The organism is Variovorax sp. GW531-E2 (genome assembly GCF_059423125.1).
The window spans coordinates 22,135-76,639 of sequence record NZ_JBWKXQ010000016.1; the positions used below are offsets into that span (position 1 = coordinate 22,135).

The 54,505-nt window shown below is 68.8% G+C and carries 57 protein-coding genes and 1 pseudogene (1 of these 58 cut by a window edge); 38 read left to right on the forward strand and 20 right to left on the reverse strand.

Going from position 1 to position 54,505, the window contains the following annotated elements; translation table 11 throughout:
• From AC07XP_RS12205 to AC07XP_RS12290, 18 genes and pseudogenes are all read left to right on the forward strand, one after another.
• A pseudogene (locus AC07XP_RS12205) lies at positions 1–354 on the forward strand (pseudouridine synthase); the annotation flags it as partial.
• A 152-nt stretch (positions 355–506) separates the two neighbouring features.
• The gene (gene ndk, locus AC07XP_RS12210; RefSeq protein WP_013542117.1) at positions 507–932 is read left to right on the forward strand and encodes a nucleoside-diphosphate kinase; all 426 of its coding nucleotides are present in this window, start codon (positions 507–509) and stop codon (positions 930–932) included.
• 21 nt (positions 933–953) lie between these two features.
• Positions 954–2,123 carry a dual-specificity RNA methyltransferase RlmN gene (gene rlmN / locus AC07XP_RS12215; RefSeq protein WP_139706583.1) on the forward strand — a complete coding sequence of 390 codons (1,170 nt, stop codon included), beginning with the start codon at positions 954–956 and terminating at the stop codon, positions 2,121–2,123.
• A 4-nt stretch (positions 2,124–2,127) separates the two neighbouring features.
• The gene (gene pilW, locus AC07XP_RS12220; RefSeq protein WP_095745652.1) at positions 2,128–2,979 is read left to right on the forward strand and encodes a type IV pilus biogenesis/stability protein PilW; all 852 of its coding nucleotides are present in this window, start codon (positions 2,128–2,130) and stop codon (positions 2,977–2,979) included.
• Positions 2,972–3,901, forward strand: coding sequence for a helix-turn-helix domain-containing protein (locus tag AC07XP_RS12225; RefSeq protein WP_390343413.1), 930 nt, complete (start codon positions 2,972–2,974; stop codon positions 3,899–3,901). Before pilW ends, AC07XP_RS12225 begins: the two co-directional genes overlap by 8 nt.
• Positions 3,898–5,178, forward strand: coding sequence for a flavodoxin-dependent (E)-4-hydroxy-3-methylbut-2-enyl-diphosphate synthase (gene ispG / locus AC07XP_RS12230; RefSeq protein WP_495264809.1), 1,281 nt, complete (start codon positions 3,898–3,900; stop codon positions 5,176–5,178). The genes AC07XP_RS12225 and ispG overlap by 4 nt, the downstream gene beginning before the upstream one ends.
• Positions 5,179–5,193: 15 nt before the next feature.
• Positions 5,194–6,504 carry a histidine--tRNA ligase gene (hisS, locus tag AC07XP_RS12235; RefSeq protein WP_095745649.1) on the forward strand — a complete coding sequence of 437 codons (1,311 nt, stop codon included), beginning with the start codon at positions 5,194–5,196 and terminating at the stop codon, positions 6,502–6,504.
• A 6-nt stretch (positions 6,505–6,510) separates the two neighbouring features.
• A complete protein-coding gene (locus AC07XP_RS12240) occupies positions 6,511–7,203 on the forward strand; it encodes a YfgM family protein (protein ID WP_159271539.1) in 693 nt (230 codons plus the stop codon).
• A 12-nt stretch (positions 7,204–7,215) separates the two neighbouring features.
• Complete coding sequence (bamB, locus tag AC07XP_RS12245) at positions 7,216–8,358, forward strand: outer membrane protein assembly factor BamB (RefSeq protein WP_495264810.1); 1,143 nt, start codon at positions 7,216–7,218, stop codon at positions 8,356–8,358.
• Between the two features lie 66 nt (positions 8,359–8,424).
• Positions 8,425–9,768: a ribosome biogenesis GTPase Der gene (der, locus tag AC07XP_RS12250; protein WP_495264811.1), complete on the forward strand. Its 1,344-nt coding sequence runs from the start codon at positions 8,425–8,427 to the stop codon at positions 9,766–9,768.
• 164 nt (positions 9,769–9,932) lie between these two features.
• Entirely contained in the window at positions 9,933–10,178 is a 246-nt protein-coding gene (gene hfq, locus AC07XP_RS12255) for an RNA chaperone Hfq (protein ID WP_056582504.1), read from the forward strand.
• 53 nt (positions 10,179–10,231) lie between these two features.
• On the forward strand, positions 10,232–11,401 hold the full coding sequence (hflX, locus tag AC07XP_RS12260) for a GTPase HflX (protein ID WP_495264812.1): 1,170 nt from the start codon (positions 10,232–10,234) through the stop codon (positions 11,399–11,401).
• Between the two features lie 74 nt (positions 11,402–11,475).
• Entirely contained in the window at positions 11,476–12,864 is a 1,389-nt protein-coding gene (hflK, locus tag AC07XP_RS12265) for an FtsH protease activity modulator HflK (protein WP_495264813.1), read from the forward strand.
• A gap of 17 nt (positions 12,865–12,881) precedes the next feature.
• The gene (hflC, locus tag AC07XP_RS12270; protein ID WP_062480758.1) at positions 12,882–13,769 is read left to right on the forward strand and encodes a protease modulator HflC; all 888 of its coding nucleotides are present in this window, start codon (positions 12,882–12,884) and stop codon (positions 13,767–13,769) included.
• Positions 13,770–13,806: 37 nt separating this feature from the next.
• Entirely contained in the window at positions 13,807–13,995 is a 189-nt protein-coding gene (locus tag AC07XP_RS12275) for a DUF2065 domain-containing protein (RefSeq protein ID WP_062480756.1), read from the forward strand.
• 44 nt (positions 13,996–14,039) lie between these two features.
• A complete protein-coding gene (locus AC07XP_RS12280; RefSeq protein ID WP_159271540.1) occupies positions 14,040–15,200 on the forward strand; it encodes an ATP phosphoribosyltransferase regulatory subunit in 1,161 nt (386 codons plus the stop codon).
• Between the two features lie 23 nt (positions 15,201–15,223).
• Positions 15,224–16,555 carry an adenylosuccinate synthase gene (locus AC07XP_RS12285; RefSeq protein ID WP_062480752.1) on the forward strand — a complete coding sequence of 444 codons (1,332 nt, stop codon included), beginning with the start codon at positions 15,224–15,226 and terminating at the stop codon, positions 16,553–16,555.
• An 18-nt stretch (positions 16,556–16,573) separates the two neighbouring features.
• Positions 16,574–17,098: a phosphoribosyltransferase gene (locus AC07XP_RS12290; protein ID WP_062480750.1), complete on the forward strand. Its 525-nt coding sequence runs from the start codon at positions 16,574–16,576 to the stop codon at positions 17,096–17,098.
• 31 nt (positions 17,099–17,129) lie between these two features.
• On the opposite strand, the gene AC07XP_RS12295 is transcribed toward AC07XP_RS12290, so the two are convergent.
• The 3 genes from AC07XP_RS12295 to AC07XP_RS12305 all read right to left on the reverse strand — a co-directional run bounded on the left by AC07XP_RS12295 (position 17,130) and on the right by AC07XP_RS12305 (position 19,386).
• A complete protein-coding gene (locus tag AC07XP_RS12295) occupies positions 17,130–17,594 on the reverse strand; it encodes a VOC family protein (RefSeq protein ID WP_495264814.1) in 465 nt (154 codons plus the stop codon).
• A gap of 75 nt (positions 17,595–17,669) precedes the next feature.
• Positions 17,670–18,551, reverse strand: a complete 882-nt coding sequence (locus tag AC07XP_RS12300; protein ID WP_495264815.1) for a helix-turn-helix domain-containing protein — start codon at positions 18,549–18,551, stop codon at positions 17,670–17,672.
• Between the two features lie 79 nt (positions 18,552–18,630).
• The gene (locus AC07XP_RS12305) at positions 18,631–19,386 is read right to left on the reverse strand and encodes a M48 family metallopeptidase (RefSeq protein ID WP_495264816.1); all 756 of its coding nucleotides are present in this window, start codon (positions 19,384–19,386) and stop codon (positions 18,631–18,633) included.
• A gap of 134 nt (positions 19,387–19,520) precedes the next feature.
• On the opposite strand from AC07XP_RS12305, the gene AC07XP_RS12310 reads away from it, so the two are divergent.
• The 3 genes from AC07XP_RS12310 (at position 19,521) to AC07XP_RS12320 (ending at position 21,960) form a co-directional block, all read left to right on the forward strand.
• On the forward strand, positions 19,521–20,714 hold the full coding sequence (locus AC07XP_RS12310; RefSeq protein WP_095745643.1) for a PLP-dependent transferase: 1,194 nt from the start codon (positions 19,521–19,523) through the stop codon (positions 20,712–20,714).
• Between the two features lie 6 nt (positions 20,715–20,720).
• Positions 20,721–21,686, forward strand: coding sequence for a hypothetical protein (locus AC07XP_RS12315; protein ID WP_495264817.1), 966 nt, complete (start codon positions 20,721–20,723; stop codon positions 21,684–21,686).
• A gap of 70 nt (positions 21,687–21,756) precedes the next feature.
• Positions 21,757–21,960: a hypothetical protein gene (locus AC07XP_RS12320; RefSeq protein ID WP_062480739.1), complete on the forward strand. Its 204-nt coding sequence runs from the start codon at positions 21,757–21,759 to the stop codon at positions 21,958–21,960.
• Positions 21,961–22,051: 91 nt separating this feature from the next.
• On the opposite strand, the gene AC07XP_RS12325 is transcribed toward AC07XP_RS12320, so the two are convergent.
• On the reverse strand, positions 22,052–22,687 hold the full coding sequence (locus tag AC07XP_RS12325; protein WP_255221200.1) for an arylesterase: 636 nt from the start codon (positions 22,685–22,687) through the stop codon (positions 22,052–22,054).
• A 36-nt stretch (positions 22,688–22,723) separates the two neighbouring features.
• Between AC07XP_RS12325 and AC07XP_RS12330 the strand changes: the two genes are divergently transcribed.
• From AC07XP_RS12330 to rlmB, 4 genes are read left to right on the forward strand one after another with little or no spacing between them, the layout of a single operon-like run.
• On the forward strand, positions 22,724–23,446 hold the full coding sequence (locus tag AC07XP_RS12330) for an ABC transporter ATP-binding protein (RefSeq protein WP_062480734.1): 723 nt from the start codon (positions 22,724–22,726) through the stop codon (positions 23,444–23,446).
• Between the two features lie 59 nt (positions 23,447–23,505).
• Positions 23,506–24,027 carry a ribosomal protein L7/L12 gene (locus AC07XP_RS12335; protein ID WP_495264818.1) on the forward strand — a complete coding sequence of 174 codons (522 nt, stop codon included), beginning with the start codon at positions 23,506–23,508 and terminating at the stop codon, positions 24,025–24,027.
• A gap of 4 nt (positions 24,028–24,031) precedes the next feature.
• Positions 24,032–25,021 carry a hypothetical protein gene (locus AC07XP_RS12340; protein WP_495264819.1) on the forward strand — a complete coding sequence of 330 codons (990 nt, stop codon included), beginning with the start codon at positions 24,032–24,034 and terminating at the stop codon, positions 25,019–25,021.
• Between the two features lie 33 nt (positions 25,022–25,054).
• A complete protein-coding gene (gene rlmB / locus AC07XP_RS12345; protein WP_070060993.1) occupies positions 25,055–25,801 on the forward strand; it encodes a 23S rRNA (guanosine(2251)-2'-O)-methyltransferase RlmB in 747 nt (248 codons plus the stop codon).
• Between the two features lie 15 nt (positions 25,802–25,816).
• Here rlmB and AC07XP_RS12350 read toward each other — a convergent pair whose 3' ends face one another.
• The 3 genes from AC07XP_RS12350 to AC07XP_RS12360 form a co-directional block, all read right to left on the reverse strand.
• A complete protein-coding gene (locus AC07XP_RS12350; RefSeq protein ID WP_495264820.1) occupies positions 25,817–27,022 on the reverse strand; it encodes an NAD(P)/FAD-dependent oxidoreductase in 1,206 nt (401 codons plus the stop codon).
• A 115-nt stretch (positions 27,023–27,137) separates the two neighbouring features.
• Entirely contained in the window at positions 27,138–27,308 is a 171-nt protein-coding gene (locus tag AC07XP_RS12355) for a hypothetical protein (protein ID WP_167395039.1), read from the reverse strand.
• Between the two features lie 120 nt (positions 27,309–27,428).
• On the reverse strand, positions 27,429–28,028 hold the full coding sequence (locus tag AC07XP_RS12360; RefSeq protein WP_495264821.1) for a helix-turn-helix domain-containing protein: 600 nt from the start codon (positions 28,026–28,028) through the stop codon (positions 27,429–27,431).
• Positions 28,029–28,070: 42 nt separating this feature from the next.
• On the opposite strand from AC07XP_RS12360, the gene AC07XP_RS12365 reads away from it, so the two are divergent.
• Positions 28,071–28,592, forward strand: coding sequence for a GNAT family N-acetyltransferase (locus AC07XP_RS12365; RefSeq protein ID WP_495264822.1), 522 nt, complete (start codon positions 28,071–28,073; stop codon positions 28,590–28,592).
• A 7-nt stretch (positions 28,593–28,599) separates the two neighbouring features.
• Here AC07XP_RS12365 and AC07XP_RS12370 read toward each other — a convergent pair whose 3' ends face one another.
• The 3 genes from AC07XP_RS12370 to AC07XP_RS12380 are packed head-to-tail and all read right to left on the reverse strand — an operon-like array spanning position 28,600 to position 30,797.
• Positions 28,600–29,565 carry an aldo/keto reductase gene (locus AC07XP_RS12370; RefSeq protein WP_495264823.1) on the reverse strand — a complete coding sequence of 322 codons (966 nt, stop codon included), beginning with the start codon at positions 29,563–29,565 and terminating at the stop codon, positions 28,600–28,602.
• A 45-nt stretch (positions 29,566–29,610) separates the two neighbouring features.
• Positions 29,611–30,210 (reverse strand): chromate transporter, encoded by a 600-nt coding sequence (locus tag AC07XP_RS12375; protein WP_070060988.1) that lies wholly within the window; start codon positions 30,208–30,210, stop codon positions 29,611–29,613.
• Positions 30,207–30,797: a chromate transporter gene (locus AC07XP_RS12380; RefSeq protein WP_070060987.1), complete on the reverse strand. Its 591-nt coding sequence runs from the start codon at positions 30,795–30,797 to the stop codon at positions 30,207–30,209. The genes AC07XP_RS12375 and AC07XP_RS12380 overlap by 4 nt, the downstream gene beginning before the upstream one ends.
• 46 nt (positions 30,798–30,843) lie before the next feature.
• Between AC07XP_RS12380 and AC07XP_RS12385 the strand changes: the two genes are divergently transcribed.
• Complete coding sequence (locus tag AC07XP_RS12385) at positions 30,844–31,773, forward strand: YihY/virulence factor BrkB family protein (RefSeq protein WP_487849479.1); 930 nt, start codon at positions 30,844–30,846, stop codon at positions 31,771–31,773.
• Here the strand turns inward: AC07XP_RS12385 and AC07XP_RS12390 are convergent.
• The gene (locus AC07XP_RS12390; protein WP_495264824.1) at positions 31,770–32,324 is read right to left on the reverse strand and encodes a DUF924 family protein; all 555 of its coding nucleotides are present in this window, start codon (positions 32,322–32,324) and stop codon (positions 31,770–31,772) included. The genes AC07XP_RS12385 and AC07XP_RS12390 overlap by 4 nt on opposite strands.
• Before the next feature lie 105 nt (positions 32,325–32,429).
• Between AC07XP_RS12390 and AC07XP_RS12395 the strand changes: the two genes are divergently transcribed.
• The 3 genes from AC07XP_RS12395 to AC07XP_RS12405 all read left to right on the forward strand — a co-directional run bounded on the left by AC07XP_RS12395 (position 32,430) and on the right by AC07XP_RS12405 (position 35,050).
• Positions 32,430–32,879 (forward strand): CHRD domain-containing protein, encoded by a 450-nt coding sequence (locus AC07XP_RS12395; RefSeq protein ID WP_070060984.1) that lies wholly within the window; start codon positions 32,430–32,432, stop codon positions 32,877–32,879.
• Between the two features lie 73 nt (positions 32,880–32,952).
• Entirely contained in the window at positions 32,953–34,194 is a 1,242-nt protein-coding gene (locus AC07XP_RS12400; protein WP_495264825.1) for a patatin-like phospholipase family protein, read from the forward strand.
• Between the two features lie 73 nt (positions 34,195–34,267).
• Positions 34,268–35,050 (forward strand): 3-hydroxybutyrate dehydrogenase, encoded by a 783-nt coding sequence (locus AC07XP_RS12405; RefSeq protein WP_307586858.1) that lies wholly within the window; start codon positions 34,268–34,270, stop codon positions 35,048–35,050.
• A 3-nt stretch (positions 35,051–35,053) separates the two neighbouring features.
• Here AC07XP_RS12405 and AC07XP_RS12410 read toward each other — a convergent pair whose 3' ends face one another.
• On the reverse strand, positions 35,054–35,995 hold the full coding sequence (locus AC07XP_RS12410; RefSeq protein WP_495264826.1) for a bifunctional helix-turn-helix transcriptional regulator/GNAT family N-acetyltransferase: 942 nt from the start codon (positions 35,993–35,995) through the stop codon (positions 35,054–35,056).
• Positions 35,996–36,151: 156 nt separating this feature from the next.
• On the opposite strand from AC07XP_RS12410, the gene AC07XP_RS12415 reads away from it, so the two are divergent.
• On the forward strand, positions 36,152–38,539 hold the full coding sequence (locus AC07XP_RS12415) for a YgiQ family radical SAM protein (RefSeq protein ID WP_495264827.1): 2,388 nt from the start codon (positions 36,152–36,154) through the stop codon (positions 38,537–38,539).
• A gap of 19 nt (positions 38,540–38,558) precedes the next feature.
• Here the strand turns inward: AC07XP_RS12415 and AC07XP_RS12420 are convergent, their stop codons facing one another.
• Complete coding sequence (locus AC07XP_RS12420) at positions 38,559–39,200, reverse strand: DUF1294 domain-containing protein (RefSeq protein ID WP_495264828.1); 642 nt, start codon at positions 39,198–39,200, stop codon at positions 38,559–38,561.
• 290 nt (positions 39,201–39,490) lie between these two features.
• Here AC07XP_RS12420 and AC07XP_RS12425 point away from each other — a divergent pair, with 290 nt between their 5' ends.
• The 3 genes from AC07XP_RS12425 (at position 39,491) to AC07XP_RS12435 (ending at position 43,565) form a co-directional block, all read left to right on the forward strand.
• The gene (locus AC07XP_RS12425) at positions 39,491–40,411 is read left to right on the forward strand and encodes a DMT family transporter (protein WP_495264829.1); all 921 of its coding nucleotides are present in this window, start codon (positions 39,491–39,493) and stop codon (positions 40,409–40,411) included.
• Between the two features lie 25 nt (positions 40,412–40,436).
• Entirely contained in the window at positions 40,437–41,330 is an 894-nt protein-coding gene (locus AC07XP_RS12430; protein WP_495264830.1) for a hypothetical protein, read from the forward strand.
• Positions 41,331–41,483: 153 nt separating this feature from the next.
• A complete protein-coding gene (locus tag AC07XP_RS12435; protein ID WP_495264831.1) occupies positions 41,484–43,565 on the forward strand; it encodes an esterase-like activity of phytase family protein in 2,082 nt (693 codons plus the stop codon).
• A 10-nt stretch (positions 43,566–43,575) separates the two neighbouring features.
• On the opposite strand, the gene AC07XP_RS12440 is transcribed toward AC07XP_RS12435, so the two are convergent.
• A complete protein-coding gene (locus AC07XP_RS12440; protein WP_495264832.1) occupies positions 43,576–44,448 on the reverse strand; it encodes a CoA transferase in 873 nt (290 codons plus the stop codon).
• A gap of 165 nt (positions 44,449–44,613) precedes the next feature.
• Here AC07XP_RS12440 and AC07XP_RS12445 point away from each other — a divergent pair, with 165 nt between their 5' ends.
• The gene (locus tag AC07XP_RS12445; RefSeq protein ID WP_062481608.1) at positions 44,614–45,516 is read left to right on the forward strand and encodes an SDR family oxidoreductase; all 903 of its coding nucleotides are present in this window, start codon (positions 44,614–44,616) and stop codon (positions 45,514–45,516) included.
• 3 nt (positions 45,517–45,519) lie between these two features.
• Here AC07XP_RS12445 and AC07XP_RS12450 read toward each other — a convergent pair whose 3' ends face one another.
• A complete protein-coding gene (locus AC07XP_RS12450) occupies positions 45,520–45,978 on the reverse strand; it encodes an Lrp/AsnC family transcriptional regulator (RefSeq protein ID WP_062481605.1) in 459 nt (152 codons plus the stop codon).
• Positions 45,979–46,103: 125 nt separating this feature from the next.
• Here AC07XP_RS12450 and AC07XP_RS12455 point away from each other — a divergent pair, with 125 nt between their 5' ends.
• Positions 46,104–46,715 carry a glutathione S-transferase gene (locus tag AC07XP_RS12455; RefSeq protein WP_495264833.1) on the forward strand — a complete coding sequence of 204 codons (612 nt, stop codon included), beginning with the start codon at positions 46,104–46,106 and terminating at the stop codon, positions 46,713–46,715.
• A gap of 10 nt (positions 46,716–46,725) precedes the next feature.
• Here the strand turns inward: AC07XP_RS12455 and AC07XP_RS12460 are convergent, their stop codons facing one another.
• Both AC07XP_RS12460 and AC07XP_RS12465 read right to left on the reverse strand, forming a co-directional pair.
• The gene (locus AC07XP_RS12460) at positions 46,726–47,115 is read right to left on the reverse strand and encodes a DUF488 domain-containing protein (RefSeq protein ID WP_095947243.1); all 390 of its coding nucleotides are present in this window, start codon (positions 47,113–47,115) and stop codon (positions 46,726–46,728) included.
• A gap of 42 nt (positions 47,116–47,157) precedes the next feature.
• Complete coding sequence (locus tag AC07XP_RS12465) at positions 47,158–49,035, reverse strand: PhoX family protein (RefSeq protein WP_495264834.1); 1,878 nt, start codon at positions 49,033–49,035, stop codon at positions 47,158–47,160.
• Positions 49,036–49,139: 104 nt separating this feature from the next.
• Here AC07XP_RS12465 and AC07XP_RS12470 point away from each other — a divergent pair, with 104 nt between their 5' ends.
• Entirely contained in the window at positions 49,140–49,967 is an 828-nt protein-coding gene (locus AC07XP_RS12470; RefSeq protein ID WP_495264835.1) for a crotonase/enoyl-CoA hydratase family protein, read from the forward strand.
• 313 nt (positions 49,968–50,280) lie between these two features.
• On the forward strand, positions 50,281–50,595 hold the full coding sequence (locus tag AC07XP_RS12475; RefSeq protein ID WP_070060970.1) for a hypothetical protein: 315 nt from the start codon (positions 50,281–50,283) through the stop codon (positions 50,593–50,595).
• A gap of 36 nt (positions 50,596–50,631) precedes the next feature.
• Here AC07XP_RS12475 and AC07XP_RS12480 read toward each other — a convergent pair whose 3' ends face one another.
• From AC07XP_RS12480 to AC07XP_RS12490, 3 genes are all read right to left on the reverse strand, one after another.
• Positions 50,632–51,915: an acyl-CoA dehydrogenase family protein gene (locus AC07XP_RS12480; RefSeq protein ID WP_495264836.1), complete on the reverse strand. Its 1,284-nt coding sequence runs from the start codon at positions 51,913–51,915 to the stop codon at positions 50,632–50,634.
• 134 nt (positions 51,916–52,049) lie between these two features.
• Positions 52,050–54,104 carry a YadA family autotransporter adhesin gene (locus tag AC07XP_RS12485; RefSeq protein ID WP_495264837.1) on the reverse strand — a complete coding sequence of 685 codons (2,055 nt, stop codon included), beginning with the start codon at positions 54,102–54,104 and terminating at the stop codon, positions 52,050–52,052.
• A gap of 104 nt (positions 54,105–54,208) precedes the next feature.
• Positions 54,209–54,505: the 3' portion of a hypothetical protein gene (locus AC07XP_RS12490; RefSeq protein WP_495264838.1), read on the reverse strand. The gene runs 105 nt beyond the window's last position; only the last 297 of its 402 coding nucleotides appear in the window; its start codon lies beyond the right edge, outside the window; the stop codon is at positions 54,209–54,211.

Below are 54,505 nucleotides of genomic sequence, written 5' to 3' on the forward strand. Positions count from 1 at the left end.
GGTCGGCCGCCGCGCGGCGTGCGCGGCGGGCGCGGTGGTCCCAACCGGGGCGGCGGCAACGGCGGTCCGCCACAGCAGGGACGCCGCGGCAACGCCGGTCCAGGCAGCCGTCAGGGCGGCCAGGGGCAAGGGCAGGGCGGCGGTGGCAACCGGTCGGCGGGTGCTGGCGGTGGCGGCGGTGCGAACCAGCCCGATCCGATGAAGACCTCGCTCGGCTACATCGGCGCCGACAGCTTCTCGCGCCAGCGCAAGGAGCAGCGCGGCGGCCCGGGACGTCGCGGCGGTGGTGGCGGCTCGCAAGGCGGCGGTGGTGGCTTTGGCGGTGGTGGCGGCGGACGCCGTCGCGGACGCTGAAAGCCAGCCGTCGGAGCGCGGCCTTTCGCGGGGTTTTCACCAATCCCGCAGGTCGCGCCGGTTAAAATCAGAGGCTTTGTCGACGTGCCACGAAACAAACTCGTTGCAGTTGTGACAAAACACTTCAAAATCAAAGCTCAGGAAGCATTTCAATGGCTATCGAACGTACCCTTTCCATCATCAAGCCCGACGCCGTCGCCAAGAACGTCATCGGCAAGATCGTTTCCCGCTTCGAGGCTGCCGGCCTCAAGATCGTCGCCGCCAAGCTGGTTCACCTGTCGCGCAACGAAGCCGAGCAGTTCTACTCGGTGCACAAGGAGCGTCCCTTCTTCAAGGACCTCGTCGAGTTCATGATCTCGGGCCCCGTGTTCGTGCAAGTGCTCGAAGGCGAGAACGCCATCGCCAAGAACCGTGACCTGATGGGCGCCACGGACCCCAAGAAGGCAGCCGCCGGCACCATCCGCGCCGACTTCGCCGACAGCATCGACGCCAACGCCGTTCACGGCTCGGACGCGCCCGAAACGGCTGCCAACGAAGTGTCGTTCTTCTTCGCCGGCCTCAACGTCTACGCACGTTGAAGCCGTTGCTCGCCTGAATTCATGACCACAGCCAATCTGCTCGAATTCGATCTCGACGGGCTGGCTGCGTTCTGCGAAAAACTCGGCGAGAAAAAATTCCGCGCCACGCAGCTGTTCCGCTGGATCCACCAGCGTGGCGCCAGCGACTTCACCCAGATGACCGATCTGGCGAAGTCGCTGCGCGAGAAACTCGCAACCACCGCGCGCGTGGAGGCCCTGTCGGTCCTCACGCAGCATGAATCCAAGGACGGCACGATCAAGTGGCTGTTCGACGTCGGCGGCGGCGATGCGGTCGAGGCCGTGTTCATTCCCGAAGACGATCGCGGCACGCTGTGCGTGTCGTCGCAGGCCGGTTGCGCTGTCGGCTGCCGCTTTTGCTCGACCGGGCATCAGGGCTTCAGCCGCAACCTCACCACGGGCGAAATCGTCGCCCAGCTCTGGTTCGCCGAGCACTTCCTGCGCAAGCACCTCAAGCGCGACGAGCGCGTCATCTCCAACGTGGTGATGATGGGCATGGGCGAGCCGCTGCAGAACTACTCGGCGCTGGTGCCCGCCTTGCGCACCATGCTCGACGACAACGCCTACGGGCTGTCGCGTCGCCGTGTCACCGTGTCGACCTCCGGCGTGGTGCCGATGATCGACCGCCTGGGCACCGATTGCGCCGTCGCCATGGCCGTCTCGCTGCATGCGCCCAACGATGCGCTGCGCGACGACCTCGTGCCGCTCAATCGCAAGTACCCGATCGCCGAACTGCTCGAGGCCTGCAAGCGCTACCTCGTGCATGCGCCGCGCGACTTCATCACCTTTGAATACTGCATGCTCGACGGCGTGAACGACCAGCCCGAGCATGCGCGCCAGCTGATCGAGCTCGTGCGCAAGCACGATGTCTCGTGCAAGTTCAACCTGATTCCGTTCAACCCGTTCCCGGCGTCGGGCCTGCTGCGCTCGCCGCAACCGCGTGTGCTGGCCTTTGCCCGCACGCTGAGCGAAGCGGGCCTCGTGACCACCGTGCGCAAGACGCGCGGTGACGACATCGATGCCGCCTGCGGACAGCTCGCCGGTGACGTGAAAGACCGCACCCGTGCGGCCGAGCGCATGGCCCAGCGCCGTGCGGCGGTGGCCGAGCGTCCCGTCGTTCTGCACCCGACCCGCGCCAAGACCCCCAAGACCACCGTTCCCCAGGAGCATTGACGCAATGAGCATGGCCTTTCCGACGACGACCGCGAGCGTGCAGCGAGTGCTGAGCGCAGGAATCGCGAGCGTCGCCGTGGCGCTTCTTCTCGCGGGCTGCGTCAACACGCGAACCACCACCACCGGGCTTGTCGGCAGCGGGGCCGACAGCGGTACCACTGCCGTGACCGACGTCGACGAAAACAACCGTCGCCGTGCCCGCCTGCGGATGGAGCTGGCGGCCGGCTACTTCGAGCACGGCCAGCCCTCGGTCGCCCTCGAAGAGCTCAAGCAGGTGCTGGCCATCGATCCGAACTACGCCGACGCCTACAACCTGCGCGGCCTGGTCTACATGCGGCTGGACGACGCCGGCCAGGCCGAAGACAGCTTCCGCCGCGCGGTCGCGATCAATCCGCGCGACGCCAACACGCGCCACAACTACGGCTGGCTGCTGTGCCAGCAGAACCGCTACGGCGACGCCGCGCAGCAGTTCGCCGCGGCACTGGCTGTGCCCAGCTATGCCGACCGCGCCAAGACGCTCATGACCCAGGGGGTGTGCGAGCTCAAGGCCGGCCAGCGGCCGCAGGCGGAGCGCAGCCTCCTGCAGGCCTACGAGCTCGATGCCGGCAATCCGGTGGTCGGCTTCAACCTGGCCTCGGTGCTGGCGCAGCGCGAAGAATGGTCGCGCGCGCAGTTCTACGTCCGCCGTGTCAACAACAGCCCCTCGGCCAATGCCGAGACGCTCTGGCTCGGCATCAAGATCGAACGGAAGCTCAACAACCGCGAGGCTGTCGCGCAGCTGGGCGGTCAACTGCAACGACGTTTCCCTCAATCGCGGGAGGCAATGGCGTACGAGCGCGGGAATTTCAATGACTGAACGGGTTTCGGAGTTCGGGACGTCCGCGGCGCTGCCGCTGGCAGAAGGCGACGTCGCGCACAAGACGGCCGGTGACATGCTGCGCGAGGCGCGCGAAGCGCATGGCCTGCACATCGAGATGGTGGCCGCGGCGCTCAAGGTGCCGCCGCAAAAGCTGATCGCACTCGAGGCCGACGACATCGCCTCGCTGCCCGACCCGGTGTTCGCCCGGGCCCTGGCCAGCAGCGTGTGCCGCGCACTGCGCATCGATCCGGCGCCAGTGCTTGCCAAGCTGCCGGGCGCACAACGCGCACCGCTGGCCGAAACCAACCGCACGCTGAATGCCCGCGTCGTGTCCGACACGCCGCGCTGGAACGGTGGACGCTCCGGCGGCCTGCCGTCGCGCGCGCTGCTGACGGTCGTGGTGCTGCTCTTGATCGGCGCCGGCGTGCTGTTCTGGATGCCGCAATCGGCGTTCGACCAGATCGGCGCCTCCGTCGCGCGGCTGACCGCAAAGAATGAGGGCGAGACCATGCCGCCGCCCGCCGATCCGGCCGATGTCTCGGAGCCCGTGCCGACGCAGGCCGTGGCGCCGACCGGCCCGGTGGGCGCCGCCCCGGCCGCCGGCGTGGCGGCTGCCGCGCCAGCCGCCCCGGCCTCCGCGCCCCTCGCGGCCGTCGCCAACACCAGCACCGCCAGCAGCCAGCAGCTCGTCTTCGTGGCGCGCGAGGAATGCTGGATCACCGTCACCGAAGCTGGCGGCAAACAGTTGCTGCGCCGCAGCCTGCAGGTCGGCGAGACCGTCGGGCTGTCCGGCACGCTGCCGCTGTCCGTGGTGGTGGGGCGTGCATCGGCCGTCGATGTGCAGGTGAACGGAAAGCCCTACGATCTGAAGCCTGTCACCCGCGGCGGCGGCGTGGCGCGTTTCGAGGTGAAATCGTGACAACCGACTGCACTCCCCAACCCATCGAATCGGCGGCGCCCAAGGCGCGCTGCTCGCGCCAGGCCAGCGTGGTCTGGGGCCCGCGCATCGTCACGGTGGGGGGCGACGCGCCCACGCGCGTGCAGTCGATGACCAACACCGACACGGTCGATGCCATCGGCACCGCGATCCAGGTCAAGGAGCTCGCCATTGCGGGCTCCGAGATGGTCCGCATCACCGTCAACACGCCCGAAGCCGCCGCCCAAGTGCCCTACATCCGCGAGCAGCTCGACCGCATGGGCATCGACGTGCCGCTGATCGGCGACTTCCACTACAACGGCCACCGCCTGCTCACCGACTATCCGGCCTGTGCCGAGGCGCTGAGCAAGTACCGCATCAACCCCGGCAACGTGGGCAAGGGCGACAAGAAGGACAAGCAGTTCGGCCAGATGATCGACGCGGCCATGCGCTGGAACAAGCCGGTGCGCATCGGCGTGAACTGGGGCAGCCTCGACCAGGAACTGCTCGCCAGCCTGATGGACACCAACAGCCAGCGCGCCGAGCCCTGGGATGCCAAGCAGGTGATGTACGAGGCGCTGATCACCTCGGCCATCGAATCCGCGAAGCTCGCCGAGTCGATGGGCATGGCCGGTAACCAGGTCATCCTGTCGTGCAAGGTGAGCGGCGTGCAGGACCTGATTTCGGTCTACCGCGAACTCGCAAAGCGCTGCGACAACCCGCTGCACCTGGGCCTGACCGAAGCCGGCATGGGCACCAAGGGCACGGTGGCCTCGGCCACGGCGCTGTCGATCCTTCTGCAGGAGGGCATCGGCGACACGATCCGCGTGTCGCTCACGCCGCAGCCGGGCGAGTCGCGCACGCAGGAAGTGCTGATCGCCAACGAAATCCTCCAGGCCCTGGGCCTGCGCGTGTTCGTGCCGAGCGTCACGGCCTGCCCGGGCTGCGGCCGCACCACGAGCACCACCTTCCAGGAACTGGCCAAGCAGATCGACGACTACCTGCGCCTGCAGATGCCGGTCTGGCGCAAGAAGTACCCCGGTGTCGAGACGCTGAAGGTGGCTGTCATGGGCTGCATCGTCAACGGCCCCGGCGAGAGCAAGCACGCCGACATCGGCATCAGCCTGCCCGGCACGGGCGAAGCACCGGCCGCGCCGGTCTTCATCGACGGCGAAAAGGCCCTCACGCTGCGCGGCGACAATATCGCCAACGAGTTCCACCAGCTCGTCGAAACCTACATCGAAAAGCGCTTCGGCAGCGAACACGCTGTCCTGGCCTGACACCTCCGCAGACTCATGGCTGAAAAACTGAATGCCGTCAAAGGCATGAACGACATATTGCCGCCCGAATCGGCGCGCTGGGAGTGGCTCGAAGCCACCGTGCGCGACCTGATGGGGCGCTATGCGTACCGCAACGTTCGCACCCCGATCCTGGAGCACACGGCGCTGTTCGTGCGCGGCATCGGCGAGGTGACGGACATCGTCGAGAAGGAGATGTACGCCTTCGAAGACCGTTCGGACAAGCATGGGCAGTCGGAGCACCTGGCGATGCGCCCGGAGAACACGGCCGGCCTCGTGCGTGCCGTGATCGAGCACAACATGCTCTACGAAGGGCCCAAGCGCCTCTGGTACACGGGCCCGATGTTCCGCCGCGAAAAGCCGCAGCGCGGGCGCTTCCGCCAGTTCCACCAGATCGGCGCCGAGGCGCTTGGCTTCGCCGGCCCCGATGTCGACGCCGAACTGATCCTGCTGGCCACCGCGCTGTGGAAGGCCATCGGCCTGACCGATGTGCGCCTGGAACTCAACAGCCTGGGCCAGCCGGCCGAGCGCGCGCTGCACCGCGCCCAGCTCATCGCCCACTTCGAACAGCACGCCGACAAGCTCGACGAGGACGGCAAGCGCCGCCTGCACAGCAACCCGCTGCGCATCCTCGACACGAAGAATCCGGCGATGAAAGAGGTGGTCGAGTCGGCGCCGAAGCTGATCGACTTTCTCGGTGCCGAATCGCTGGCGCACTTCGAGGGGCTGCAAGCCATCCTCAAGGCCAACGACATCGCCTTCACGATCAACCCGCGCCTCGTGCGCGGGCTCGACTACTACAACCTCACGGTGTTCGAGTTCGTGACCGACCGCCTCGGCGCGCAGGGCACGGTGTGCGCCGGCGGCCGCTACGACGACCTCATCGCGCAGATCGGCGGCAAGCCGGCGCCCGCCGTGGGCTGGGCCATCGGCGTTGAGCGCGTGCTCGACCTGCTGAAAGAGCAGGGCGCCGAAGTGCCGGCACCGGTGCCCGATGTCTATGCCATCGTGCCTGATGCCGCTTCGATGCCTGTCGTGCTGCGCGCCTTGCAGCAGTTGCGCGAAACCGGCGTGCGCGTGCAGATGCACGCCAGCACCGCCGAAGGCCTTGCGAGCTTCAAGGCGCAGATGCGCAAGGCGGACGCCAGCGGCGCCGCCTACGCCCTGATCTTCGGCGCCGATGAACTTGCACGCGGTGAAGTGACTCTCAAGGCCTTGCGCGACGCCAGCGTTGCGCAGTCCGCCCGTTCACTTGCTGAAGTGACCACCTGGGCCGCCACCCTACAATCGCCGGCTCCCAACCTCTGACAGCGCATGGCCACCCATCTCGACCTCGAAGAACAGGAACAGCTCGACCAGCTCAAGCATTTCTGGAACACCTACGGCACCCTGATCACCTGGACCGTGCTGCTCGTCGCCGGCGCCTTCGTGGCCTGGAATGGCTGGCAGTACTACCAGCGCACCAAGGCTGCCCAGGCCGCGGCCCTCTATGACGAGGTCGAGCGCAGCACGCAGTCGGGCGACGTCGAGCGTATTCAGCGCGTGATGACCGACATGAAGGACCGCTTCGCTGGCACCGCCTACGCGCAGCAGGCCGGCCTGCTGGTCGCCAAGACGCTGTTCGACAAGGGCAATGCCGATGGCTCGCGCGCCGCGCTGGGCTGGGTTGCGCAGAACGCCGTCGACCCAGGTTACCAGGCCATCGCCAAGCTGCGGCTCGCGGCCGAGCTGCTCGACGCCAAGTCTTACGACGACGCGCTCAAGCAACTCGACGGCAAGGTGCCGACCGAATTCGAACCGCTGGTGGCCGACCGCAAGGGCGACATCTACATGGCGCAAGGCAAGCGCGACGAGGCGCAGGCCGAGTACCGCAAGGCCTGGACCGGCCTGGGCGCCGGCTCGGACTACCGCCGGCTGGTCGAGATCAAGCTCAACGCGGTCGGTGTCGACCCGAAGACCCTGGCGCCGACCGTCACCGTGACGCCCGCCGTCCCCAAGAACTCCTGATCGCACACCCTCATGAATTTCAAGCGTTTCATGCCTGAATCGACCGCCCTGCGCGCGGGTTCTGCTCTTGTTCTGGTAGCGCTCTTGGCCGCCTGCTCGGGCTCCGGCAAGCCCAAGCCCGCCGAGCTGCCGGCCAACCCGTCCCTGATGGGTGTGCGCCAGGCCTGGAACGTGCGGATTCCGGGCGTCGAATTCCCGCTCACCGCCGATGTCAGCGGTGACATCGTGACCGTGGCCGGCAGCGACGGCACGGTCGTCGCCATCGATGCCCGCGCCGGTCGCGAAACCTGGCGCGCCAGCGCCGGCGCGCCGCTGGCGGCCGGCGTCGGCAGCGACGGCTCGCTGACGGCCGTGGTCACCACCAACAACGAGGTGGTCGCCATCGAGAACGGCAAGGTGCTGTGGAAGCAGCGCCTGTCGGCCCAGGCCTTCACCGCACCGCTGGTGGCCGGCCGCCGCGTCTTCGTGCAGACCGCCGACCGCAGCGTCAGCGCCTGGGACGGCCAGAGCGGCCGTCGCCTGTGGCAGCAGCAGCGCCCGGGCGAAAACCTCGTGCTGCGCAAGTCGGGCGTGCTGATCGCGGTCGGCGACACGCTGGTCGCCGGTCTGGGCGGCCGACTCGTCGGCATGAACCCCGGCAACGGCAGCTCGCGCTGGGAAGCCCCCATCGCCGCCCCGCGCGGCACCAACGACGTGGAACGCCTGGTCGACCTGACCGGCAGCGTGAGCCGCTACGGCGACACGGTCTGCGCACGTGCCTACTACGCCAGCGTCGGCTGCGTCGACACGCTGCGCGGCCAGCTGCTCTGGAGCAAGCCGGCCTCGGGCGCCGACGGCGTGAGCGGCGACGAGCGCTTTCTCTATGGCACCGAATCGGATGGCAGCGTCACCGCCTGGCGTCGCGCCGACGGCGAACGCGCCTGGCAGATGAGCCGCCTGAAGAACCGCGAACTGACCGCACCGCTGGCCGTGGGCCGCTTGCTGATCATCGGCGAGAGCACCGGCACGCTGCACTTCGTGTCGCGCGAAGACGGTGCGCTGCTGAACCGCGTCACGCCTGACGGCTCGGCCATCACCGTGACGCCGGTCCTGGCCGGCAACACGGTGGTCGTCGTGACCGCCAAGGGCGGTGTCTTCGGCTACCGTCCTGAATAATCATTTTTTGTCTTTCTCTTACTTCCAAGGCCCGACCATGAAAACCGCGCCATCGAAAGGCCGGCCATGAAGCCGGTCGTGGCCCTGGTCGGCCGTCCCAACGTCGGCAAGTCGACGCTCTTCAACCGCCTGACCCAGACGCGCGACGCCATCGTCGCCGACTTCGCCGGCCTCACGCGCGACCGCCACTACGGCAACGGCCGCCTGGGCAAGCACGAATTCATCGTGATCGACACCGGCGGCTTCGAGCCCGATGCCGGCAGCGGCATCTACAAGGAAATGGCCAAGCAGACGCGCCAGGCCGTGGCCGAGGCCGATGTCGTGATCTTCGTGGTCGATGCCCGCGAAGGCCTCTCGGCGCAAGACCACGACATCGCCAACGAGCTGCGCCGGCTGGGCAAGCCCTGCGTGCTGGCGGCCAACAAGGCTGAGGGCATGCACGACGGCACCAAGCTGGTCGACTTCTACGAGCTGGGTTTCGGCGACGTGCACGGCGTGTCCGCAGCGCACGGGCAGGGCATGCGCGACCTGGTCGAGCTGGCGCTTGGGCCGCTGAATCTGGCCGACCCGGACGACGAGGAAGACGAAGACGACGTCAACAAGCCGATCAAGCTGGCCGTGGCCGGCCGGCCCAACGTCGGCAAGTCGACGCTGATCAACACCTGGCTCGGCGAAGAGCGCCTGGTGGCCTTCGACATGCCCGGCACGACGCGCGACGCCATCTCGGTGCCGTTCGAGCGCAACGGCCAGCGCTTCGAGCTGATCGACACCGCCGGCCTGCGCCGCAAGGGCAGGGTCTTCGAGGCGATCGAGAAGTTCTCGGTGGTCAAGACGCTGCAGGCCATCGAGTCGGCCAACGTCGTGCTGCTGCTGCTCGACGCCACGCAGGGCGTGACCGACCAGGACGCGCACATCGCCGGCTACATCCTCGAAAGCGGACGTGCCGTGGTGATCGCCATCAACAAATGGGACGCGGTCGACAGCTACCAGCGCGAGCAGATCCAGCGGCAGATCGAAACCCGCCTGCCGTTCCTGAAGTTCGCGTCATTGCATTTCATCTCGGCCATCAAGCGCCAGGGCCTGGGCCCGGTGTGGCAGGCCATTGCACAGGCCCACAAGTCGGCCACGCGCAAGATGTCGACGCCGGTGCTGACGCGCCTGCTGCTGGAGGCGGTGCAATTCCAGGCGCCCCAGCGCGGCGGCATGTTCCGGCCCAAGCTGCGCTATGCGCACCAGGGCGGCATGAATCCGCCCGTGATCATCATTCACGGCAATTCGCTGGAGCATGTGACCGACGCCTACAAGCGTTTCCTGGAAGGGCGTTTCCGCAAGGAATTCGACCTCGTGGGCACGCCCTTGCGGATCCAGTTCAAAAGCTCGCAGAATCCGTTCGTGGACAAGGACAACTGAGGGCGCTTGGCTGCCGATGGCAGCCGTTGAGCCGCAGCAGGAGCGGAAGTTCCGTCTTTTGAGAACCGTTATTTTCTCAAGGCTTTTGACCCCGATTGCTGCGGCGCAGAAACCCTGTGTTAAGGTCATCTCTCCAACAACTACTCTTGAACACGGAGAATATCGTGAGCAATAAAGGGCAACTTCTGCAAGACCCGTTTCTGAACACCTTGCGTCGCGAGCATGTGCCGGTTTCCATTTATTTGGTGAACGGCATCAAGCTGCAAGGCCAGATCGAGTCTTTCGATCAATACGTCGTGTTGCTTCGCAATACAGTGACGCAAATGGTCTACAAGCACGCCATTTCCACCATCGTGCCGGGTCGTGCCGTCAACTTCTCGGCCAACGAGAACGACGACGCCGCCGCCTGATCGCGCGGAGCGCGGCGGCAACCCCGCCGCGCTTTTTCCATATCTGATTCCGCTTGTCTGATTCGATCCCCCGCCAGGAAGGCGCCGCCGTTCTCGTCGGTGTCGATTTCGGGCTGCCCCATTTCGACAGCGAGCTCGAAGAACTCGGCCTGCTCGCACAAACCGCGGGCCTGACGCCCGTTGCCCGCCTGGCCTGCAAGCGCAGGGCGCCCGATGCGGCGCTGTTCGTCGGCAGCGGCAAGGCCGAAGAGATCAAGGAGCTCGCCGCCATGCACCGGGCGAGCGAGGTCATCTTCGACCAGTCCTTGAGCCCTGCGCAGCAGCGCAACCTCGAACGCCAGCTCGATGTCGCGGTCTACGACCGCACCTTCCTCATCCTCGAGATCTTCGCCCAGCGCGCCCGTTCGCACGAAGGCAAGCTGCAGGTCGAGCTGGCTCGTCTGCAGTACCTGAGCACGCGGTTGGTCCGTCGCTGGTCCCACCTGGAGCGCCAGACCGGCGGCGCAGGTGTGCGCGGCGGCCCCGGCGAAAAGCAGATCGAACTCGACCGCCGCATGATCAACGAGTCGATCAAGCGCACGCGCGAACGCCTGGCCAAGGTGCAGAAGCAGCGCAGCACGCAGCGCCGCCAGCGCGAGCGCCGCGAGACCTTCAACATCTCGCTCGTCGGCTACACCAACGCGGGCAAATCGTCGATCTTCAATGCGATGGTCAAAGCCCGCGCCTATGCGGCCGACCAGCTGTTCGCCACGCTCGACACCACCACGCGCAACCTCTATCTGGGCGATGCGCGCCGGCAGGTGTCGATCTCCGACACGGTGGGCTTCATCCGCGACCTGCCGCACGGCTTGGTCGATGCGTTCAAGGCCACCTTGCAGGAAGCGGTCGATGCCGACCTGCTGCTGCATGTGATCGACGCCTCCAACCCGCACTATCCGGAGCAGATGGCCGAGGTCCAGTCGGTGCTGCAGGACATCGGTGCAGGCGACGTGCCGCAACTGCTGGTGTTCAACAAGCTCGACGCCCTTGAAAGCGCGCAACATCCGCTGCATCTGCAGGACGAGATGGAAATCGACGGCGTGCAGGTTCCCCGCATCTTCCTCAGCGCCAAGACTGGTGAAGGCCTGCCGTTGCTGCGGGCCGAGCTGGCCCGGCAGTCGGGTTCCGTCGCCGATACGATGACCCCTGAGGCGGACGCTGAATTGCACGATGCGGCCCCTTGATTGGGCACAATCCCGCCACTGACACGAGAACGAAGCGAATGAATGCAAAGCCAGCGCGGAGAGGGTTTCTGGGCATGTTCAACCTGAACGATGGCCGATGGGGTCGCGGCGACGAGCCGTCCTCCAACGGCGACCGCCCGGCCGGCAACCGGCCGCCCGATGCCGATCCCCCCGGCGCCCCGATCCCGCCGCCTTCGAGCGGCAACCAGAACAACAACGGCAACGGCAATCGCCCGCGCGGCCAGGGCCCGAACCAGGGCCCGAACCAGGGCCCGCCCGACCTCGACGAACTCTGGCGCGACCTCAATCGCAAGCTCGGCGGTTTCTTCGGCGGCGGCAAGGGTGGCGGCAATCGCCCCAACGGCACCGGCGGCGGTGGCGGCAACGGCTACAAGCCCGACATGAAAAACGCCGGCTTCGGCATCGGCCTCGTGGCCGCCGTGGCGGTCCTGATCTGGCTCGGCACCGGCTTCTTCATCGTGAACGAAGGCCAGCAGGCCGTGGTCACGCAATTTGGTCGCTACAAGTCGACGGTGAACGCAGGCTTCAACTGGCGCCTGCCGTACCCCATTCAACGCCACGAAGTGGTGGTGACCACGCAGATCCGTTCCACCGACGTGGGCCGCGACGCCATCGTGCGCTCCACAGGCCTGCGCGAATCGGCCATGTTGACCGAAGACGAGAACATCGTCGAAATCAAGTTCGCCGTGCAGTACCGCCTGAGCGATGCGCGCGCCTGGCTCTACGAGAGCAAGTCGCCCGCTGAAACCATCGTGCAGGTGGCCGAAAGCTCCGTGCGCGAAGTGGTCGGCAAGATGAAGATGGACGCGGCGCTCGCCGAAGAGCGCGACCAGATCGCACCCCGCGTGCGCGCACTGATGCAGACCATCCTCGACCGCTACAAGGTCGGTGTCGAAGTCGTCGGCATCAACCTGCAGCAGGGCGGTGTGCGTCCGCCCGAGCAGGTACAGGCTGCCTTCGACGACGTGCTCAAGGCCGGCCAGGAACGCGAGCGCGCCAAGAACGACGCCGAGGCCTACGCCAACAACGTCGTGCCGCTGGCCACCGGTACCTCGTCGCGCCTGAAGGAAGAGTCCGAGGCCTACAAGGCCCGCATCGTGGCGCAGGCACAGGGTGACGCCGGTCGCTTCAGCTCGGTGCTGACCGAATACCAGAAGGCGCCGCAGGTGACGCGCGACCGCATGTACACCGACGCCATGCAGCAGATCTACGCCAGCACGACCAAGGTGCTGGTCGACAGCAAGCAGGGCTCCAACCTGCTGTACCTGCCGCTCGACAAGCTGATGCAGCAAGGCGGTGGCAACACAGCCACGCCCGTGGATGCCGCCAGCCCCAGCGTGGCCGGCACCGCACCGACCCAGTCGTCGGTGATCCCGGTGGCGCCCGCCACCACCGACGTGCGCGCCCGTGACGGCCGCTCGCGTGACCGCGACGTGCGCTGAGAAAGGCCCGGAACAACATGAACAGAATCGGTTTCATCGCCACCTCGGTCCTCGTCCTGCTCGTGCTGCTGAGCTCGACCCTCTTCGTGGTCGACCAGCGCCAGTTCGGCGTGGTCTATGCCCTCGGCCAGATCAAGCAGGTCATCACCGAGCCCGGCCTCAACTTCAAGCTGCCGCCGCCGTTCCAGAACGTGTCGTACATCGACAAGCGCCTGCTGACGCTCTCGAGCCTCGACACCGAGCCCATGCTCACCGCTGAAAAGCAGCGCGTGGTGATCGACTGGTACGTGCGCTGGCGCATCTCCGACCCGCAGGCCTACATCCGCAACGTCGGCCTCGACGAGAACGCGGGCGCCATGCAGCTGAACCGCGTGGTGCGCAACGCCTTCCAGGAAAACATCAACAAGCGTACCGTGCGCGACCTGATCTCGGTGCGCCGCGAGGCCCTGATGGCCGACGTGCAGCGCGAAGTGCTGGCCGTGGTGAAGGGTGCCAAGCCCTGGGGCGTCGACGTGGTCGACGTGCGCATCACCCGCGTCGACTACGTGGAAGCCATCACCGAATCGGTCTACCGCCGCATGGAAGCCGAGCGCAAGCGCGTGGCCAACGAGCTGCGCTCCACCGGCACGGCCGAAGGCGAGAAGATCCGCGCCGACGCCGACCGCCAGCGCGAAGTGATCGTGGCCAACGCCTACCGCGACGCCCAGAAGATCAAGGGCGAGGGCGATGCCCAGGCTGCCGCGACCTACAGCGAGGCCTTCGGCCGCGATCCGCAGTTCGCCCAGTTCTATCGCAGCCTCGAGGCCTACAAGCAGAGCTTCAACAAGAAGAGCGACGTGATGGTGCTCGACCCGTCCTCGGACTTCTTCCGCGCCATGCAGAGCTCCGGCTCGGCGCGCAAGTAACAACAGGCCGTCCGTTTCCGCTGTCCTGCCTGGAGCCGTGAGCGCCGACACCTTCTGGAGCGCGTTGGCGCTGGTCCTGGTGATCGAAGGCATCCTGCCTTTCGTCTCGCCGGGCGGGTGGCGGCGCGGCTTCAGCCAACTGCTGCAGCTGCGCGATGGCCAGCTGCGTTTCTTCGGTCTTTGCAGCATCCTGCTGGGTTTGGTACTGCTCTGGGTTCTGGGGTAGCTCGGGCCCGGTAGAATCCCGGTTTAACCACGCCCCCGATCCCCATGTCCGCCTGGGTCCTCCCGGATCACATTGCCGATGTGCTGCCCTCCGAGGCGCGCCACATCGAAGAACTTCGACGCCAGCTGCTCGATACCGCCCGTGGCTATGGCTACGAGCTGGTGATGCCGCCGCTGCTCGAGCACCTGGAGTCGCTGCTTTCGGGCACCGGCGAGGCGCTCGACCTCCAAACCTTCAAGCTCGTCGACCAGCTCTCCGGTCGCAGCATGGGCCTGCGTGCCGACACCACCCCCCAGGTGGCGCGCATCGATGCCCACCTGCTGAACCGCGACGGCGTGGCGCGTTTGTGCTACTGCGGCCCGGTGGTCCATACCCGGCCCGACCGCCCGCACGCCACCCGTGAGCCGCTGCAGTTCGGCGCCGAGATCTACGGCCACGCCGGCCTCGAAGCCGACACCGAAACCCTGCTGCTGGCGCTCGACTGCCTCGACGCCGCCGGCCTGCGCGACGGCGTGATCGTCGACCTGGCCGACGCCCGCATCGTGCGTGCGCTGTTCGCCGGCGTGCCGGTCGATGCCGCCGCGATCGCCCGCGTGCACGCCGCGCTGGCCGCCAAGGACGCGAGCGAACTGCAGGCGCTCACCAAGGATTTCCCCGCTGCGTCACGCGACGGCCTGCGCGCCCTCGTGGGCCTGTACGGCGATGTGGCCGTGCTCGACGAGGCCGCCAAGGCCCTGAAGGGCACGCCTACCGTGGCCGCGGCGCTGGCCGACCTGAAGCAACTCGCCGCCGGCCTGAACGGCACGGCAGGGCGCCAGATCAGCTTCGACCTGGCCGACCTGCGCGGCTACGCCTACTACAGCGGCATGCGTTTCGGCATCTACGTGCCGGGCGCGGCCGACTCGCTGGTGCGCGGCGGCCGCTACGACGAGGTGGGCGCCGTGTTCGGCCGCAATCGTCCGGCCGTCGGCTTCAGCCTCGATGTGCGCGAGCTCGTCGGCGTGCTGCCGGCCCGTCCGTTGCGCGCCGCCATCCGTGCGCCCTGGAGCGATGCGGCCGGCCTGCGTCAGGCGATTGCCCAATTGCGCAAGGCCGGCGAAACGGTAGTCTGCGTGCTGCCCGGCCACGGCAGCGAAATCGATGAATTCCATTGCGACCGCGAGCTCGTCGAGCAGGCCGGCCAATGGAATGTCCGAGCGATCTGAATTTTTGAAGTAATGGAACGAGCATGAGCGTAACCACCGGAAGAAACGTGGTCGTCGTCGGTACCCAGTGGGGCGACGAAGGCAAGGGCAAGCTGGTTGACTGGCTGACGGAAAGCGCCCAGGGCGTGGTCCGCTTCCAGGGCGGCCACAACGCGGGCCACACGCTGGTCATCAACGGCGTGAAGACCGCGCTGCACCTGATCCCGAGCGGCATCATGCGCCCCGGCGTCAAGTGCTACATCGGCAACGGCGTGGTGCTGTCGGCCGCCAAGCTCTTCGAGGAAATCGAAGGCCTGGAGAAAGCCGGCGTCGAAGTGCGTTCGCGCCTGCGCATCAGCGAGGCCTGCCCGCTGATCCTGCCGTTCCACGCCGCGCTGGACATCGCGCGCGAGGCCTACCGTGAAAAGGGCGGCATCGAGAAGATCGGCACCACCGGCCGCGGCATCGGCCCGGCCTACGAAGACAAGATCGCCCGCCGCGCGCTGCGCGTGCAAGATTTGAAGCACCCCGAGCGCTTCGCGGCCAAGCTGCGCGTGCTGCTCGAGCTGCACAACCACGTGCTGACTCAGGTGCTGGGCGCGCCCGCCATCGACTACGACACCGTGTTCGACGAGGCCATGCGCCACGCCGCGCTGCTCAAGCCCATGATGGCCGACGTGTCGCGCGAGTTGAACGACGCCCACAAGGCCGGCGCCAACCTGCTGTTCGAGGGCGCGCAAGGCACGCTGCTCGACGTCGACCACGGCACCTACCCGTACGTCACCTCGAGCAACTGCGTGGCCGGCAATGCCGCCGCCGGTTCGGGCGTGGGCCCGGGCATGCTGCACTACGTGCTGGGCATCACCAAGGCCTACTGCACCCGCGTGGGCGGCGGTCCGTTCCCCACCGAGCTCGACTGGGCCACGCCGGGCACCCCCGGCTACCACATGAGCACCGTGGGCGCCGAAAAGGGCGTGACCACCGGCCGCAGCCGCCGTTGCGGCTGGTTCGACGCTGCGCTGCTCAAGCGCTCGGCGCAGGTCAACGGCCTGTCGGGCCTGTGCATCACCAAGCTGGACGTGCTCGACGGCCTCGAAAAGCTCGAGCTGTGCACCGGCTACGAACTCGACGGCGAAACCACCGACATCCTGCCGATGGGCGCGGACGAGATCGAGCGCTGCACGCCGATCTACGAAACGCTCGAAGGCTGGACCGAAAGCACCGTGGGCGTCACGCAGTACGACAAGCTGCCGGTCAATGCGCGGCTGTACCTGCAGCGCATCGAGCAGGTCACCGGCGTGCCGATCCACATGGTGTCCACGAGCCCTGATCGCGACCACACGATCATGATGCGCCACCCCTACCTCGCAGACTGAACAGGAACGAACCAGACCATGTTGACCGAAGACGGCAAACATCTCTACGTCAGCTACGACGAGTACCACAACCTGATCGAGAAGCTCGCGATCAAGGTGCACCAGTCGGGCTGGGAGTTCGACACCATCCTGTGTCTGGCGCGTGGCGGCATGCGCCCGGGCGATGTGCTCTCGCGCATCTTCGACAAGCCGCTGGCGATCATGTCGACCAGCTCCTACCGCGCCGACGCCGGCACGATCCAGGGGCATCTCGATATCGCCCGCTACATCACCACCCCCAAGGGCGAGATCGCCGGCAAGGTGCTGCTGGTGGACGACCTGGCCGATTCGGGCCACACGCTGCACGCCGTGATGGACATGCTGCGCAACAACTACCAGCCGATCACCGAGCTGCGCAGCGCGGTCATCTGGACCAAGGCGCTGTCGACCTTCACGCCCGACTACTCGGTCGAGTTCCTGGCCACCAACCCGTGGATCCACCAGCCCTTCGAGGGCTACGACTCGCTCGGCGCCGAGAAGCTGATCGAGAAGTGGTCGGTCTGACGACCGGTCCTGGCACCACCGGCCGGCGCGCTCAGCTGCAGCTGCCGCCGCCGGGGGTGTCGAACATCGCGGTGTAGCGCCGCTGCATTTCCTCCGGCGTCACCTTCTCGATGCTGTGCCCCACGTTCCACCGATGACCGAAGGGGTCGCGGAAGACGCCGGAGCGCTCCCCATAGAACTGATCCTGCGGTGCCATGTCCAGCGTGGCGCCGGCGGCGACCGCGCGCGCGACCAGCGCGTCGGCATCGTCCACATGCAGGTGCAGCGAGACCGCGCTGCCGCCGAGCGTCTTGGGCGAGCGGATGTTGAACTCGGCAAACTCGTCCGAGATCATCAGGATCGCGCCGTTGTGAAAGTCCAGTTCGACGTGCCCGATGCGGCCGCTGGGCTCGGTCAGGCGAAAGATTTCCTTCACCTCGAACACGTGGCAATAGAAGTCGACGGCGGCGGCGGCGTTGTCGACGCAGAGGTACGGAAACAGCTCGTGGATGGCCATGGCGGGACCTGCCTTTCTTTCTGGAATAGCGTGTTGAAACGGGGACCGTGGCGCCGATTCTGCGCAGCCCCGGCGCTAGCGTCTTGAAGGAATTTGACCTGCCGTACTGACAGCCGGCACATGACGCGGCGACGCTGCTCCCGTCTGCCGCCAGGCCTGCGGCGACAGGCCGGCCAGTGCCGAGAACTCGCGGCTCAGGTGCGCCTGGTCGCTGTAGCCCGCGGCGAGCGCGATGTCGGCCCAGGCGCGCGCGGGATCGTCGGCGGCCAGCGCCAGCACGCGATCGAAGCGCATCACGCGGGCGTACTCCTTGGGCGCGAGCCCGACCGCCGCGCGGAACAGCGCGATGAAGCGCCGGTGGCTGTAGCCGCTGCGCGCCACCAGCGTGGAGATCGATGCGGGCGTGTCGCGCGTCATCTGCCCCAGCGAGGCGGCCACGGCCGGGTGCAGGCCGCGCGGGCTGGTGCGGGGCAGGGTGGCAGCGGCCAGGCGTCGGGTCAGCAGGGCCTCGAACACGTCCAGCTGCCGGGCCGGGTCGTCGGACGATGCATGCAGCTGTTCGAGCGCCTCGGCGGTCTGGCCTTCGCCCCACAGCGCGTCGAGCGGCGTGTGGCGACCACCCAGAGCGTCTTCAGGTGCGCCGAGCAGTAGCCGGGCGGCACCGGGGTGCAATTGCGCGCCGACCGAGCGTGTGGCCACCGACACATCGCGCAGGTAGAACGCGGCGCGCGCACCGCCGACGATGGCATGGCCGACCGTGTGGCCGCGCAGGTCGCGTGTGTCGTCGAAGAGTCGCAGCGGCGGCCCCGAAAGCCGGAACACCAGGTGCATGCCGCCCGTGGGCAGCACGTGCTCGCGGGCGCCGGTGCGTGTGTCGGGTGTGCCCTCGGGCGCCGAGGCCCACAGCAGCCGCAGGAAGGGCCGCAAATGAGGGGACGGGGGCCGCGTCAGCTGCATGGCGCGACGGGCCCCGGCAAGGGCGGGCGGGTGAGCATCGGCGCATTGTGCGCCGAGGAGCCGCCCCGGCCCAGGCTGCTTACTTGCTCGTTGCGAGGCGCTTCTGGATGTTGGCCGCGCGGTCGCCGGAAGCGGGGTGCGAGCTGAGCATCGAGCTCCTGCCGCCGTCGAGCTTGGCCAGCTTCTGGAACGCGGTGACGAGGCCTTCGCGCTTGAGCTTCTGCGTGGTCAGCAGGTCGAAGGCGTAGTTGTCCGAGTCGGTTTCCTGCGACTGCGAGAACTGCGCATTGACCAGCTTCTCGGCGAAGTCGCCGATCTGCGAGGACGACAGCTGCGTGATCGCCGCATTGCCGGTGGCGCCGGCCAGGCCGCGCGCGGCCGACACGGCGTAGGCGGTCTGCATGGCCTTCTTGCTGTGGCCCAGGGCGACGTGGCCGATCTCGTGGCCGATGATGCCGCGCAGCTCGTCGTCGTTCATGAGGTCCATGAGGCCGCTGTAGACGCGGATGCAGCCGTTGCCCATGGCCCAGGCGTTCACGTCCTTCGTGAGGTAGACCTTGTAGCTGGCGGGCTGGCCGCCGATGGTGGTGGGCAGGCCCTGGCGTACGCGCTCCAGGCGCTTGCTGTAGGCATCGGCGGGGCCCGCGACCTTGGAGCTCTTGTCGAGCTCGGCGCAGGACTGATTGGCCAGGGCCTGCACGTCGCCGTCGGTGAGCGACATGGCCTTGAAGGCGCTGCCGCCGGCGCCCGCGAGCGCGTTGGAATCCAGGTTCTTCATGCCGCCGCAGGCGGACAGGGCCGCAGCGGCCGTGATGGTGATGAGCAGATGACGCATCGAGAAAATCCTCCCTTTATTTTCGGAGGGGCAACTCTATCCGCAATGCGCGTGCGATCCGGCCAAGGCCGTCGACATCGAACGGAGAATGTCACGGCCGTCGAGGGTTCCTCGCGGGGCGCTAGCATCGGCACATGAGCAAGCCTTCCACGACCCTGATCCACCATCCCTACACGCCGCCGGCCACCTTCGCTGCGCCGCAGCCCGGCGTGTTCAAGGCCTCGACCGTGTTCTTCGCCGACGTCGCCGCCATGCGCGCGCGCGACTGGAAGACCAAGGCCGGCTACACCTACGGCCTGCACGGCACGCCCACCACCTTCACGCTCGAGGAGCGCCTGGCCACGCTCGAAGGCGGCACCGAATGCCTGCTGGTGCCCAGCGGGCTGGCCGCGATCTCTCTGGTCTCGTTCGCGTTCCTCAAGACCGGCGACGAGGTGCTGATTCCCGACAACGCCTACGGCCCCACCAAGGCGCTGGCCACCGGCGAGCTCGCCAACTTCGGCATCACGCACCGCCTGTACGACGCCATGAATCCGTCCGACCTGGAAGCCAAGCTCTCGCACCGCACGCGGCTGGTGTGGCTCGAAGCGGCCGGCTCGGTGACGATGGAATTCCCCAACCTGCCGGCGCTGGCCGAGGTCTGCCGCGAGCGCGGCGTGATGACCGCGCTGGACAACACCTGGGGCGCGGGCCTGGCCTTCGCGCCCTTCGATTTCAATGGCACGGGGCAGGGCGTCGACGTGTCGGTGCACGCGCTCACCAAGTACCCCAGCGGCGGTGGCGACGTGCTCATGGGCAGCGTCGTCACGCGCGACGAGCGCCTGCACCGCGCGCTCAAGCTCACCCACATGCGCACCGGCTTCGGCATCGGCGTGGGCGACGTCGAAACCCTGCTGCGTTCGCTGCCGAGCATGGCGCTGCGCTACGGCGCACACGACCGCGCCGCGCGCGAACTGGCCGGCTGGCTCAACGGCTGCGAAGAGATTGCGCAGGTGCTGCACCCCGCGCTCGAGGATTCGCCGGGCCACGCCAACTGGCGCGCGCTGTGCGGTGCCACCGACCTGGCCGCGGGCCTGTTCTCGGTGGTGTTCGACGAACGCTTCAGCACCGAGCAGGTCGATCGCTTCTGCGACAGCCTGAAGCTCTTCCGCCTCGGCTATTCGTGGGGCGGCCCGATCAGCCTCGTCGTGCCCTACGACATCGGCCTGATGCGCGACGCCAGCGTGGCCCGCTGGCCCTACAAGGGCACGCTGGTGCGTTTCTCGGTCGGCCTGGAGGACGTGGACGACCTGCGTGCCGACCTGCAGCAGGCGCTGCTGCAGATGTAGGCGCTGTTGCGCGCAGTGGGCAGGAAACACCGCAAGGGCCAGCGCGTCGCGCCGCCGGCTGCGCGCGATGCGGCGGCGCCCGCGTCACGGGCCGTCGCGTCGCGGGTGCTGGACGTGCCCGTGCAGGTGCTGGAGGCGCTCGCGCAATCCGGCCCGCTGGAAGGCGTGCCCGACCTGCGCGGCACGCGGCTCCTCATCGGCGGCTTGGTGGCGTTTTTCGCGTTGATGGCGGCAGGGCTCGTCGCCGCCGTGATGCTCGAGGAAGACTGGTCCAACGCGCGCGGCAACGAAGCGATCCTACTGCTGCTCGGACTGTTGCTCTTCGGGGCGCTGGGCGGCGGCATCTGGTACTTGCTGCGCCAGTTTCCGCGCGTGGGCGAGGGGATGCTGCGGATCGATTCGAACGGCATGTGCTGGGGCGATCCGGCATCGCCGCAGGTGGTGCATTGGCGCGAGGTGTGCCGTGCGCGCGCGGGTTTCCATGACGTGAAGACCGAGTTCGTATCGAGCGAAGCCATCGTCAAGCGGCTGGTGTTCCAGCAGGTGGCACAGGGTGGCGAACCCAGGGAGATCCGGCTGCCCCTGGCGCTGACCGTCGACACCGGCCGTGTCCTTCGCTTTCGCAACCGGGCCGCGCTGCTGCGTGCGTTGCTGCTGCACCTGGCCACGCAGCCGAGCCCACGCCTGCGCTTCGACGCCGAGGTGTTCATCGACGCCGGCATCGACCCGCAGACCTGGGCGCCCATGCCCGCCCCGAGGCGCTGGATGTGGCTGTCATCGCTCGCCGGGCTGTTGCCGGTGCTGGCCGTGATCGTTCTGTGGCCGATGGGCGAACATATGGGATGGATGGTGGCCGCGACGGTCCTGGCCCTGGTGGCCGGCGCAGGGGCCATGGGCTGGTTCATGCACCAGCGTTACCCGGGTTTGCAAGGTGTGTTCGAGTTCGAAACGGCCGCCGGCGCCGCGTCTTGAGACTGCACCGTTATCGCTTACAGTAGGCTGAAGCGCAGTCACCCTGACTGCCTCGCCTGAAGGAGAAGCAGTGGCAACACCCAATTACGGCTACGAGAAGCGCCAGAAAGAGCTGGCCAAGAAGAAAAAGAAGGAAGAAAAGCTCCGGGAGAAGGCGAACCGCAAGCTCAATCCGAGCAGCGACGGGCTGGCCCCCGGAGACCCGGAGACCGACGTGGCATCGCTCGAACGCGATCCCCCCACGGCACCCGAGTTGCCGACCAAGAACGGATGACCCCTCGTTCCTGGTCCCCCTGAAAACAGAAAAGCCGCTGCAGGCGCAGGCCTGCGGCGGCTTTTTCTTTGGGGCGCGCAAGGAGAAGAAATTATTTGGGCAGCAGCTTGCGCAGCTCCGGCCAGACGTTGTCCAGGATCTGCGGCTGCGCCGCGGCGGTCGGGTGGATGCGGTCGGACTGGAACAGCGTCATGGCGTCGGGCGCATCGGCCACGCCCTTGAGCAGGAAGGGCACCAGCGCCGACTTCGTCGCGCCTGCCACCTTCGCGAACACGGCCTCGAAGCGCCGCGTGTAGTCGCCGCCGTAGTTCGGCGGCACCTGGATGCCGACGATCAGCACCCGCGCGCCTGCGGCCTGCGCGGCCTTGGTGATCTGCAGCAGGTTGTCTTCGGTGTTCGACAGCGGCAGGCCGCGCAGGGCGTCGTTGGCGCCCAGCTCCAGCACCACGTGGCTGGGCTTGTGCTGCGCCAGCAGGGCGGGGAAGCGGGCGCGACCGCCGGAGCTGGTGTCGCCGCTGATGCTGGCGTTGACCACCGAGGCTGCGATCTTCTGCTGCGCAAGCCTTTTTTCCAGCAAGGGTACCCAGCCTTCGCCGCGCTTGAGGCCGTACTCTGCGCTCAGCGAATCACCGAGCACGAGGATCACCGGCTTGCCGGCCGATGCCGTCTGTGCCTGGGCCGCAGCACCCGTCCATGCCCCCGCGCTGCCGAGCGCGGCGGTGGTCAAGATAAAGTCACGTCGATTCAAAACGAAAAGCCTTTCATGTCCCAACCCCCGTCTGATGCCATTGTCGCCGTCGAGCATGTCTTCAAGTCCGTCACCGACTCGGCCGGCACGCTGGACATTCTGCAGGACATCCATTTCACCCTGGGCGCGCGGGAAACCGCCGCCATCGTCGGCGCCTCGGGCTCCGGCAAGAGCACCTTGCTGTCGATCATTGCCGGGCTGGACACGCCCACGCGCGGCACCGTGAAGCTGGCGGGCGACGACATCTTCGCCATCGACGAGGACGAGCGCGCCGCGCTGCGCGCCCAGCGCGTGGGCTTCGTGTTCCAGAGCTTCCAGCTGCTGGGCAACCTGAGCGCGCTCGAGAACGTCATGCTGCCGCTGGAGCTGGCCAACCGCAAGGACGCGCGCAAGGCCGCCACCGAGATGCTGGGCCGCGTCGGGCTGGGCCAGCGCCTGGGCCACTACCCCAAGGTGCTGTCGGGCGGCGAGCAGCAGCGCGTGGCACTGGCGCGGGCCTTCGTGGTGCAGCCGGCCCTGCTGCTGGCCGACGAGCCCACCGGCAGCCTCGACTTCGCCACCGGCGAGCAGGTCATGAAGCTCATGTTCGACCTGAACCGCGAGCTGGGAACCACGCTGGTGCTGGTCACGCACGACCGCAGCATCGCCTCGCAGTGCGAACGGCGCATCACCATCGAAGCCGGGCGCGTGGCGCTCAACGAAAAAACACCCGAATCGACCGTCGCTCAGGCCGCCTGAGCCAGCAAGAAAGACAGCGCCCGGCTCCCGCGGCGCTCCCCGAACACAGAGGAGAGTTCATGACCCAGCTTCCCCCCGAGGCCATCGCCGCCCTGGAGCGCGGCAACCTGATCGAGGCCATCAAGATCGTGCGCGAGCGCACCGGCATGGACCTCAAGTCGTCCAAGGAGGCCGTCGAGCGCTATGCCAATAGCGGCGCGGTCGCCGCAGGCGCGCCCGCGGACTGGCAGGAGGGCGACTGGGGCCGGGGCGACGCTGCGGCCGAGACCGGCAGCGGCATGCAGGGCAACGGCCCCGCCGCGGTGCCGGCCGCCGCACTCGCAGCCTTGGCGCGCGGCCAGAAGGTCGAGGCCGTGCGCCTCACGCGCGAGGCCACGGGCCTGGGCCTGGCCGAGGCCAAGCAATTGGTCGAGGCGCACCAGAACCCCGCCGCCGGCGACTTCGGGCACCTGCCGTCGAGCGCTGCGGTGAACCCGATGGCCGAACCGGGCCGGGTGACCGGCGGTGGCTTCAAGTGGCTGCCGGTGATCGTCGTGCTGCTGATCGCGGCGGCGGCGTGGTCGTATTTCAAGGGCGCCTGAGGCCGTGATCGTTCCCCAGTTCTGGGCAGAAGGCCGCATCCAGGAGCGGGTGGCCGGCCGGCAGGTCACGGTGCGCCGTTTCGGCTGGTCCGACGACAGCCCGCTCGCCGCGCAGGCCCATGCCGACCAGCGCACGCGCGAGGCCTATGACCGCATCGTGGTCGACGGCGAAAAGCTGGAGCGCCGCGAACGCAAGCTGGCCTACAACGGCGCCAATGGCGTGCCGATCCGCGAGGAGATCGTCGAACGCCAGGGCGACAGCGTCGTCACCCGCAACGGCTACGGCGCGCGCTGCCTCAACACGCCCGACGTGCTGTTCGTCGACGTCGACTTCGAGGTCCAGGATTTGCGCGACAGCACGCGCGGATTGACGGTGATCGGCATGGCGTTCATTGGGGCGCTGGTTGCGGGTTACGGCACGCGTTCGGCGATGGCGGGCGTGGCTGCCTTCATGCTTGTGGCAGCCTTTGGCTTCTGGCGCGCCCGTTACGAGGGGCTGCGCCTCACCGAGGACAAGAGCGATCCGCTGGAGGGCGCACGGGCGCGTGTCGAGCGCTTCATCCACCAGCATCCCGACTGGCACCTGCGGCTGTACCGCACGCCGGCCGGGCTGCGCGTGCTGGCCATGCACGATGTCTTCGCACCGTTCGACGCCGCCGTGACCGACGTGTTCCAGACGCTGGGGGCCGACAAGGTCTACGCGCGCATGTGCCGCAACCAGAACTGCTTTCGCGCCCGCCTGAGCGCCAAGCCCTGGCGCGTGGGCATCGCCGAACACCTGCGCCCGCGCCCGGGCGTCTGGCCCGTGTCGCCCGACCGGCTGCCCGCGCGCGACGCCTGGGTGGCGCGCTACGAAAAGGCGGCCGAGGGGTACGCCGCCTGCCAGTACCTGGGCAGCGTGGGCAACACGCTGAAGGTGCACATGAACGCCCTGGTGGTGCAGGAACTGCACGACGACCGCACCCGCGCGAACAGCGGTTTGCCGCTGGCCTGAGGCCGAGGGCGCCGCGCCCTCGATAATCAGGGGATGTCTTCTCCCAAAGTGATCTTCGGCTTCCATGCCGTGGGCGTGCGCATCAAGACCGCGCCGAAATCGGTGCTCGAAGTGATGTTCGACGCCAGCCGGCGCGATGCGCGCATGAAACAGTTCATTGCGCGTGCGCAAGAAGCCGGCGTGCGGCTGGTCGAGGCCGACGGCCTGCGGCTGTCCAAGCTCAGCGGCAGCCATGGCCACCAGGGCGTGGTCGCGCGGGTCGAGCCCGTGGCCCAGGTCCGCTCGCTCGACGAGCTGCTCGAGGGCCTCGAGGAGGCCGGCACCGTGCCGCTGCTGCTGGTGCTCGACGGCGTGACCGATCCGCACAACCTCGGCGCCTGCCTGCGCGTGGCCGACGGCGCCGGCGCCCATGCGGTGATCGCGCCCAAGGACCATGCGGCCGGCATCAACGCCACCGTCGCCAAGGTGGCGAGCGGCGCGGCCGAGACGGTGCCGTACTTCATGGTGACCAACCTCGCGCGCACGCTCAACGAGCTCAAGGAACGCAGCATCTGGTGCGTGGGCACCAGCGACGACGCACCGGGCACGATCTACCAGAGCGACTTCAAGCGTCCGCTGGCGCTGGTGCTGGGCGCCGAGGGCGAGGGCATGCGCCAGCTCACGCGCAAGACCTGCGACGAGCTGGTGAGCATTCCCATGGCCGGCGCGGTCGAGAGCCTGAACGTGTCGGTGGCCAGCGGCGTGTGCCTCTACGAGGCGATGCGCCAGCGCGGCGGTTGACCTCAGGCTAGCGGGCTAGCGGGCCATGGGCCCGCTGCCCTTGCGGTGGAAGTACACCAGTTCCGCCGCACGCCGCATCGGCGCCGTGCCGAGCAGGCGGTTGAACATCCAGTCGCTCTGGAAGTGGTCGAAGGCCCAGCGCAGCGTGCGCTTCATCAGAAAGCGTGGGTAGCCGCGCACGAACCACGTTGCGGGGTCGTCCGCCTCGCCGCGCACGAAGCGCGCCACGGCCTCGCCGGCGCGCTCGCCGTGCTGCAGCGCCGTGTGGATGCCGCCGGCCGTCACGGGCGACACCATGCCCGCCGCATCGCCCACCAGCAGCGCCCGTTCGCGGGCCACCACCGGCAGCACGCCGCCGCAGGGGATCATCCCGGCGCGCACGGCGACCGGCGGCGCCTCGCCGGGCGACACCACGGAGGCGATCTTGCGCAAGAGCGGATCGAGCCGCAGCGCGCCCGTGTCGTGGCGGCCCATGCGGCGTGCCAGGCCGATCTGGCTCACGCCGACACCGTCGAGGGCCCAGCCGATGTAGCCCGGCGCGAGCCGGCGGTCGATGAAGCAATGCAGCAGGTCGGGCGCCATGCGCGCGCCCTGGTACTCGTGCTCCACGCCGTAGAGAAAGCGCGTGTTGCGCGACAGGCCCAGCGCCTTGGCGACGCGCGAATGCGGACCGTCGGCGCCCACGAGGTAGGTCGCGCGGATGCACGGGCCTTGCGCCACCGGCACCTCCCAGCGCCCGTTCGCCCACAGCGCCTGCTCGAACAGCGTGCCCAGGCGCACCTCGACGCCGCAGGCCCGGGTGGACTCCACCATCCAGTCGAGCAGCGCGGGCGCGTCGGTAGCCCAGAACCAGTAGCCGGGCGCGTGCAGGTCGACGTGGTGCATGTCGGGTGCGTACAGCCGCACGCCTTCGATGCGGCGCACCAGCGCGGGCGGCACTTCGGCCAGCCACGGCACGCTGTCGACCGCGTCCTTGACGATGATCCCGGTGGTGTGCAGCTTGGCGCCGGCGGCGGCCTTCTTCTCGAGCACCATCACGCGCAGGCCGGCCTTGGCGGCGGCGCGGGCGCAGGCCAGCCCGGCAAAGCTCGCGCCGATGACGAGCAGGTCGACCTGGGTGCAGGCCGTACCCGGGTCGCTCACGAAGGCCGGCGCGGGGCAGGGCGCGACCGACGAGGAAGGTGCGTGGGGAGAAAAGAGACAGGAAGAAGAGGCGTGCATGGGAGGCTGACTTGCAAAGCGCACCACGGGGTGTGGTGCGCCTGCGAAGTTAGCGACGCCATGTGCGCCGGGCGTGAAGCCTGTGTGAACTGATCTGTGAAGCGATCAGGCTCGTTCAGGACGGGTCTTTGCTGCGCGTGCGGGCCACGGCGCTGAAGACGCCGATGCCCAGCAGGATCAGCGCACCGATGCCGATGTAGAGCGTGGGCACGCCGGCCACCGAGGCGCCCCAGGCGACCCCGGCCAGGAAGATCAGAAAGCCGATCATGTAAAGCGCAAAGGACATCGTGCGGCTCCGGTAGCTGAGATGCCTTGCAGTATCCCGACACACCCCGTGGCCCGGACCGGCCTGAGTCGTCTCTGCGTGTGGGAGCTTGCCTACCGCATCGGTCAGGCAATCGTTCAATCAATCGGGAACGGCGACCAGCAGGTAGCGGCAGGCGGTGGGCCCCAGCGCCTTGAAGACCAGCGGCCGGTCGACGCCGAAGTCGAGGCAGTCGCCCGGGGCGAGCTCGAAGCGCTCGTCGCCGTAGTCGACCTGCAGTGCGCCTTCGAGCATCCACAGGCTCTGCCGGTACGGCGTGCCGCTCCATCGCGGATAGCCGACCTGCGCGGCGCGCGGCAGTTCGACCTCGACCAGCTCCACGCCGCTGCCCGCGCTGCGCTCGGCGACCTGGCGGCGCAGGTAGCCGGCTTCGGGGTCGCGCCAGACCTCCTGCGCGGCCCGTTTGCGCAGCCGTTGCGGCTGGGCCTTGTCCTCGGTGAGAAGCTGCGCCAGCGAGACCCCGAGGCCGGCGGCCAGCTTGCCCAGCAGCACGGCAGTGGGGCTGCTCTGCGCGCGCTCGACCTTGGAGATCATCGCCTTGCTCACGCCCGACAACCCGGCCAGGTCCGCGAGGCTGAGCCCCTGCGCCTGGCGCAGCGCCAGCAGCCGGGTGGCGATGAGCGCATCGATGTGGCCATCGGCCGGCGCCGGCGAGGGGGTGGAAGGTGAAGTGTTTCCCATATGAGATTATTATTCTCTTATATTGAACGACAGAGAAACACCATGCGTCTCATCGCCTGCACCGAAGAAGCCCATTCAGGCGCCATCCTCGCGATCCTGAACGAGGCCATCGTCAACTCCACCGCGCTGTACGACTACAAGCCGCGCACGCCCGAGAACATGGTGACGTGGTTCGCCGCCAAGCGCGCCGGCGGCTTTCCCGTGGTCGGTGCGGTCGACGACAACGGCAAGCTGCTGGGCTTCGCAAGCTACGGCACCTTCCGCGCCTTTCCGGCCTACAAGTACACGGTCGAGCACTCGGTGTACGTCGATGCCGCGCACCGCGGCGAGGGCCTGGGTCGCACGCTGATGGAGGCGATCGTGGCCGAGGCGATCGCGCGCGAGGTGCATGTGATGGTCGGCGCCATCGACGCGTCGAACGCCGGCAGCATCGCGCTGCACGAGCGCCTGGGCTTCACGCATGCAGGCACCGTGCGGCAGGCCGGCTTCAAGTTCGGCCGCTGGCTCGACGTGGCGTTCTACCAGCGCATCCTGGCGACGCCGCTGAACCCGGTCGACGGCTAGCGGGGGCTCAGGCCGGCGTCTCGGCGCTGGCCCGGTCGAGCATGTCGATGGTGCCCGCGTCCAGCTTGAGCTGCGTGGCCACCACGAGTTCTTCGAGCTGCGCCAGCGAGGTGGCGCTGGCGATCGGCGCCGTCACGCCGGGCCGTGCGATCTGCCACGCAATGGCGACCTGGCCGGGCTTGGCGTTGTACTGCTGGGCCACCTTGTCGAGCGCATCGAGGATGCGCAGGCCGCGCGGGTTCAGGTACTTCTTGGTGGTGTTGGCACCGCGTGCGCTCTTGGCCGCATCGGCCTCGGTGCGGTACTTGCCGGTGAGAAAGCCCGCCGCCAGCGCGTAGAAGTTGATCACGCCCACTTCGCGCTTGAGGCACAGCGGCTCCAGGGCGTCTTCGAACACCGCGCGGTCGTACAGGTTGTACAGCGGCTGCAGGCTCTCGTAGCGCGCGATGCCCAGGCGCTCCGACACATCGAGCGCCTCGGCCAGCCGCGGCGCCGTGTAGTTCGAGGCGCCGATGGCGCGCACCTTGCCCTCCTTGATGAGCGCGTCGAAGGTGCCCAGCGTGTCTTCGAGCGGCGTGTTGGCATCGTCGTCGTGCGACTGGTACAGGTCGATGTAGTCGGTCTGCAGGCGCTTGAGCGACGCCTCGACGGCCTCGCGGATGTACTTGGGCGACAGGCCCAACTTGCCTTCGCCCATCGGCTTGCCGACCTTGGTGGCGAGCACCAAGCGGTTGCGCTTGCCGCTGTGCTTGAGCCACTTGCCGATGATCGTTTCCGACTCGCCGCCCACATGGCCCGGCACCCAGGCCGAGTAGACGTCAGCGGTGTCGACGAAGTTGAAGCCGGCGTCGAGCCAGGCGTCGAGCAGCTTGAACGAGGCCGCCTCGTCGACGGTCCAGCCGAACACGTTGCCACCGAAGGCGAGGGGAGACACCCGAAGGCTGGAACGGCCGAGCGGACGAAGTTGCGACATGGCAGAGGGCTCCTGAAAGAAAAAGTATGCAGAAAGGGAAAAGGCTCAAACGAAGCCTACCGCGCCCAGCGCCGCGCCGCAGCCCAGCAGCCACAGCAGGTGGATGCGCGTGCGCCAGACCACCAGCGCGGCCACGCCGCTGAGCAGCCACAGGTGCCAGGCCGGCACGCCGCTCGACTGGTTGCCGCCGGCCAGCACCCAGCCGGTGGCGATGAGCAGCCCGACCACCACCGGCGCCATGCCCTGCTTGAAGGCGCGCACCTCGCGGCGCGTGCGGTTGCGGTGGCCCCAGCGCGTGGCGACGTAGGTGAGGGTGGTGCTCGGCAGCATGATGCCGACCATGGTGACCATCAGGCCGAAGAAGCCTAGCAGCCAGGCCATGGGCCCGGCGCCGATGCCGCCGCCCGCGTTGAGTCCGACGTTCCAGCCCATCAGCGCGACGAACAGCACGTTGGGCCCCGGCGCGGCCTGGGCGATGGCGACCGAGGAGGTGAACTGCGCCTCGGTGAGCCAGCCGTGCTGCGCCACGAGGTAGCGGTGCATGTCGGGCACCGTGGTGATCGCGCCGCTGATCGACAGCAGCGACAGCAGCAGGTACTGGCCGAAGAGGGCCAGCCAGTCGTGCCATTGCATCGCGATGGTCATGGGGAAATCTTCTTCCAGGTCCACACGCAGGCCACGCCGCCCACCGCGAGCAGCACCCACCCCAGCGGAATCTTCAACAGCGCGATGGCCGCGAACACCAGCGCCACGAACGCCAGGCAGGTCGCAAAGCCCAGCGGATGCTTGCGCAGCTGCGGGATCAGCTTGATGCCCGTGGCCGCGATGAGCCCGCCCGACACCGCGCCCATGCCGCGCAGCGCGGCCGCCACCTGCGGGTTGGCGGCGTAGTGCGCGTAGAGCACGGCCAGCGCGAGGATCACGAACAGCGGCACGGTGAGCATGCCCGCCACCGCGGCCACGGCGCCGCGCAGGCCGAAGTAGCGGTCGCCGATCATCAGCGCGAGGTTGATCACGTTCGGCCCCGGCATCACCTGGGCCACGGCCCAGTCCTCGAGGAACTGGTCGGGCGTGAGCCATTTCTTCTTCTCGACCATCTCGCGCTGGACGATGGCGAGGACGCCGCCGAAGCCCTGCAGCGCGAGCCAGGTGAACGAAACAAAAAGGTCGCGTGGCGACGCGGGCTGCGGGTGGTCGGGCGGCGATGCCGCGGCGGGGGCGGACGGATGCATGTGGAACGATTATCGTAGGCGCACTGCTTCACCGGGACCCGACGCCATGCTCATTCGACTTCGCGCACTCTTCGATCTCTGCCGGCGCGCTTTCGCTTCCTGGTCCAACGACTACGCCCCGAGCATGGGCGCGGCGCTGGCCTACTACACGGTGTTCTCGATCGCGCCGCTGCTGCTGATCGTGATCGCGGTGGCCGGCCTGGTGTTCGGGCAGGAGGCCGCGCGCGGCGAAATTTTTGCGCAGCTCTCGGGCCTGATGGGCGAGCAGGGCGCGGCGGCGGTGCAGGGCATGTTGCAGGCGGTCAACAAGCCGACCGAGGGCATCGTGGCCACGGTGGTCGGCATCGCGCTACTGATCGTGGGCGCGACCACCGTCTTCGGCGAGCTGCAGGACGCGCTCGACCGCATCTGGCGCGCCCCCGCGCGCACCCGCAACAAGGGCGTCTTCAACATGCTGCGCGTGCGACTGCTGTCGTTCAGCATGATCATGGGCATCGGCTTCCTGCTGATGGTGTCGCTGGTGGCGAGCGCGGCGCTGGCCGCGCTGGGCAAGTGGTGGTCGCCGATGTTCGGTGCCTGGGCCACGCTGGCGCAGGTGGTGAACTTCGTCTTCAGCTTCGCGATGGTCACGGTGATCTTCGCGATGATCTACAAGATCATGCCGCGCGCCAAGGTGCAGTGGCGCGACGTGTGGGTGGGCGCGGCGGTGACGGCGCTGCTGTTCACGGTGGGCAAGCACCTCATCGGCCTGTACATCGGCAAGAGCAGCGTGGCCTCGGGCTACGGCGCGGCCGGCTCGCTGGTGGTGGTGCTGGTGTGGGTGTACTACTCGGCGCAGATCTTCCTGCTGGGCGCCGAGTTCACCTGGGTCTATGCGCGCACCTACGGCTCGATGAAGGACGCCATCGGCGAGCCGGCGGGGCAGGCGTCGCCGACGCGCGACGTGCCGTTGCCCGCGCACGTCGACACGGCCTAACCGGCGAAGCCGCCTTCGTCGAGAAACTTCTGCTCCTCTGGCGTGGAGGTGCGCCCGAGCATCCGGTTGCGGTGCGGAAAGCGCCCGAAGCGCGCCACGATGTCGCGGTGCAGCACGGCAAAGTGCTGCGTGCTGGCGTCCTGCGTGGCGTTGAGTTCGACCGAGCGTTCCTGCTCGGCCAGCACCTCCGAGTGCATGAAGGGCAGGTAGAAAAAGCGCTGCATCAGCGCCTCGGCCTGCCGGTCGAAGCCGGCCTCGACGGCGCGGCGCGCCACGGCCAGCGCGAGGCCGTCGGTGGCGAGCATGTGCGGGTTCTGGCGCCAGGCGTTGCGCGGGAACTGGTCTAGCAGCACCAGCAAGGCCAACGCGCCTTCGGCGGTGTCGGCCCAGTGGTCGAGCCGGCCACTGGCCGCGGCCTGGTGGGCGGCGGCCAGCCGGTCGATGCAGGCGGCATCGAAGGCATCGCTTTTCGCGAACCAGCGCTCGGGTCCGGCATCGCGCCAGAAGGCGACCACGTCGTGTGCGGAAGGGAGTTTGTCGTCGGAAATCATCGTTGCATTCTCTTGCACAGGCGTGCGAAGAAGGGGTGCTGGCCGACAAGGCCGCAGGCGTCGTCTGCCTATGCTGAATGCTTTCATCCACAGGAGACCCCGACCATGAACAACACTCGCACACTCTGGCGCAGCACCCTCGTCGCGGGCCTGGCCGCCGTCGCACTGGCCGGCTGCGGAATGATGTCGAAGTCGAACGTCGCGAGCTTCAGCGGCGCGATGAACGCGGCCAGCCAGGTGCCGCCCAACATGACGCGCGGCAGCGGAATGGCCGAGGCCTGGCTCAACCGCGACACCAACGTGCTCAAGTACAAGATCACCTACGAAGGCCTGAGCGGCCCGGCCACGGCGGCCCACTTCCACGGGCCCGCCGCCGCGGGCGCGAATGCCGGCGTGGTGCTGCCCTTCGCGAGTCCGGCCAGCCCGATCGAGGGCCAGGCCACGCTCACGCCGGCGCAGGCGGCCGATCTCGTGGCCGGCAAGTGGTACGCCAACATCCACACGGCCGCCAACCCGGGCGGCGAGATCCGCGGGCAGATGCTGCCGAAGATGTGAGATTCGTCCGGGCCGAAGCCGCGAAAAGGCCCCTGGTCAGGTGGCTGTCGCGGGGCTGGTGTCCAATGACCGCATGACGACGACACCCAAGAAAAAGCCTCGCGCCGCCACCGCTGCTTCCTCTTCTTCATCCTCAGCTTCTCACGCCGCACCACCCCATCCGTTCATCGCCCGCCGCGAAGGCATGCGCACCGCCCGCAAGGCGCTGGTGCTGCAGGGCGGCGGTGCGCTCGGCGCCTACCAGGCGGGTGTGTACGCCGCGCTCAGCGAGACCGACCTGCAGCCGCACTGGATCGCGGGCGTGTCGATCGGCGCCATCAACGCCGCGCTCATCGCCGGCAACGCGCCCGCGCAGCGGGTCGACCGGCTGCGCGAGTTCTGGCACCTGGTGTCTTCGGGGCCGGCGCAGCGCCTGCCGTCGTGGCTGGGCGATCGCGCCACGCAGAACCAGTGGAGCGCCACCATGGCCTCGCTGGTCGGCATTCCGGGTTTCTTCGAGCCGCGCTACTCGCCGGCCCTGCTGCTGGGCGGTGCTGCGCCGCTCCTGAGCTACTACGACACCTCGCCGCTGAAGGCCACGCTGGAGCGGCTCATCGACTTCGACCGCATCAACGCCTGCGAGGCGCGCTTCAGCGTCGGTGCCGTCAACGTGCGCACCGGCAACTCGGTGTACTTCGACAACTCGCGACAGCGCATCGGCCCCGAGCACATCATGGCCAGCGGCGCGCTGCCGCCGGGCTTTGCGCCGGTGCACATCGACGGCGACGACTACTGGGACGGCGGCATTGTCTCGAACACGCCGCTGCAGTACGTGCTCGACACGCACCCGCGTTCCGAGGCACTGGTGGTGCTGCAGGTCGACCTGTTCAACGCGCGCGGCGAGATGCCGCACACGCTGTCGGGCGTGATGGAGCGCCAGAAGGACATCACCTATTCGAGCCGCACGCGCCTGAACACCGACGCGCTGGCGGCCAACATGAACCTGCAGCAGGCCATTGCCGACCTGATCGCCAAGCTGCCGCCCGGCCTGCGCAACGACCCGAGCGTGGTCGAGGTGCAGGCGCAGCTCACGCACGAGCCGATCGACATCTTTCACCTGATCTACCGCGACAAGACGTACGAGCTCGAGTCGAAGGACTACGAGTTCTCGCGTGCCGCGGTCGAGGAGCATTGGGAATCGGGCGTGCGCGACATGGGCAAGACGCTCGCGCACCCCGAGACGCTGCGCGCCGACGCCACGGTGAACGGCGTGACCACCTTCGACCTCGGCGAGCCGGGCACCGGGCGCATCAAGCGGCCGGGGCTGTCGCGCTGAGGGAAGACAGCCGGGCGCGTGCCCGGTTCTTGCTCGCTTTTTTCCTATCCACCACTTCCAAGGACGCTTCACCATGCAACTCAAGGACAAGGTCGCCTACATCACCGGCTCGGCCAGCGGCATCGGCAAGGAAATCGCCATCCTGTTCGCGCAGGAAGGCGCCAAGATCATCATTGCCGACCTCAACAAGGAAGCGGCCGACGCCACCGCCGCCGAGCTGAAGGCCACGGGCGCGCAGGCCATCGGCGTGGGCGTCGACGTGACGAACGAAGACCAGGTCAACGCCTCGGTGGAAGAGGGCGCGAAGGCCTTCGGCGGCATCGACATCCTCATCAGCAACGCCGGCATCCAGATCGTGCATCCGGTCGACGAGTTCAGCTTTGCCGACTGGAAGAAGATGCTCGCCATTCACCTGGACGGTGCGTTCCTCACCACCAAGGCCTGCCTGAAGCACATGTACGCGCAAGGCCGCGGCGGCAGCGTGATCTACATGGGCTCGGTGCACTCCAAGGAAGCGTCGCTGCTGAAGGCGCCGTACGTCACGGCCAAGCACGGCCTCATCGGGCTGGCCAAGACGGTCGCCAAGGAAGGTGCCAAGCATGGCGTGCGCGCCAACGTGATCTGCCCGGGCTTCGTGCGCACGCCACTGGTCGAGAAGCAGATTCCCGAACAGGCGAAGACGCTGGGCATCACCGAGGAGCAGGTCATCAAGAACGTGATGCTCAAGGAAACGGTGGATGGCGAGTTCACCACCACGGACGATGTGGCGCGCGTGGCGCTGCTGTTCGCGGCTTTCCCGACGAATGCGTTGACCGGCCAGTCACTGGTGGTGAGCCACGGCTGGTACATGCAGTAAGCGCTACAGCTTCAGCTCCCACGTCTCGCCCACCTGCGGCTGGCCGTAGCCCTCGTGCGGCTCCGAGTGCGTGAGCTGGAAGCCGCGCTTGGCGTAGATGCTGCGCGCGGCCGTGAGGCAGCTGTTGGTCCACAGCGTCATCTTCTTGTAGCCCTTGCGGCGCGCGAAGGCGATGCACTCGTCCACGAGGCGTCCGCCCAGGCCCAGCCCGCGCGCGGCCGGCGTGAGGATCAGCATGCGCAGCTGCGCCACGGTGGCCGACTTGCGCACCACGAAGATCGCGCCGACGCGCTCGCCGTTGAGCTCGGCGATCCAGCAACGCTCCCATTCGGGCTGGAACTTGAGCAGGAACTCGCCCGCGATGCCCGCCACGAGCGCTTCGAAGCGGTGGTCCCAGCCGTATTCGCGCGCGTACAGCTCGCCGTGCTGCTGCACCACCCAGCCGATGTCGCCCGGCGCCGGGTCGCGCAGCACGGCGGCCTGGGGCCGGGCCGGCGATGCGGCCGGTTCGAGCAGCGACTGCACCGTGTCCATGGCCTGCACCAGCTGGTTTTGTTGCGCAGGCGGCAGCGCGGCGAGCAGGGCGGCGGCCTCGTCGCGCGATTTCTGTTGCAGCGGCGCAAACGCGGCATGGCCGGACTCGGTCAGGCGCAGCACGCTCTGGCGGGCGTCGCGCGGGTGCGGCTCGCGCGTGAGCCAGCCGTGGGTTTCGAAGCGGCGCAGGATGCGGCTGAGGTAGCCGGCGTCGAAGCCCAGGTCGCGCCCGATCTCGCTGGCGACGGGGGTTTCGCGGTGCGCCAGCTCGTAGAGCACGCGCACGTCGGTCAGCGACAGGTCGCTGCCCAGGTAGGGGTCGAGGGCGCCGATGCGGCGCGTGTAGAAGCGGTTGAACCGGCGGATGGCCTTGACGGCGGACGGGTCGACGGAGGGTGTTGGCGTGGGCATGGTTGCCATTGTCATTCGAATTGATTGACTTTGGCAATTAAATAAGGGCCCTCTCATTCCGGGGCAAGGGATCTTCAGGGCGACAGAAATGCTGGAAAACCCTAAAATCGAGGGTTGCCCACACAGGCGGCGCCCCGGCGCTGTCCGCTCCCACCGATGAACGCCCCCGTCGACGTCTCCTTTTTTGCGCGTGCCGCCAAGCCGCTGACCAGCTACCGCAAGTACTGGGCGGCCCGTTTCGGCACGGCCAAGTTCCTGCCGACCTCGCGCAAGGAGATGGACGCGCTCGGCTGGGACAGCTGCGACATCATCGTGGTCACGGGCGACGCCTACGTCGACCACCCCAGCTTCGGCATGTCGGTCATCGGCCGCATGCTCGAGGCGCAGGGCTTTCGCGTGGGCATCATCGCGCAGCCCGATTGGCAAAGCGCCGAGCCCTTCAAGGTGCTCGGCAAACCGAACCTGTTCTTCGGCGTCACGGCCGGCAACATGGATTCGATGATCAACCGCTACACGGCGGACCGGAAGATCCGCAGCGACGACGCCTACACCCCCGGCGACGTCGGCGGCTCGCGCCCCGACCGCGCGGCCATCGTGTATTCGCAGCGCTGCAAGGAAGCCTGGAACGACGTGCCGATCATCCTGGGCGGCATCGAAGGCTCGCTGCGCCGCATCGCGCACTACGACTACTGGTCGGACAAGGTGCGCCGCTCCATCGTCGTCGACGCCAAGTGCGACCTGCTGCTGTACGGCAACGCCGAGCGCGCCATCGTCGAGATCGCGCACCGCCTGGCCGCCAAGGAGCCGGTGCAGCAGATCACCGACGTGCGCGGCACCGCCTATGTGCGCCGCGAAACGCCCGAGGCCTGGTTCGAGATCAACTCCACCAGCGTCGACGAACCCGGTCGCGTCGAGGCGCACGTCAACCCCTACCTGATGGTGTCCGACCAGGCCAAGGCCAACGGCGCCACCTGCGCGAAGGAAGACGAGGCGCAAGCCGTCGCCAAGGCCGCCGAAGCCGCGGGCTCCGCCGCCGGTTCGGTCGTCAACCCCGCCATCAAGCCGCTGAACTTCGTGCCCAACCCGGCACTGCTAGGCCGCGGCAAGATCGCCGTGCCGCCGCGCGACCGCTCGGTGATCCGCCTGCCTTCGTACGAGCAGGTACGCAGCGACCCGGTGCTCTACGCCCACGCCAACCGCGTGCTGCACCTCGAAACCAACCCCGGCAACGCCCGCGCACTCGTGCAGGCGCACGGCGAGGGCGCCACGGCGCGCGACGTGTGGATCAACCCGCCGCCCATTCCGCTCACCACGGCCGAGATGGACCATGTGTTCGACCTGCCGTACGCGCGCAGCCCGCATCCGCGTTACGCCGACGAGAACGGCAGCCACGACGGCGCGACCAAGATCCCCGCGTGGGAAATGATCCGCTTCAGCGTGAACATCATGCGCGGCTGCTTCGGCGGCTGCACCTTCTGCTCGATCACCGAGCACGAGGGCCGCATCATCCAGAGCCGTTCGGAAGACTCGATCATCAAGGAGGTCGAGGCCATCCGCGATTCGGTCAGCGGCTTCACCGGCACCATCTCCGACCTGGGCGGCCCCACGGCCAACATGTACCGCCTGGGCTGCAAGAGCCCCGCGATCGAGGCGGCGTGCCGCAAGCCCAGCTGCGTGTACCCGGGCATCTGCCCGAACCTGGGCACCAACCACGACCCGCTCATCAAGATCTACCGCCGCGCGCGGGCGCTCAAGGGCATCAAGAAGATCCTCATCGGTTCCGGCCTGCGCTACGACCTGGCCGTCCAGTCGCCCGAGTACGTGAAGGAGCTGGTGCAGCACCACGTCGGCGGCTACCTGAAGATCGCGCCCGAGCACACCGAGCAGGGCCCGCTCACCAAGATGATGAAGCCCGGCATCGGCAGCTACGACAAGTTCAAGCAGATGTTCGAGAAGTACTCGGCCGAGGCGGGCAAGAAGCAGTACCTCATCCCGTACTTCATCGCCGCGCACCCGGGCACGAGTGACGAGGACATGATGAACCTCGCGATCTGGCTCAAGAAGAACGGCTTCCGCGCCGACCAGGTGCAAACGTTCTACCCGAGCCCGATGGCCACGGCGACGACGATGTACCACACCAACAAGAACCCGCTGCGCAAGATCACGCGCGAGAGCGAGACGGTGGACATCGTGCGCGGCGACAAGCGCCGCCGCCTGCACAAGGCCTTCCTGCGCTACCACGACGCCAACAACTGGCCGCTGCTGCGCGAGGCGCTGAAGAGCATGGGCCGCGCCGACCTCATCGGCAACGGCAAGCACCACCTGATCCCGACGTGGCAGCCGCTGACCGATGGCGGCTACACGAGCGCGCGACGCAAGAACTCGACCTCCGCGCCGGTGGCCGCCAAGGCCGCGGCGCCGGTCAGGCTGGCGCCGGTGAAGCCCTCCAAGGGCCGCATCCTCACGCAGCACACGGGCCTGCCGCCGCGCGACAACGGCAGCGGTAGCAAGCCGCTCAACAAGCCTTCACGCAAGGTGCGTTGAGGCCTGGTCGAAGACGCGGTCAGCCGACGGCCGCGTGCTTCGACAGCCAGAACACCCACGCCCCCAGCGCCGCGCAATGCAGCGCGACCGTGATGTAGAACCTCCACAGGAAACTCGCCTTGCTCGACTTGTGCCGCAGCAGCTGCTGCGCGCACCAAGCGCCCGGCCAGCCGCCCGCGAGCGCGAGCAGGTGCAGCGTGCTTTCCTGCGTGCGCCAGCGCCCGGCCTGCGCCGCGCTCTTGTCGAAGGCATAGATCCCGAAGGTGAGCAGGCTCAGCCCCGCGACGACCACCAGCGCGAGCAGCGGCAGGCGACCGAGCCAGACGGCGGCGCCCATGCCCAGCGCGTAGACCCCGATCAGCCACGCGCCCCACGGCGTGCCAGCTGTGCTGCGATCCGAAGACCGGCGCGGCTGCGGGCGTGATGCTGCCCGGGATGCGGCACCCGCCGAGGACGCAGCCGCCTCCACGGCCATCGCCCGCGGCCCCTTGCCGCCCACATGGATCTCTTCGAAGCGCACCGCCATGCCGACCTGCGGCTTCAGCTGACGGTCGCGAAAGTCGCGCAGGTGCACGAAGACGTCGGCCGACACCTCCGGGCTGCGGATGAAACCGAAGCCGCGCTCGGCCTCCCAGCGAACGAGTCGACCTTGGCGCTTCATGGCATGCAGTGAGAAAGGGCAGGGCACATGCCGGTGATTCTCTCTTGTGGGCACGCGGCGCCGCTCCTATCATCGACCGCTCATGCACCTGCATCACTCTCCCCCTTCGTCGACCTGCCGCTGACGTTCGCGCGCGCTTCGCGCCGCGCCCGTCAGGCCCGCAAGTGGTCGCTGCCGTCCGCCTTCTTCCGCTGAATGAAGAACGCCGGGCGGTGGCCGGATGGTCATGCCCGCCCCCGGCAATGCGTCGACGCGACGCCGAGGCGACGGGCCTCACGGAGAGTTTCAACATGAATGCAAGAACAACGGCCGCCCTGGCCTGGGGCGGCGTGCTGCTGGCCGGCGTGCTCTGGGGCGGCGGCGCCCTGGTGGCGCAATTCCTGATCGACGGCGGCATCGCGCCGCACAGCCTGTCGCTGGCGCGCTTCGCGCTGGGCATGCCGCTGCTGTGGTGGCTGCACTGGCAGGCGACGCGGCGTTCGCCGGTTGCCGATGCCGCGTGGCACCATCTGACGCGCCGCGAGCAGGGCCACGTCGTCGGCACCGGCGCCGCGATGGCGCTGAACGTGAGCTGCTGGTTCGCCGGCATCGCGCACCTGGGTGCCGCGTTGCCGACGGTGATCTCGATCTGCTGCGCGCCGCTGATCGTGGCCTGCGTGTCGGTGCTGCGCGGCTACGAACCCTTCGGTGCGCGCCTGCTCGGCGGCCTCGTGCTGGCGCTGGCGGGCGTGCTGCTGCTGGTGATGCCGGCCGAGGGCTGGGGCGCCTTGCCGACGGGTTACGGCGCAGGGTTGGCGTGGTCCTTCGGCTCGGCCGTCTGCTATGCGCTGGTGGTGCTGGGCAACGCGCGCATGCCGGCGCGGGTGCCGGCCGTCACCGCGTCCGCCTGGGGCATGAGCGCCGCGGCGCTGTGCATGCTCGGCGTCGCCGTTGCGAACGGCATCACCTGGCCCGAGGGCACGGCGCAATGGACGGGCGCGGCCTACACCGGCGTGGCCACCACCTCGGTTGCCTACCTGGCCTTCGCCTGGGGTGCGCGTCGGCTCTCGCCGACGGCGGCGGTGGTCGGCACGCTGGTCGAGCCCTTGGTGGCCGCGTGGCTCGCGGCGCTGTGGCTCGCCCAGCCGATGGCGCCGCGCCAATGGCTGGGCGCGGCGCTGCTGGCGGGGGCGATGCTGCTGCTGGTGCGGCGGAACCGGGGTATCGTGTAGCCCCATGATGAGCCGTTCGCCCCCCTTGCCGGTTTCGCGGAAACGCATCCTGGCGGTGGCCGCCTGCTGCGGCGTGTCGCTGCTGGCGCAGGTGGCGGCCCCCGAGGCCTCCGCGCCCGCGGGTGCCCAGGCCCTGCGCGCCGAGCACCAGAAGCTCAGCGACAAGCTCGACCAGAGCCGCTTCGGGCGTCCCGTGCAACTCGATTCCACCGAGACGCCCGGCGGCCTCGAGGGCGACATCTACGCCGTGGTCGAGCACCCGCTGTCGAAGGTCAGCGCGGCACTCAAGGGCTCGGACCACTGGTGCGAACTGCTCACGCTGCACATCAACAACCGGCGCTGCCGCATCAGCACCTCGCCGCAGGGCAAGGAGACGCTCACGCTGTTCGTGGTGCGCCGCTACGACAAGCCGGTCGACCAGGCCTTCGAGCTGCCTTTTGCCTACCGCGTGGCCAGCGCTACGCCCGAGCACCTGCAGGTCGAGATGTCGGCCGACACCGGCCCGTTCGGCACCAGCAACTACCGCGTGCGGCTCGAGGCGGTGGCGCTCGACGAGCGCAAGACCTTCCTGCACTTCAGCTACGGCTACAACCACAACACGATGGTGCGGCTGGCCACGCAGGCCTACCTCGCCACCTTCGGCAGTTCCAAGGTGGGCTTCACCGTGGTGGGCAAGGGCGCCGACGGCCAGCCCGAGTACATCCGTGGCCTGCGCGGGCTGGTGGAGCGCAATGCGATGCGCTACTTCCTCACGCTCGACGCCTACCTGGCCACCGGGGCCAACGACCCGGCCGAGCGCCGGCAGCGCTACTGGTTCGCGGCGGCCGAGCGCTACCCGCGCCAGCTGCACGAGGTCGACCTCGACACCTACCTCGCGGTGAAGCGCGAAGACCGCCAGCGCGACGGCAGCGGTCGCTGAGAAGGCGCTAAAAGCGCGCCGACCACCGCAACCTTTCGGTTGCAGTTTCACGGGCTTGTCATCTGCCTCGGCATTAATCGCCGGGGCTTGCGCCTTTGCGCGGGCGCATCACAAGGACAACAAGCAATGCGCAAGACAACAAGAGGATCGAGGATGGGATGGCTGGCGCTCGTGGGCGCTGGCGCGGTGCTGACCGCCTGTGGCGGCGGCAACGGCGGCGGGGGCGGCTGGTCGTTCCCTGTGGGCGGCGGCACCACCAATCCGCCCGCTGCGCAGTCGAAGACCGGCACCTTCCTCGATGCCGCGGTGGAAGGCCTCGACTACGTGGCCGGCAGCGCCCCCAAGGCCGCCACCAACGCCAAGGGCGAGTTCATCTGCAAGGACGGCGAGACCGTCACCTTCAGCGCCGGCGCGCTGGCCCTGGGCAGCGCCGCGTGCGGCGAAGCGATCACGCCGCTCACCCTGGCTGGCGGCAGCGACGTGAAGGCCGATGCCGTGGTCAACCGCCTGCTCGCGCTGCAGAGCTTCGACGAGGACCGTGACCCCGCCAACGGCATCCGCCTGACGCCCGCGCTCAAGGCCGCGCTGACGGCCGGCGCGCTCGATTTCAACGCCGGGCCCGAGGCCTTCCACACCGCGCTCAACGCAGTGCTGGCCGCGTTGCCCGCTCCCTACAATGCCCGCATGGTCGACTCGAACCGCCGCATGCTGGCCCGCGAACACTTCGAGGACACGCTGGCCTCGCGCCTGGCCGCACCGGTCACCGAAGCGTCGACGCAGACCAATCAGCTCGGCGCCATCGGCATCGCCGTCACGCGCTACCAGCTGCAGGCCGACACCCGCTTCCACGTGCCCTACGAGGGCGACAGCGCGGACATCAAGGCCGACTTTCCGCAGGGCTTCCTGCCGGCCTACGGCTCGGGCCTGGCGTTCAAGGGCAAGGCCGACGACGGCGCGCTCGAGTTCTACGCCATCACCGACCGCGGCCCGAACGGCGACGGTCCGACCGCGCCCGTGCCCGGTGGCGGCGACGGTGTCACCAGCATCAGCAAGGTGTTCCCGGCGCCATCGTTCGCGCCGAGCTTCGGCATCGTGCGCGTGGGCAAGACCGGCGCGGTGCTCAGCACCAGCGTGCCGCTCAAGCGCGACGCCAACACCAAGATCACCGGCCTGCCGCCGCGCTCGGGCGTGGGCTCGACCGGCGAGACCCCGCTGAACGACCAGTACAAGTTCGACGAGGCCAAGGCCGGCTACGACGCCAACGGCCTCGACCCCGAGACCCTGGTGCTCGACAAGGCGCGCAACGTGCTGTGGACCAGCGACGAGTACGGCCCCTTCATCGCGCGCCTGAACATCGCCAGCGGCGTGGTCGAGAAGAAGTACGCGCCCGGCCCCGGCGCCACCGACCTGCCGGCCGTGCTGGCCCAGCGCCGCCCCAACCGCGGCATGGAAGGCCTGACGCTCGACGCGGCCAGCGGCGTGCTGCACGGCTTCCTGCAAAGCCCGATCGACCCGCGCGACGCCAACGGCAAGTCGATCAAGGCCAAGCCGCCGGGCGGCAGCAACACCGACGTGCGCCACATCGCCAAGTTCACGCGCTGGCTCGCGTTCGATCCGGCCACCGAGACCTCGAAGCTCTACGCCTACCCGATCGACGGCAGCCAGTACGACAAGGACCGCACCGGCAACGCCAAGCTCGGCGACATGGTGAGCCTGGGCAACGGCCGCTTCATCGTCATCGAGCAGGGCGCGCGCAAGGGCGACGGCAAGGTGTTCAACAAGCTGATGCTGGTGGAGCTGCCGGCCAACGCGACGAACATCGCCGCCCCGGAGTTCAACCACAACCTCGAGATCAGCAGCATCACGCAGGCCCCCTCGAATGGCGTCGACTATTCGACCGTGGTGACGATGCGCAAGACCGAGCTGCTCGACCTCAACGTGCTGGGCTGGCTGGCCGAGAAGGCCGAGGGCCTGACCATCGTCGACGACCAGACCCTGGCGTTGGTGAACGACAACGACTTCGGCTTGGGCACCGTGCTGCTCGCCGCCGATGGCACCCGCCTGGCCGGCAGCGTGGAAGAGTGCACGGCCGCCGTCGACGGCCAGCTCAGCGGCTGCCCCGCGGGCGCAACCCGGGCGCGCATCACGCGCGGCTCCGACCTGGAGCGGCCGACGCGCATCTGGCTCATCAAGCTCGATCGCAAGCTGAGCGAACTGCGCCTGCCGGCGTCCTGAGCGCCATCCGTCAGTCGGCCAGCGTGAGCAGCGGCACGTCGCGCTCACGGCCCATGGCCTCCAACTCGGCGCGTGTGCGCGTCGCGAGCCAGGCGGCCAGTGCCGCGTGCGTGGCCGGCGCCATCATGTCCGGCGGCGCCACGCCAGCCACGTCGCACAGGCGCGCGGCGAAATGCGGCTCCAGCGCCGCCACCGCCACGCGGCCGTCGGCGCAGGGGTAGACGCGGTAGCCGGCGTGCGCGCCGCCCACCGCGCCGTCGGGCTTTGTCAGCCCCCAGGTGCGGGGCAGGGCGAGCCAGTCGGCCGAGGCGTTCAGCGCCACCTCGAGGTACACGCTGCCGCGCTGGCGCGTCTGTTGCAGCACGGCCTTCAGCACCGCCTCGCTCGCGAGCAGCGCGCCGCCCATGTCGGCGTACAGCGTGGGTGGCAGCGCCGTGCCGGTGACGAGGCCGCTCTCGGCGAGGTAGGTCAGGTCGTGGCCCGGCTCCTCGGCGCGCTCGCCCGGCGCGCCGACGATGGCGACCTGCGACAGCGCCGGATGCCGCGCCTGCAGCGAGGCCCAGTCGAGCTTCAGCTTCTGCAGCGCCGACGGGCGGAACGAGGTCAGCAGCACGTCGGTGCGGGCCAGCTCGGCGTGCAGCTGCGCCTGGCCGGCCTCGGTCTTCAGGTCGACCGTGCGGACCTCGACGCCCTCGTGCAGCGCCGTGTACGCGGGCCGGTTGTACAGCCCCATCGGATCGCCGCCGGGCGGCTCCAGCTTGAGGCAGGCCGCGCCCATCGTGCGGCAGCGCAGCAGCGCGGCGGGGCCCGGCAGGTTGAGCGCCAGGCTCAGCACGCGCACGCCGTCGAGCGGCAGGAAGGAAGCATCGGAGGAACGGGGCATGGGTCGTGTGTCCGGAAGGTCCAGGGGTGAAAGGGAAGGGGGGCGCGGCCATTTTCACCCGCCGGCAGAGCCAGATTCCGCAAGCCATTGCGCCCTGGCAGTCGTAGCATGCGGCCGATGGCAGCACGCGCTCCTGCCGCTGCCGCAACGCCAAGGAGACCCCTCATGTTCGAAGCATCCCTGATGCGCGGCCAGCGCATCCTCGTCACCGGCGGCGGCACCGGCCTCGGCCGTGCCATGGCCGAGCGATTCCTGAGCCTGGGCGCCGACGTCGCCATCTGCGGCCGGCGCCAGGCGGTCTGCGAAGAAACCGCCGCCGCCTGGCGCCAGCAGTTTCCCGATCGGCGCATCGATGCCTTCGGCGTCGACATCCGCATCGCCCAGCAGGTCGACGAGATGGTCGAGAGCCTGTTCCAGAGCGGCGGGCTCACCGGCCTCGTCAACAACGCGGCGGGCAACTTCGTCTCGCCGACCGAGAACCTCTCGCCGCGCGCCTTCGACGCCGTGGCCAACATCGTGTTCCACGGCAGCTTCTATGTGACGCAGGCGGTGGGCAAGCGCTGGGTGGCGCAGGCCAAGTCGGGCGCGTGGAAGCCGGGCGATGCCTTTCGCAGCGTGATGAGCATCATCGTCACCTGGGTCGACAACGGCAGCCCGTACGTCGTGCCTTCGGCCATGAGCAAGGCGGGCATCGAGGTCATGACCAAGTCGCTCGCGGTGGAGTGGGCGCGCCACGGCATCCGCCTGAACGCGGTGGGCCCCGGCGAGATCCCGACCGAAGGCATGAGCAAGCGCCTGAACCCCGGCGAGGAACCCGGCGCGCGCAGCATCAAGACCAACCCGATGGCGCGCGTGGGCCGCATGAGCGAGCTGCAGAACCTCGCCTCCTTCCTGATGGCGCCGGGCCAGTGCGACTGGCTCACGGGCCAGAGCATCATGATGGACGGCGGCAATGCGCTGGCCACCGGCGGCAACTTCTACGAGCTGCGCGAGTGGAGCGACGCCGACTGGCTGGCCGCGCGCGAACGCATCGAGGCGCAGAACCAGAAGGACAAGGCGCAGCGCTGACGCTTACTTGCGCGGCGCCTTTGCCGCACCCACGGTGACCTGCTTGCGCACGGGGCTCGACAGCACGAGCGAGGTGGTCACCGAACCGTCGACCGCGAGTGCATCCACCACGCGCTCCAGGTCGGTCGGCTCGGCGATGGCGCAGCGCACGAAGAAACAGTCGGCGCCAGTCACGCGGTCCACCGCGAGCACCTCGGGCATGGCCTCGAAGAGCGCGAGGTAGCGCGCAATGGCCGCGTGCGTGGTGTCGATGCGGATGATGGCCTCCAGCCCCACGCCCAGCGCGCGCAGGTTCACGCGCGCACCGTAGCCTTCGATCACGCCCGCATGCTCCAGCTTGCGCACGCGCTCGCTCATCGCCGGCTGCGACAGGCCGATGCGCTTGCCGATCGCGGCCAGGCTCTGGCGCGCGTCAGTCTGCAGGGCTTCGAGGATGAGGCGGTCTTTCTTGTCGAGGGTCATGGCGTGCGGCGAAAGAAGAGGGGACCGATGATCGATCGGTAGGCGGCGCCGATTTTCGATGGGTTGCCCTTCTGCGCGCGCGGCGCAGCCGCTATGGTGGCAGTCATCTTTTTCCAGGAGACCCCATGCAACTCGTCGGCATGCTCGACTCGCCCTTCGTTCGCCGCGCCGCGATCTCGCTGCGCCTGCTCGGCCTTGGTTTCGAGCACCGCTCGATCTCGGTCTTCAGCACCTTCGAGCAGTTCCGCGCGATCAACCCGGTGGTCAAGGCCCCGACCTTGGTGTGCGACGACGGCACGGTGCTGATGGATTCGGCGCTCATCATCGACCATGCGCAAGCGGTCACCGGCCGCAGCCTGTGGCCTGCCGACCCGGCCGGTCGGCTGCGCGACCTGCGCCTCACGGGGCTCGCGCTCGCGGCCTGCGAGAAGACGGTGCAGATCGTCTACGAGCGCAACCTGCGGCCCAGTGAGAAGCAGCACCAGCCGTGGGTCGATCGCGTGCAGGGCCAGCTGAATACGGCCTATGCCGAGGTGGAGCGCGAACTGGCGGCTGCGCCGCTGGCGGCACCCGCAGAAAACACGATCACGCAGGGCGGCATTTCGGCGGCGGTGGCCTGGACCTTCACCCAATTCATCCTGCCCGACGCGGTGCGCCCGTCGGACTTTCCGCTGCTCGCCGCGTACACGGCGCAGGCCGAGCAGCTGCCGGTGTTCGTCGGCGCGCCGCTGGTCTGAACAACCGCGCTCAGGCCGCGATGTCCGCCCCGCGCTCGGCCAGCAGGCCGCGCAGCAGCGAGCGGTGGCAGCGCGACTCGTCCTCGCAGTAGCAGCCGACCGCGAGCGCGGCGGTGTGCGAGAGCGCCGCGAGCAGGTCGAGGCTGCGGCTCGCGTCGGCCTCGGCCATCTCGGCCTTGTACTTGCGCATGAAGGCGTTCCATTGCGCCGGCGTCTCGGCTTCCTGCCCCAGCTTCATCGTCTCGGCCGACGGCGCGAGGTTGGGGTACCACACGTCGTACCAGTTCTGCGAGGCGAACTCGGTCTTCGGCACGCCGCGCGGCGGGCGGCGCACGGTGCCGATGCGCAGGCCCTCGCCGGGTGCGCGCGGGGTGCCGAGGCGGACGATGCGGATGCTCATGACGGGGATCTCCTTGGGCTGTTGTTGTGATGTGTTCGACTGTCAGGTGCCGACGATACCGCCGTCGCGTCGGCGGATCGCCAGCGTGGCCGAGCGCGGGCGCGCGCTGCCGGGCGTCGCGCCGTCGGGCCAGGCGCTGTTGTGCTTCGCGTCGCCGTCGTCGCGCGACTCGCCCGGGTGCTGGATGTTGACGAACAGCGTGCGCCGGTCGGGCGTGACCACGCAGCCCGTGATCTCGCAGCCGTTGGGCCCCGTGAGGAAGCGCTGGATGCGGCCCGTGGCCGGGTCGGCGCACAGCATCTGGTTGTTGCCGAGCGCGGCGTAGGGCGGCTTGCCCATGGACTGTCCGCTCATGTCGGTCTGGATCCACAGCAGCCCGCCGCTGTCGAAGTGCAGGCCGTCTGGGCAGCCGAATGCGTCGGCGCTGTCGCTGGGGTAGCGCGTGCCGGCGCCGGGCTGCGCGGGGTCGCCTGCGAGCGCGTAGTGGTCCCAGGCAAAGGCGGTGCTCGCCGCGTCGCCGCCGTCTTCGCGCCAGCGCAGGATGCCGCCGAAGAAGTTGGGCGCGCGCGGGTTGGCGGCGTCGGCGCCGGGCTTGCCGAGGTCGCCGCGCTGCGAGTTGTTGGTGAGGGTGACGTACACCTCGCCGCTGTGCGGATGCACGGCGATCCATTCGGGGCGGTCCATCTTCGTGCCGCCGACGATGTCGCCCGCCAGCCGCGCGTGGATCAGCACTTCGGCTTGGTTGGCGAAGCCGCTGGCGGCGTCGATGCCGTGGCGGCCGTGCGCGAGTTCGAGCCAGCGCCCGCGCCCGTCGGCGTCGAAGCGCGCGACGTGCAGCGTGCCTTCGTCGAGCAGGTGCCGGTTGGCGGCGCGTGCGGCGGCATCGGTGCCGGGGCGCACGGGGTCGCGGCTCACGAACTTGTAGATGTATTCGAAGCGCGCGTCGTCGCCCATGTAGACCACCACGCGGCCGTCTTTCGCAACGGTGCAGGTCGCGCTTTCCTGCCGCTTGCGGCCGAGCGCGGTGCGCTTGACGGGCACCGATTCGGGGTCGAAGGGATCGATCTCGACCACCCAGCCGAAGCGGTGCGGCTCGTTCGGGTGGCGGCTCAGGTCGAAGCGTTCGTCGAAGCGCCAGTATTCGACCCACTGCGCGCCCGGCACCGTGCCGTAGCGGCGCTGCGCGGGTGTCGCATTTTTCGCTGCTTCTTTCGGGCCGCCGAAATAGCCGTGGAAGTTCTCCTCGCAGGTCAGGTAGGTGCCCCAGGGCGTGACGCCCATCGCGCAGTTGGCGAAGGTACCGAAGACGCCGGTGCCCGCCGGGTCGGCGGCGGTGCGCATCAGCGGCGTGCCCGCGGCGGGGCCGGCGATGCGCATCGGCGTGCGGCCATGCACGCGGCGCGCGTAGGGCGAGGGCAGCACCTGGCGCCAGCCTTCTTGTGTGCGGCGGACCTCGATCACCGACACGCCCATCGCATGCAGCGACTTGCGGACCTTCTCGGCGTTCCGGGCCTTCACGCCGTCGGTGTGCAGCAACTGCTCGTCGGTGTACTCGTGGTTCATCACGAGCAGGCCGCGTTCGCCGCGCGCATCGAGCGCGAAGAAGTGCATGCCGTCGTGGTGCATGCCCGCCTGCAGGGCCTGCTCGTCGGCGCTGTTGCCGGCGTCGGGCGCGAAGGCCGGCATGCGGCCCGCAAGGCCCGTGGGCGCGCCCCAGGGGTAGAGCATCTGCCACTCGTACTCCGGCGGCACCACCACCGCATCGCGTTGCGAAATGGGCACGCTGGTGAAGAAGCCCGACGGGCCCGTCGCGCTCGTGGAGGGCGGCAGCTGCGAGCGCACGCAGCCCTGGCCGAACAGCGCGACGACGGCGGCGGTGGCGCCCGATTGCAGGAGAAAGTGACGGCGGTCCAGAGGCATGGCGAGGCGGCGGAGGTGTTGGGTCGGCGACAGTGCGCATCATCGCCCAGCGGCCCGGTCGCGCGATACTGAGCCGATACCCCGACACCGACAGGAGACATGCAATGAGCGACCGTATCGAATGGACCCGCCACGCCGACGGCGTGGTGGAACTGCAGCTGGCGCGCGCCGACAAGATGAACGCGCTCGACCCCGCGATGTTCGACGCGCTGGTCCAGGCGGGCGAGGCGCTGCGGGGCGACAAGAACGTGCGCGCCGTCGTCATCGCGGGCCGCGGCAAGGCCTTCTGCGCGGGGCTCGACATGGCGTCGTTTGAACGCATGGGGCAGGGCGCCGCCAGCGACGTGCTGGGCGCGGCGGCCGGCGGCACCGATCTGGTCGCGCGCACGCACGGCCTCTCGAACGCCGCGCAGCAGGTGGCGATGGTGTGGCGCGAAGTGCCGGTGCCGGTCATCGCGGCCGTGCACGGCGTGGCCTTCGGCGGCGGGCTCCAGGTGGCGCTGGGCGCCGACATCCGGCTCGTGGCCGCCGACACCAGGCTGTCGGTGATGGAGATCAAGTGGGGCCTCGTACCCGACATGGCCGGCATGGTGCTGATGCGCGAACTGGCGCGCACCGACGTCGTGCGCGAACTCACCTTCACCGGCCGCATCTTCTCGGGCGAAGAGGCCGTGCGCCTGGGCCTGGCCACGCGCGTGGCCGCCGACCCGCTGGCCGAGGCGCTGCAGATGGCGCACGAGATCGCCGACAAGAGCCCCGACGCGATCCGCGCCGGCAAGCGGCTGCTGAACGCGTCGCTCGCGCACAGCGCCGCCGAACTGCTGATCGCCGAGTCGGTGGAGCAGCAGGCGCTGATCGGCAGCCCCAACCAGGTCGAGGCCGTGAAGGCCAACATCGAGCGGCGGGCGCCGCAGTTCAGCGCGTCGGCCTGAGTTTCTTCTTCTGGTTTTTTTGCGTTCCTCGCGGTGCGGACACCGCGAGGCGCAGCTGTTTGCGCGCCCGTTTCTGCCGGCCGAAGTGGCGGTCGCAACATTTCGTATGCCAAAAATCGTACACAAAGCGCGCCATCCGTGTCTTTGTGTAAGAATTAAGTAGTTGTTTTCCCGAGTAATTCGGCGGAATTGACCGCACTTTGTGTGCAGAAGGTCACGTCTTGCCGTATGCCCTCGGTCGGGAAAATGACTATCGGAGTCACACTCGAAAACAATTAATCAACTTTTGCTTTGGCTAGCGACGGCGTTCCGCATGTCGACGAATACGTTTTTTTGCAATCTCAGCGTGCCCATCCTCGTGGGCGAGGACCGCTACAAGTACGTCCCGATCGTGGGGGTGTTTCGCAGCATCCCCATCGAGCAGGTCGACGAGTGGGTGATGCACCCCGACGGCCGTCCGCGCAGCGATCGCGAACTCGCCGCCGAAGTGCTGGTCGAAATCCGCAAGCCACTCGGCACCAGCGGCCACACGGCGCCGAACGCCTTCGACGTCGCCGACATCCTGCAGCTCGATCGCGCGGCTGCCATCGTGGTGTCGACCTTTCTCGCGGCGCTGCCGCGGGTCTGAGCACCGCCTCGCGGCTTCTTCCTTTTTCTTCCCGTCTCAGCTCGCGATGGCGCCGACCGCCCAGTAGAAGGTCGGCCGCGCACCGTTGAGCAGGTGGTCGCCCACCACGCGTCCCTTGTAGATCGTCGGGTTGTGCGACGCCAGCGTGCGCGCATTGCGCCAGTGCCGGTCGAGCCGCCGGTCTTCCTGCAGCGCCGAGGCGCCGCCGATGTCGAACAGCCGCGTGCCCGCCTGCAGCACCGCGTCGACGATGCCGGCCTGCGCCTTGGCGGTGTTCAGCTCCACTTCGAACAGCAACTGCTCGGGCACGGCCTCGCCGCGCTGCAGGTGGCGATCGACCTCGCCCAGGCCGCGCGCCACCGCCTGCACCGTCGACGCGGCCACGAAGGCCGTGCTCGCGAGCTGGCCGATCACCTGCTGCACCAGCGGGTCTTCGCGCGGCGTGGCGCCGCTGCCGTGGCTGTAGACGCGCTTGCGCGGCTGCACGAAGGCCACGGCATCGCGCACGATGGCGCGTGCGATGCCCGCCAGCGTCGCCAGGTGCGTGAGCTGGAAATGCGCGGTGAGCGGCGTGGGCTGGTCGCGCACGTACAGCAGCACGTGCTCGGGCTTCACGCGCACCTGGCGAAAGCGCGTCGTGCCCGAGGCACTCAGGCGCTGGCCGAAGCCGCGCCAGTCGTCGACACGCTCGACGCCCGCGGCTTCCGCGGGCACGAGGGCGATCACGCGGTCGCTGCTGCCGTCGTCGTTCAGGCGCTGGGCCGCGACCGAGATCCAGTCGGCGTAGAGCGTGCCGGTGCTGTAGAACTTGTCGCCGTCGAGGCGCCACGTGTCGGCGCTCTGCGCGTCGCGCGTGAGCGTGGTCTGCAGCGCGCCGAGCGCGCCTTCGCCGAGCTCGGTGGTGGCGTTGCCGAAGATCACGCCGTCGGCCGCCAGGCGCATCCACGGGCCGTGCAGCGCGGGGTCGATCTCGGCGAACAGGCGCTCGATGAAGCCGAAGTGCGCGCGAAGGATCTGCGGCAGGTTGGAGTCGGCCTCGCCGAGTTCGATCAGCAGGTCGTACAGCTGCTCGACCGAGGCGCCCAGGCCGCCGTGCGCGAGCGGTACGCGCAGTGCGCCGAAGCGCGCGGCCTTGAGCCAGGCCACCGGCGCGTAGGCCAGTTCGCGGTCGTTCTCGCGCTGCGCCGCGTGCTCGGCGATGCGTGCGAAGACGGGGCGGAAGCGCTCGGCGAGTTGCTGCGAGGAGGGAGCGAGCGTGGAAGGGCGGGCGGAGGCCGTGGGCGCGGCGGGGCGCGTCGGCGTGTCGTGGATGGATGCCATGGAGAGCCGGGCGGCCCCGAGGGCGCGCCGGAAAAAGAGCGATACAGGCGTGGGACTGTGCCCGCGCCATGCCGTCGCTGGGAAATACGCTTTTCGTGTTTTCTTATGCGCGGCGGGTGGGCGGCGCCGTTGCGTCAGAACTCGCCCTTCAGCCCCACGCGCACGCCGACCGATCCGCTCGCGCCGCTGACCCCGGCGGAGAGCGCCAGCGGCATGTCCGTCGCGAGGCGGTGCACGACGCTGGCACCCATCGCGGAGTGGCCCTTGTAGTTCGCCAGCTGCGCGGCCCAGCTGGTCTTGCCCGGTGCGGACGGCATCGGCGCATCGCCCATCGCCATCGCCGCGGCCACGCCCTTGGCCGCGAAGCTGCGTGCTTCGGACACCGCGGCCGCGGTCAGCTGCTGTGCCTGCTGCAGGTTGACCGCGTCGGTGGGCAGCACGCCGGGCGCCACGTTGGCGATGCTGCGCGTCTGGCCGGTGGCGGCATTGCCCACCGACACCGAGTTGTCGCGCGTGGCCACGGAGCCTTGGCCGAGTGCGACCGAGTTCGATCCGGCGGCCAGCGTGTTGGCGCCCAGTGCCACCGCGTTGTTGCCCGTCGCGACGGCGTCGTTGCCCACGGCGGTCGTCGGATCGGCCAGCGCCTTCGCGCCCGCGCCGATCGCCACCGAGCCCGCGTAGCGCGCCTGCGCCCCGTTGCCGATCGCCGTGGTGTTGTCGCCGTTAGCGATGGCGTTGGTGCCCAGCGCCGTGGCGCCCGTGCCCGTGGCCTGCGTGCCGGTGCCGCAGGTCACATTGCCGCCGCTGAAGCTGCACAGGCCGTTGGACAGCGCCTGGTTCATGACGCCCTGCAAGGCGGCGATCTGCTGCATCGTGAAGGTGTTGGCCGTGGTCAGCGCGCCTTGCTGCACCTGCTGCAGCTGGCCGACGTTGGCGGCATCGGTGGCGGCGACGCCCGCGCGCACGTTGCTCAGCGTGGTGCCGGCGCCGCCGTTGGCGTTCAGCGCGACCTGGGCACCGCCCGCGCCGTACTGCACCGAGTTGTTCGCCACGCCCAGTGCGGTGTTGGCCGTGCCTTGCGCAGCGACGGCGGTGGCCTTGGCATCCGTGGCGCTGGCTTGCGCACCTTGCGCCGCGCCGAGGGCCGTGTTGGCGGTGCCCTGGGCCGTGGCTGCGGCCGTGGTTGCGGTGTTGGCCGTGCCCTGGGCGGCCGCCGCCGCGGCCTGCGCGGTGGCGACGCCCGCCTGCGCGGTTTGCGCGGCGCCCAGGGCGGTGTTGGCGGTACCTTGCGCCGCGCTCGCGGCGTCCCTGGCGAGGACGGCCGTGCCATTGGCCGCGGAGGCCGCGGCCTGTGCGGTGTCCGCGGCCTGCCGCACGGTGTACAGCTGGCCGCCGTTGACGGCATCGGTGCTGGTGGCGTTCACCGCGCCGGCGCTCACGTTGACCAGGCCGCGCGTCTGTCCCGTGCTGCCGAAAGACACGGTGTTGGCCGATGTGGCGACCGAGTTCGCGCCGATGGCCACACCGCCGTTCGCGCCGCTCTCGACCTTGCTGCCGGAGCCGATCGCCACGCTGCCCGTGGCCTGCGCCGCCGCACCCGAGGCGGTGTCACTCGCGCCGCCGATGGCGGTGCTGCCGTTGCCGGAGGCCTGGGCGCCCTGTTGGGTGCCCAAAGCGCTGCCGATAGCGACCGCGGCGTTGCCCGATGCCTGTGCGCCGCTGCCGCCCGATGGGGGGGGAAAGCCGCAGCAACCGCTAGCGCCGGTGCCTCCCGCGCCGAGCGCGATGGCCCCGCTGGTCGATGCCTGTGCGCCACGTCCTCCGGCGCCGCCCGTGCCGCCTGCGCTGCCCTCTCCACCGGTGCCTCCGCCTCCGATGGCCGTCGTGCCGCTTGCGGTGGCGCTGGCGCCGGCCCCTCCTGTGCCGCCGGTCCCGCCGGACGTTCCCACGCCACCATCGCCGCCCGCACCCAGCGCTGTCGCACCGTCGCCGGAGGTCGAGGCGGCACCTCCGCCGACACCGCCGAATCCACCCGACTGCACCGCGCCCACATTGCCCACGTTGCCGTGGACCAGGCCGGCCGCATGGACACTGCCGGCAACCAGCAAGGCCACGGCGGCCAAGTGCCGAAGGGCGCGGGGGCGCGGCGGTTGTCCATGGACACCGTGGATGTGGACGTGGATCGGCATGGACTCTTCCCCTGTGAAAGCAAACAAGACAAACGCGTCGAAGTGTGTCTTTTTGCCCTCGAGGGAGCCATCACCGAAAACTGGTACGAGCCCTCGCCGGGGTGCTAGATCGCCTTGACCTCGAAGTAGGCTTCGTCGGTGTCGCCCAGGTCGCGAAAGCCCACCGTGCGCGCAGCGTCGTAGGCCTTGACCCAGCGCGCGGCCAGCGCGATCTCGCGCTTGGTGAGGTCGGTGTCGCTCGACTCGCTGGCGTTCTGGAAGGCGCGCATCGCCGGCAGTACGTCGGCGCCCAGCTGCTTTTCGAGTTCGCGCCGGAAGCGTTGCTCCGCGACCCTGACCGCGTCGGCCGACGAGTGGGGGTAGTCGATCAGCTTGGCGGAAAAGGCGTCACGCGGCTCGTC

Excerpts from the sequence above, each read along its gene's own strand:
- der (WP_495264811.1), top strand. The coding sequence starts at position 8,425 with ATGAAGCCGGTCGTGGCCCTGGTCGGCCGTCCCAACGTCGGCAAGTCG.
- AC07XP_RS12485 (WP_495264837.1), bottom strand. The coding sequence starts at position 54,104 with ATGCCGATCCACGTCCACATCCACGGTGTCCATGGACAACCGCCGCGC.
- AC07XP_RS12420 (WP_495264828.1), bottom strand. The coding sequence starts at position 39,200 with ATGAAGCGCCAAGGTCGACTCGTTCGCTGGGAGGCCGAGCGCGGCTTC.
- AC07XP_RS12400 (WP_495264825.1), top strand. The coding sequence starts at position 32,953 with ATGACGACGACACCCAAGAAAAAGCCTCGCGCCGCCACCGCTGCTTCC.
- AC07XP_RS12405 (WP_307586858.1), top strand. The coding sequence starts at position 34,268 with ATGCAACTCAAGGACAAGGTCGCCTACATCACCGGCTCGGCCAGCGGC.
- AC07XP_RS12465 (WP_495264834.1), bottom strand. The coding sequence starts at position 49,035 with ATGCCTCTGGACCGCCGTCACTTTCTCCTGCAATCGGGCGCCACCGCC.
- AC07XP_RS12370 (WP_495264823.1), bottom strand. The coding sequence starts at position 29,565 with ATGTCGCAACTTCGTCCGCTCGGCCGTTCCAGCCTTCGGGTGTCTCCC.
- hflK (WP_495264813.1), top strand. The coding sequence starts at position 11,476 with ATGTTCAACCTGAACGATGGCCGATGGGGTCGCGGCGACGAGCCGTCC.
- AC07XP_RS12350 (WP_495264820.1), bottom strand. The coding sequence starts at position 27,022 with ATGCACGCCTCTTCTTCCTGTCTCTTTTCTCCCCACGCACCTTCCTCG.
- AC07XP_RS12300 (WP_495264815.1), bottom strand. The coding sequence starts at position 18,551 with ATGCAGCTGACGCGGCCCCCGTCCCCTCATTTGCGGCCCTTCCTGCGG.
- AC07XP_RS12280 (WP_159271540.1), top strand. The coding sequence starts at position 14,040 with ATGTCCGCCTGGGTCCTCCCGGATCACATTGCCGATGTGCTGCCCTCC.
- AC07XP_RS12460 (WP_095947243.1), bottom strand. The coding sequence starts at position 47,115 with ATGAGCATCCGCATCGTCCGCCTCGGCACCCCGCGCGCACCCGGCGAG.
- AC07XP_RS12480 (WP_495264836.1), bottom strand. The coding sequence starts at position 51,915 with ATGGCATCCATCCACGACACGCCGACGCGCCCCGCCGCGCCCACGGCC.
- AC07XP_RS12240 (WP_159271539.1), top strand. The coding sequence starts at position 6,511 with ATGGCCACCCATCTCGACCTCGAAGAACAGGAACAGCTCGACCAGCTC.
- AC07XP_RS12440 (WP_495264832.1), bottom strand. The coding sequence starts at position 44,448 with ATGCCCCGTTCCTCCGATGCTTCCTTCCTGCCGCTCGACGGCGTGCGC.
- AC07XP_RS12385 (WP_487849479.1), top strand. The coding sequence starts at position 30,844 with ATGCTCATTCGACTTCGCGCACTCTTCGATCTCTGCCGGCGCGCTTTC.
- AC07XP_RS12330 (WP_062480734.1), top strand. The coding sequence starts at position 22,724 with ATGTCCCAACCCCCGTCTGATGCCATTGTCGCCGTCGAGCATGTCTTC.
- AC07XP_RS12380 (WP_070060987.1), bottom strand. The coding sequence starts at position 30,797 with ATGCATCCGTCCGCCCCCGCCGCGGCATCGCCGCCCGACCACCCGCAG.
- hisS (WP_095745649.1), top strand. The coding sequence starts at position 5,194 with ATGGCTGAAAAACTGAATGCCGTCAAAGGCATGAACGACATATTGCCG.
- AC07XP_RS12455 (WP_495264833.1), top strand. The coding sequence starts at position 46,104 with ATGCAACTCGTCGGCATGCTCGACTCGCCCTTCGTTCGCCGCGCCGCG.
- AC07XP_RS12355 (WP_167395039.1), bottom strand. The coding sequence starts at position 27,308 with ATGTCCTTTGCGCTTTACATGATCGGCTTTCTGATCTTCCTGGCCGGG.
- AC07XP_RS12285 (WP_062480752.1), top strand. The coding sequence starts at position 15,224 with ATGAGCGTAACCACCGGAAGAAACGTGGTCGTCGTCGGTACCCAGTGG.
- AC07XP_RS12425 (WP_495264829.1), top strand. The coding sequence starts at position 39,491 with ATGAATGCAAGAACAACGGCCGCCCTGGCCTGGGGCGGCGTGCTGCTG.
- AC07XP_RS12335 (WP_495264818.1), top strand. The coding sequence starts at position 23,506 with ATGACCCAGCTTCCCCCCGAGGCCATCGCCGCCCTGGAGCGCGGCAAC.
- AC07XP_RS12305 (WP_495264816.1), bottom strand. The coding sequence starts at position 19,386 with ATGCGTCATCTGCTCATCACCATCACGGCCGCTGCGGCCCTGTCCGCC.
- AC07XP_RS12395 (WP_070060984.1), top strand. The coding sequence starts at position 32,430 with ATGAACAACACTCGCACACTCTGGCGCAGCACCCTCGTCGCGGGCCTG.
- bamB (WP_495264810.1), top strand. The coding sequence starts at position 7,216 with ATGAATTTCAAGCGTTTCATGCCTGAATCGACCGCCCTGCGCGCGGGT.
- AC07XP_RS12365 (WP_495264822.1), top strand. The coding sequence starts at position 28,071 with ATGCGTCTCATCGCCTGCACCGAAGAAGCCCATTCAGGCGCCATCCTC.
- AC07XP_RS12435 (WP_495264831.1), top strand. The coding sequence starts at position 41,484 with ATGGGATGGCTGGCGCTCGTGGGCGCTGGCGCGGTGCTGACCGCCTGT.
- AC07XP_RS12290 (WP_062480750.1), top strand. The coding sequence starts at position 16,574 with ATGTTGACCGAAGACGGCAAACATCTCTACGTCAGCTACGACGAGTAC.
- AC07XP_RS12470 (WP_495264835.1), top strand. The coding sequence starts at position 49,140 with ATGAGCGACCGTATCGAATGGACCCGCCACGCCGACGGCGTGGTGGAA.
- hflC (WP_062480758.1), top strand. The coding sequence starts at position 12,882 with ATGAACAGAATCGGTTTCATCGCCACCTCGGTCCTCGTCCTGCTCGTG.
- rlmN (WP_139706583.1), top strand. The coding sequence starts at position 954 with ATGACCACAGCCAATCTGCTCGAATTCGATCTCGACGGGCTGGCTGCG.
- AC07XP_RS12390 (WP_495264824.1), bottom strand. The coding sequence starts at position 32,324 with ATGATTTCCGACGACAAACTCCCTTCCGCACACGACGTGGTCGCCTTC.
- AC07XP_RS12360 (WP_495264821.1), bottom strand. The coding sequence starts at position 28,028 with ATGGGAAACACTTCACCTTCCACCCCCTCGCCGGCGCCGGCCGATGGC.
- AC07XP_RS12445 (WP_062481608.1), top strand. The coding sequence starts at position 44,614 with ATGTTCGAAGCATCCCTGATGCGCGGCCAGCGCATCCTCGTCACCGGC.
- rlmB (WP_070060993.1), top strand. The coding sequence starts at position 25,055 with ATGTCTTCTCCCAAAGTGATCTTCGGCTTCCATGCCGTGGGCGTGCGC.
- AC07XP_RS12450 (WP_062481605.1), bottom strand. The coding sequence starts at position 45,978 with ATGACCCTCGACAAGAAAGACCGCCTCATCCTCGAAGCCCTGCAGACT.
- AC07XP_RS12310 (WP_095745643.1), top strand. The coding sequence starts at position 19,521 with ATGAGCAAGCCTTCCACGACCCTGATCCACCATCCCTACACGCCGCCG.
- AC07XP_RS12225 (WP_390343413.1), top strand. The coding sequence starts at position 2,972 with ATGACTGAACGGGTTTCGGAGTTCGGGACGTCCGCGGCGCTGCCGCTG.
- AC07XP_RS12475 (WP_070060970.1), top strand. The coding sequence starts at position 50,281 with ATGTCGACGAATACGTTTTTTTGCAATCTCAGCGTGCCCATCCTCGTG.
- pilW (WP_095745652.1), top strand. The coding sequence starts at position 2,128 with ATGAGCATGGCCTTTCCGACGACGACCGCGAGCGTGCAGCGAGTGCTG.
- AC07XP_RS12410 (WP_495264826.1), bottom strand. The coding sequence starts at position 35,995 with ATGCCCACGCCAACACCCTCCGTCGACCCGTCCGCCGTCAAGGCCATC.
- AC07XP_RS12415 (WP_495264827.1), top strand. The coding sequence starts at position 36,152 with ATGAACGCCCCCGTCGACGTCTCCTTTTTTGCGCGTGCCGCCAAGCCG.
- AC07XP_RS12295 (WP_495264814.1), bottom strand. The coding sequence starts at position 17,594 with ATGGCCATCCACGAGCTGTTTCCGTACCTCTGCGTCGACAACGCCGCC.
- ndk (WP_013542117.1), top strand. The coding sequence starts at position 507 with ATGGCTATCGAACGTACCCTTTCCATCATCAAGCCCGACGCCGTCGCC.
- AC07XP_RS12375 (WP_070060988.1), bottom strand. The coding sequence starts at position 30,210 with ATGACCATCGCGATGCAATGGCACGACTGGCTGGCCCTCTTCGGCCAG.